We start from the raw sequence: 54,953 nt of genomic DNA on the forward strand, positions 1-54,953 counted from the left end.
CGGATCCGGGCGGCGCTGGCCACCCCGCCCGAGGGACCGCCGCTGGACCGCGTCCCGTTCGACATCGAGGAGCAGGCCCGCATCTGGCGGGAGAAGCAGGGGAGTTGAGCCGCACCGTGCCGCTCGTCACCGCCCCGTAGGTGCCAGCCGGACCCGGAGGAACCGCGGGCGGTACAGCTCCACGTCGCCGTTGACCACTGGGTCGGCGGGGGCGCCGGGTGGGCCCAGCCAGTTGATGTCATAGCTGAGGAGCAGGCCGGTGCCGGTGGTGAACTCCGGGTGCGCCTGCGGGTTGTAGACCGCGACGTGGTCGGGATCGGGGCCGGTCGGGCGCGGCGGGGTGATCCGGCCGGCCGGGCCGTGCCAGGGACCCTGGGGTGAGCAGGCCCAGTAGCCGGTGATCGTCCGTAGCCCGGCGGTGCCGCCGCCCCCGGTGTCCATGGTGAGCAGCACCCACGTCCCCCCGTCGCGGACGACGGTGAAGGCGCTGCCGACGCCGCGCCGGCCGCCGCCGCGCAGGACCGGCGCGGCCCGCGTGGCGTCCGGCCGCCAGTGGGCGCCGTCCCAGAACCGCCAGGCCGCCCGGTCCGCGAGCCGGCCGGCCGGGACCCGGGCCAGATAGCCGCTGTCGGCCGGGGTCGAGGGCGGGTCGTCGCCGCCGAAGACGTACGTCCAGTCGCCGTCGCGGACCAGCGCGGTGCCGTAGAGGACGCGTCGGCCCGGGTCGGTGACGGTGTGCTGGTCGGCGACCGGGGTGAGGGACTCCAGCCGGAGGTCGGGCAGGGAGAGGGTGGCGACCTCGGTGCCGTGCGGCATCCCGAAGATCCACGGGCCGGTGCCGGGGACGCGGTTCCACAGCAGTACCCGGACGACCTGCTCCGGTGCGCCGGGGATGCGGGGTTCCACGGTCGCGTGCACCGGCCAGCGCCATCCGCCGCCGGGCGGGTCGGGGAAGTACGGCCCGGGTGCGGCGGGGGTGCCGCCGGTCAGGGTGCGCTCCGGGGTGCCCGCGGGGTTCATCAGCACGAGGGAGTTGTGCCGCAGGAACGGGGTGCCGCCGGCGTCGGCGGTGCGCCAACGGAAGGGCGCGCCCTGGGGGTTGGGCGGGGGGTGGATCCGGTCGAGGAAGGTGTCGGAGAACAGCCAGAGCGTGCGGCCGTCCGGGAGGCGCACGGAGTGGGTGCCGTCGCCGCCGGTCCAGTCGTCGGTACGGGAGTTGTCGTCGCCGTAGCGGGCGAACGCCGCGGTGGTTCCGGGGTCGGCGGACCAGCCGGCGAGGGTGCGGCCCGGGCAGGCGGCGCGGGGGCCGGGCCCGCGGGCGGGGGCCGGCACCAGCAGGGCCGCGGCCGCGGCGGCGGTCAGGAGCAGGAGGGCGAGCAGGACGACGGCGAGGGTGGTGCGGGTGATCGGCGGGTTGCGCATTCCGCTCCTCGGTGGGGTGCGGGGTCACCGTAGCGCGACGGAGGGCGTGGTTCCGGGAGCGGCCGGAGGGGGCCGCGGAGGTCCGTCCGGGGCGGATTCGCCCTGTACACGGCGATCAGCGCCGGCATCAACGAGGGCAAGGTCACAGCCCGAGCCCCTGCTCCGGCTAACGGTCGTTCGCCTAGCCTGCTGCCATGACCGCCCAGTCCCCCGAACTCCCCCTGGCCGCGGCCTTCCCGGCGGCCGAACGCGAGCAGTGGCAGCGTCTCGTCGAAGGCGTACTCCGCAAATCGGGCGCCTCCGATGCTGCGGGTGCCGCCGCCGAGGACGCGCTCGCCACGGATCTCCAGGACGACATCCGTGTCCGTCCCCTGTACACCGCCGAGGACGCGCCACCCGCCGTGGGCCTGCCCGGCTTCTCCCCGTTCGTCCGGGCGGCCCGGCCCGAGGGCACGGCCGCCTCCGGATGGGACGTGCGGCAGCGCCACGTCGGCACCGACCCGCGGCGGGTCAACGAGGCGCTCCTCGCCGACCTGGAGAACGGCGTCACCTCCGTGTGGCTGGCCGTCGGTGCCGGCGGGGTGCCGGTGTCCGGTCTGGCGGAGGCGCTCCGCGGCGTCTATCTGGACCTGGCGCCGGTGGTCCTGGACGCGGGCGCGGAATTCCCCGCGGCGGCCGAGGAGTTGCTGCGGCTGTACCGGGAGTCCGGGGTGGCGCTGTCCGAGACGTCGGGTGTGCTGGGCGCCGATCCGCTGGGCCTGCTGGCCCGTACCGGCGACGACCGCGGGCTGGCCGACGGGCTGGCGGCCGCCGCCCGGTTGGCCGGCGTGGTCGAGGCGAGCGCCCCGCGGATCCGTACGGTCACCGTCGACGCCCTGCCGTACCACGAGGCGGGCGGCTCGGCGGCCGAGGAGTTGGGCGCCTCACTGGCCACCGGGGTGGGGTATCTGCGCGAACTGACCGCGGACGGGCGGGGCCTGGGCATCGACGCCGCCTGCCGCCAGCTGGAGTTCCGGTACGCCGCCACCGCCGACCAGTTCCTGACCATCGCCAAGCTGCGCGCGGCCCGGCTGCTGTGGGGCCGGGTCGCCGAGGTCTGCGGGGTGTCGTCGGCCGCCGCCGGGCAGCGCCAGCACGCGGTCACCTCGACGGTCATGATGTCCCGTCGGGACCCGTGGGTGAACATGCTGCGCACCACGGTGGCCGGGCTGTCCGCGGGTCTGGGCGGCGCGGACGCGGTGACGGTGCTGCCGTTCGACGCGGCGCTGGGCCTGCCGGACGCGTTCGCCCGGCGGATCGCCCGGAACACCCAGTCGGTGCTGCTGGAGGAGTCGCACCTGGCGAAGGTGATCGATCCGGCCGGCGGTTCCTGGTACGTCGAACAGCTCACCGCCGAACTTGCCCGCGCGGGCTGGGCGTTCTTCCAGGAGATCGAGGGCGCGGGCGGTCAGGCCGCCGCGCTGCGGTCCGGGATGCTCGGCGACCGGTTGGCGGAGACCTGGCAGCGGCGCAGCGAGGACCTGGCGCACCGCCGGGAACCGATCACCGGGGTCAGCGAGTTCCCGCACCTGGCCGAGGCTCCGCTGAAGCGTGAGCCGGCCCCGCTGCCGGCCGGTGGGGGGCTGCCGCGGGTGCGCCGGGACGACGCGTTCGAGGCGCTGCGGGCCCGATCCGATGCGCAGTCGGCGGCCGGCGGGGCGCGTCCGAAGGCGTTCCTGGCCGCGTTGGGTCCGGTCGCGGCGCACACCGCGCGGGTGGCGTTCGCCGCCAACCTCTTCCAGGCGGGCGGGATCGAGACCGTACCGGAGCAGGTGACGGCTGCGTCGGTGGCCTCGGCGTTCGCGGCGAGCGGCGCGCGGATCGCGTGCGTGTGTTCCAGTGACGCGGTCTACGCCGAGCAGGCGGTGGAGGTGGCCGCGGCGCTGAAGTCGGCGGGCGCGGTGCGGGTGTACCTGGCGGGCAAGCCGGGTGCGCGCCGCGAGGAGTTCGTGGCGGCCGGAGTGGACACGTTCGTGTTCGTGGGCTGCGATGTGGCCGGGGTGCTGTCCTCGGCCCTGGATGTCACGGAGGTGGCGGGATGACGGAGACGGCACGGCTAGAGGGCGCCATCCCCGATTTCAGCGCGGTGGAGCTGGGCGATCTGTCCGGGGCGGCGGTGTCCGGCGACGGGGCCCGGTGGGCGGAGGCGGTCCAGCAGGCCACCGGCAAGAGCGTCGCGGACCTGACCTGGGAGACGCCGGAGGGCATCGACGTCAAACCGCTCTACACCGCGGCCGACGTCGACGGTCTGGACTTCCTGGGCACGTACCCGGGCATCGCGCCGTATCTGCGCGGCCCGTACCCGACGATGTACGTCAACCAGCCCTGGACGATCCGGCAGTACGCGGGCTTCTCCACCGCCGAGGAGTCCAACGCCTTCTACCGGCGCAACCTCGCCGCCGGCCAGAAGGGCCTGTCGGTCGCCTTCGACCTGCCCACCCACCGCGGCTACGACAGCGACCACCCGCGGGTGACCGGTGACGTCGGCATGGCGGGCGTGGCCATCGACTCGATCTACGACATGCGGCAGCTCTTCGAGGGCATCCCGCTGGACAAGATGACGGTGTCGATGACGATGAACGGCGCGGTGCTGCCCGTTCTCGCCCTGTACATCGTGGCCGCCGAGGAGCAGGGCGTACCGCCCGAGAAGCTGGCCGGGACCATCCAGAACGACATCCTCAAGGAGTTCATGGTCCGCAACACCTACATCTATCCGCCGCAGCCCTCGATGCGGATCATCTCCGACATCTTCGCGTACACCTCGCAGAAGATGCCGCGGTACAACTCCATCTCGATCTCCGGCTACCACATCCAGGAGGCGGGTGCGACGGCCGACCTGGAGCTGGCGTACACCCTCGCCGACGGGGTGGAGTACCTGCGTGCGGGCATGGCGGCGGGGATGGACGTGGACGCGTTCGCGCCGCGCCTGTCGTTCTTCTGGGCGATCGGCATGAACTTCTTCATGGAGGTCGCCAAGCTCCGCGCGGCCCGGCTGCTGTGGGCGCGGCTGGTCCAGAAGTTCGACCCGAAGAACGCCAAGTCCCTTTCGCTGCGCACCCATTCGCAGACCTCGGGTTGGTCGCTGACCGCGCAGGACGTGTTCAACAACGTCACCCGCACGTGTGTGGAGGCGATGGCCGCGACCCAGGGCCACACCCAGTCGCTGCACACCAACGCGCTCGACGAGGCGCTGGCGCTGCCCACCGACTTCTCGGCGCGGATCGCCCGCAACACCCAGCTGTTCCTCCAGCAGGAGTCGGGCACCTGCCGGGTGATCGACCCGTGGGGCGGCAGCGCGTACGTCGAGCGGCTCACCCACGATCTGGCGCGCCGGGCCTGGGCGCACATCGAGGAGGTCGAGGCGGCCGGCGGGATGGCCAAGGCGATCGACGCGGGCATCCCGAAGATGCGGGTCGAGGAGGCGGCGGCCCGTACGCAGGCGCGGATCGACTCGGGGCGGCAGGCGCTGATCGGCGTCAACAAGTACCGGGTGGAGACCGACGAGGAGATCGAGGTCCTCAAGGTCGACAACTCCGCGGTGCGGGCGCAGCAGATCGACAAGCTCAAGCGGCTGCGCGCGGAGCGCGACGAGGACGCCTGCCAGCGGGCGCTGCGGGCGCTGACCGAGGCGGCGAAGGCCGCGCCCGGCCCGGGACTTGAGGGCAATCTGCTCGCGCTGGCGGTGGACGCGGCCCGGGCGATGGCGACCGTCGGGGAGATCTCGGACGCCCTGGAGGAGGTCTACGGCCGCCACTCCGGCCAGATCCGTACCATCTCCGGTGTGTACCGAGACGAAGCGGGCCCCTCGTCGGGGGTCGAGCGCACCCGGGAACTGGTGGCCGCGTTCGAGCGCGCGGAGGGCCGCCGGCCGCGCATCCTGGTGGCCAAGATGGGCCAGGACGGCCACGACCGCGGCCAGAAGGTGATCGCCACGGCCTTCGCCGACCTGGGCTTCGACGTCGACGTCGGCCCGCTGTTCCAGACCCCGGCCGAGGTGGCCCGGCAGGCGGTGGAGGCCGATGTGCACATCGTCGGGGTGTCCTCGCTGGCGGCCGGTCATCTGACGCTGGTGCCGGCGCTGCGGGAGGCACTGGCGGCGGAGGACCGGGAGGACATCACCATCGTGGTCGGCGGGGTGATCCCGCCGCAGGACGTCCAGCCGCTGCGGGACATGGGCGCCGCCGCGGTGTTCCTGCCCGGCACGGTCATCCCGGACGCGGCCCACGACCTGGTGCGGGACCTGGCGACGGTCCTCGGCCACGAGCTGTAGGGCGGAGGGCTGGAGGGCGATGGCTCCGAGGATCGATGTCGACCGGTACGCCGAGGGGGTGCGGGCGGGCTCCCGGGCCTGGATCGCCCGCGCGGTCACCCTGGTCGAGTCCACCCGCGCCGACCACCGGGTGGCGGCCCAGCAGCTGTTGGTGCGGCTGCTGCCGTACTCGGGGGCGGCCCGGCGGGTGGGCATCAGCGGGGTTCCGGGCGTCGGCAAGTCGACCTTCATCGACGCCCTGGGCTCCCTGCTGACCGGTATGGGGCACCGGGTGGCGGTGCTGGCCGTCGATCCGTCCTCCAGCCGGACCGGCGGTTCCATCCTGGGCGACAAGACCCGGATGGAGCGGCTGGCGACCGATCCGGCGGCCTTCGTCCGTCCCTCCCCCACGTCCGGCACGCTGGGCGGGGTGGCGCGGGCCACCCGGGAGTCGATCGTGGTGATGGAGGCCGCGGGGTACGACGTGGTCCTGGTGGAGACGGTCGGTGTCGGCCAGTCGGAGACCACCGTCGCCAACATGGTGGACACGTTCCTGCTGCTGACGTTGGCCCGCACCGGCGACCAGTTGCAGGGCATCAAGAAGGGCGTCCTGGAGCTGGCGGACCTGGTGTCGGTCAACAAGGCGGACGGTCCGCACGAACGGGACGCCCGGTCGGCGGCCCGTGAACTCGCCGGCGCGCTCCGCCTGTTGCAGCCCGTCGACGCGGCGTGGACCCCGCCGGTGCTGACCTGCAGTGCCCGCGAAGGCACCGGGCTCAAGACGGTGTGGGAGCGGATCGAGCAGCACCGCACCCTGCTGGAGTCCACCGGTGCGCTCGCCGAGCGGCGCCGGACCCAGCAGGTCGACTGGACCTGGTCGATGGTCCGGGAGCGGTTGATCGACCGCCTCCAGGAGCATCCGGGCGTCCGCCGGCTGGGGCCGGAGGTCGAACGGGCGGTCAGGGCGGGCGAGATCACCGCGACGCTGGCGGCGGAGCGACTGCTGTCCGCCTTCGGCTTGGGCGACGGCCTGGCCGGCGGTGTGACGGGCGGCCTGGCCGACGGCTCGGTCGAGGGTGCGTCCGGGGCGGTTGCGGGCGGGGAGTGAGCGGGCGGCGGCCGGACCGCGCGGTACCGGCCGCCGCCCCGGACGAGCCCGCCCCGGACGAGCCCGCCCCGGGGGTTCCCTTACGGGTCTCCCCTACTCCGGTGGGTGGAGGCGGGATCCGGTCACACTCCGGGTGCGGTAGGGGGAAGTGTCGCCCTCCGTACGACGCCAGGACACGCCCGGTACGGCGATGATCAACTCCGGAGGCGGCCGCCGTGGGGTCGCCGCACCCGAACTGGAGACCGTCGTGCCGAGCCCCTTCCCGCACACCACCCCCGTGGACCCCACCACCGCAGGATCCGGCCAACTCCGCGCCATCTACGACCAGTTGGCGGACCACTTCGGCGCGAGCGACATCCCCGCGGAGTTCCGACTGCTCTACGGCGCACCCGAGCTGCTGTGCGCGACCTGGGTGGCGGTCCGCGAGTCCCTGGTGGTCGGCGCGGCGCCGCGCCGGGACAAGGAGCTGGTCGCGGCCGGTGTGGCACGGGCCCGCGGATGCGCGCCGGTGCTGCGCACCCACGTCCGGGCACTGCGCACCGATGGTCACCCCGCGCTGGCCCGGACGGTCCGCGACGGCGGTACGCCCGGGGATCCCGGCCACGCCCGACTGCTGGACTGGGGCGCCGCCACGGCCGTCCCGGACGGCCCGCCGGTCGGCCCGCCCGTCCCTGCCGATCACCTCCCCGAATTCCTGGGCACCGCCCTGACCACCCACTTCCTCACCCGGCTCGGCTCCGCGCTGCTGTCCGCGCGGGCCGGCCACGACGCGCGGGACTGGCCGCGGCGCTTCTTGGGCGGCCGGGCCGCGGCGCGGCCGGAGCCGACGCACGCACCGCGCCCCGGGGAGAGCCTGTCGCTGTTGGTGGGGGCCATCGGCCCGGAGCCGTCGTGGGCCGGCGGGGCGCCGCTGGGCGCGGGGCTGGCGGCGCTGCGGTCCGCGGCGACGGACACCGATCAGGCACTCACCGAAACCGCTCGGGAGCGGGTACGGACGATTGTCGCCGCACACGACGGACGGCCGCCCGAACTTGAAATGACTGACCGTCACCTTGTAGCCCGCGGCTGGCTCTACGCCGCACTGACCGGGCTTCGCGGCGCCGACCGCCCGGCTGCCGCCGTGGCCCTCCTGACGGCCCTGACCCCGTCCCAACTCACCGCGGCCGACGTGGAGTTCTGGCGCCTGACGGCCCCCGAGGGAGCGTCCGACGACGCCGCGCTGCTACACCTCGCCGCGTTCGGCGCGTACACCGCCGTGGCGTGCGTCGAACGGTCCCTCGTCGCGACGGCACCGGGCTCGGATACTCACCCGCGGAGCTGAGTAGCCCGACTCATGACGCCCGAGTGGCGGGCCCCGAGGATGTCGGTACAACCCACCGTCCGGGGCCGGGAGTCGTGATGGGCGCCAACAGCTATCCGCAGGACGTCGAGCGCGGACTCTTCGAGGACAATCCGCTGTCCGGGCTGATCGTGGGGTTCCGTCTCAGCCTGGACCCGGGCGGCGACCTGGAGGCGAGACCCGTGGTCCACGTCCAGCTGCGGCCCGGGCTGTCGCTGTCCGCGGTCGAGGCGGACCAGTTGGCCAAGACCTGCCAGCAGGGCGTACAACGCCAACTCAACGCCAGGGACGGGGACTTCGCGGCCCATCCGGAGCAGGGGCCGGCCGCGAACGAGCTCTCCATCGCCCTGCATCCGTACGGCAGCGGGCCGTTCGCCGACCCCTCCGCGATCCGCGACGGCTATCTGTTGCGCGGCGGCGACTGACCGCGCACCCGGGCCGGGACCTCCGCGGCCCGTGCGCCCCACCCGGCCGGCGGCGCGGCCCTCAGCCGGCCGCCACCACCGTGGCCCACACCGTCTTCCCCGACTGGTCGGGCGGCGTCCAACCCCAGGAGTCGCTGAGGCTGTCGACGAGGTGGAGTCCGCGCCCGGACTCGCCCAGGGCGTGTTGCGGGCGCAGCACGGGCGCCTGGGTCCCGCCGTCCGAGACCGCGCACAGCACCCCGCGCTCCTGCCGGGTCAGCGCCAGCCAGGCATGGCAGAACCGTTCGTCGAAAAGGGAGTTGAGTGCGGTGTCGCAGGGGTCCGAGGCGCCGTGCCGGAGGGCGTTGGTGACCAGTTCCGAGACGATCAGGACCGCGTTGTCGGCGAGAGCGGGACACATCCGCCAGGCGTCGAGGGTGGTCCGGGTGAACCGGCGGGCCTCCGCCACGGTGCAGGCCGCGCCGCTGAGCGCACAGGCCGCGAATCCGTCCGGTCCCGGCATCCACCACGCCTCCCGGCCGGTGTCACCGGTCACTGACTCCCCTCCTTCCCGGAGGACGTCGCGCTCGGACTGTGCCGGGTGTGTGGTCATCACGATCTCCGCGGAGGGGCATACGAGTTGGGCGCGTCCGGGACGGTCTGGGCGGGGTCGCCCCGGAGGGCTAATATCCTCGTCGGCCGTCCATCGCTGCAAGTGCATCTGCAATTACATCGGTACGGACGGCCACCCAGGGGCAGGATCACGCCACCTGTGATCACGGCCCGGACCGGTCCCGAGCACACCCCCCACCAAGGGAGCAGTCGTGATGGAGTCGATGACCAACGGAATGCCGTCAACCGACATCGAAGGCGCGGTCTGGCGCAAGAGCCGCCGCAGCAACCCCAGTGGCAACTGCGTTGAACTGGCGCTTCTTCCGGACGACGGGGTCGCGGTACGCAACTCGCGACACACCGCCGGCCCGGCCCTGATCTACTCGCGCGCCGAGCTGGCCGCCTTCGTCCAAGGCGCCAAGGACGGCGAATTCGACGATCTGTTCCCCCACGAGTGACCAGATGACCGCCCTCGGGAGCAATAACTGAGGCATATGTCGGCCGGATAGTCGGCGCAGGTGTACGCCTCCTCCGGGCAATGGGACACTGGGCGTTCGCCCGACCACTCAGGGGAGTCAGTCATGAGCGCCGCGCAGTCGAGCAGCGATCTGTCCCTGCGCCGCTATCTGGAACACCCGCGCGGCGGCCCCACCGTCCTGCGCATCGTGCTGGGCACCCAGCTGCGCCGGCTACGGGAGGCCGCCGGCATCACCCGCGAGGCCGCCGGCGACGCCATCCGCGCCTCCCACGCCAAGATCAGCCGCCTCGAACTGGGCCGGGTGAGCTGCAAGGAACGCGACGTCGCCGATCTGCTGACGCTGTACGACGTCACCGACAGCACCGCCCGGTCCACCTTCCTCACCCTCGCCCGCCGGACCAGTACGCCCGGCTGGTGGCACCAGTACGGCGACGTCCTGCCCAGCTGGTTCGAGACCCACCTCGGGCTGGAGTCCGCCGCCTCGGTGATCCGCACCTACGAAGTCCAGTTCGTACCGGGCCTGTTGCAGACCCCGGAGTACGCCCGCGCGGTGGCGCTGCTGGGACACCCGGGTTCCACCCCGGAGGAGACCGACCAGCGGGTGGAGCTGCGGATGGCGCGGCAGCGGCTGCTGGGGCTCGATGACGCGCCCCGGCTGTGGGCCATCCTCGATGAGGCGTGCCTGCGCCGGCCGCTGGGCGGACCGGAGGTGATGGCCGGTCAGCTCCGGCATCTGCTGGAGATGGCGCGAAGCCCCAACATCACCCTCCAGGTCGCGCCGTTCGCCCTCGGCGGTCTCGCCGCGGCGGGCGGGCCGATCACCATCCTCCGCTTCCTGGAGCCCGACCTCCCGGACATCGTCTATCTGGAGCAGTTGACCAGCGCGCTCTACCTGGACAAGCGTGACGACGTCGACCACTACCTGGCGGTGATGGACCGGCTCAGCGCCCAGGCCGAGTCCCCGCGGGAATCGCTGGCCATACTGGAACGCCTACTGAAACAGGAGAGTTGACGGCCTCGGGACGAGCCCCCGCGCCCGCCCCGCCCGCCTCCGTGCCGCTACGGCTTCCGCGCCACGCCCCCGAATTCGATCCACTCCTGCGTCAGCTGCCTGGGGCCGACATCCGACGGGTCCGGCCGCCAGGTCGAGACCTCCGCCAACCCCGGTTCCTGGATCTCCAGCCCGTCCAGGAACGCCCGCAGCTCGTGCTGCTGCCGCACCCGTCCCCAGTTCCCGTGGGTGCTGACCCGCATGAACTCGGTGACGAAGTCCCGCGTCGCGGCGTCCTCGCTGACCAGCTGACACACCACCAGGAAGCTTCCCGGCACCAGTCGTTCGGCTACCCGCCGCACCAGCGCGGCGGGGTCGTCGGCGTCCGGGATGCAGTGCAGCACGGAGACGAAGAGCGCGGCGACCGGCTCGTCGAGGTCGATCAGCCGCCGGACCTCCGGGCTGCCGAAGATGCCGTCGGTGTCCCGCATATCGGCCTGGATGACGGCGGTGTTCTCGTTCTCCTCCAGCAGCGCCCGGCCGTGCGCCAGCACGATCGGGTCGTTGTCGACGTACACCACGCGGGACCGGGGATCGACCTGCTGGGCGACCTGGTGGACGTTGTCCTGCGTCGGCAGGCCCGAACCGTGGTCGACGAACTGCCGGATGCCCCGCTCACGGGCCAGCCAGCGGACCACCCGGCGCAGGAAACGCCGGTTGTTGAGCGCCAGCACCTGGGTGCTCGGGACGACCTTGCTCAGCTCCTCGCACGCCTCGCGGTCCACCGCGTAGTTGTCCTTGCCGCCCAGGTAGTAGTCGTACATCCGCGCGACGCTCGGGATGCTCACGTCGACAGCGCTGGACAGCGGCCGGATTTCTTGGCTCATTCCCCACTCTTCCCGTCGGATTGCGGTGCCGGTAACGGTACGACCACCGCGCGCCGTCTCCAACTGCCCTGCCTCGGTGGGCAGTCGGCCAGTTGCGCTCACCGGCGCGGACCGGGCTTACCGCGCCAGGCGGCGGGGCGGCCGCCGGGTCGGGCGTTCTCATCGACCTCTCACGGTCCGCTCATGGGTCGGTCACCCGGGGTGGCTACGGTCGGTCGTGGGGCCGCGGTCCGGCGGCCCGGAGGAGAGGGCACCGTGTACCACCTGAGCGGCGTGACGAAGCACTACCGGCGCGGCGGTGAGCTGGTGCGGGCTCTGGACAGCGTCGGGTTCTCCGTACCGGACGGCACCGCGCTCGCCGTCCAGGGGCCGCCCGGCGCCGGCGCGTCGACGCTGCTGCGGATCCTGGGCGGGCTGGAGCGCCCGACCCGCGGCAGTGTGCTGCTCGACGGTACGGATCTGGCCATGGTCACCGCGTCCCGGCTCGGCCGGATCCGCGCCGAGTCGATCGGGCTGCTCGGCGCGGGCGACGGCGACCATCCGGGTCCGCTCGCCGGATCGACCGTGCGGCAGGGCGTGGCCGCCGCGCTGGTCCCGCTGGGGCTGCGGCCGGCCGACCGCTGGGAGTTGGCCGGGGACGCGCTGGCGGAGGTCGGGCTGCCCGACCAGGGCGATCTGCTGCCGGGGCAGTTGGACGCGTACGCGCGGCGGCGCGCGGCGCTCGCCCGGGCGCTGGTGAAGCGGCCCGCCGTGCTGCTCGCGGACCGGCCGACGGAGGGCCTGCCGCCGGCCGCCCGGGCGGACTTCGCCGCGTTGCTGGTGCGGGTGTGGGGCGCGTACCGGCTCACCTGCGTCGTCGCCACGGACGACGAGGACCTGGCCGGGCGGGCGAACCGGCGGCTGGTGCTCGCCGGGGGCCGGGTGACCGCCGTGGTCCGGGTGGCCGGTATCGGCCGGGACGGAGCGGTCGCCTGGTGTCCGCGCGGCGCCGGCAGGTAGAAGAGTGGCATGACCACAGAACAGAGCGAGTCCGCCGACCGGGCGCTCCCCGGTCCGCCCGTCGGCGATCGGCCGGCGCTTCCCGGCGCGGAGGAGATGGTGCGCGCCAACGAGGCCAACTGGGACGCACGCACTCCGGTCCATGTGGCCAGTGCGTTCTACGGCCTGGACGGGTCGCGGAGCGCCGAGGACTGGTTCGCGCCGTTCGAATGGACCGACCTCGGGGAGCTGGCCGGGCGCGATGTGCTGCACCTCCAGTGCCATCTGGGCACCGAGACGGCCGCGTTCGCGGACCGGGGGGCGCGGGCGGTGGGGTTGGACTTCTCCGCCGAGGCGGTGGCGCAGGCCCGGCAGCTGGCCGCGGCGACCGGCCGGGAGATGGAGTTCGTGCGGTCGGACGTGTACCAGGCGGTGGAGGCGCTCGGCGACCGCCGGTTCGACGTGGTCTACACCGGCAAGGGCGCGGTGTGCTACCTGCCGGACCTCGCCGCCTGGGCCGGGACCGTCGCCGAACTGCTGCGGCCGGGCGGGACGTTCTACCTGGTGGAGTTCCACCCGCTGCTGAACGCCCTCGGCGCGACACCGCCCACGGCCCCGGACATCCCGCCGCTCCTGCTCCGCCACGACTACCTGGCCGGCCGGGGCGCCCTGCGCAGCGACACGCCCACCACCTACACCGACGGCCCGCCCCTCCAGAGCGCGACGACGAGTTACGAGTGGCGGCACGGCGTCGGCGAGGTCGTCAACGCGGTGATCGAGGCCGGGCTGACCGTGCGGGGCGTCCGGGAGACCGAGGTGCTGCCGTGGCCGCGCTTCCCGTCGATGGTGCCGGACGAGAACGGCTGGTGGCGGCTGCCCGAGTCGGAGCCGATCATTCCGCTGCTGTACGCGCTGAAGGCGGTCAAGCCGTAGCGGGAGCGGCCACCGCGCGCCGGGAGCGCCGGGGCACCGGATTCAGCCGGTCCGTCGGTAGACCGAGCGCAGCAGCTGGTCCTTGGCCGGGCCGGTGACCCGCCACTCCAGGTGCCAGCGGTCCGCGGCGACGGCGGTGAAGACGCCCTCGTAGCGGTCCGCGGCGCAGGGGTGGACGGTGGTCCAGTGGCCGGTCCGCAGGTCCAGGTCGTGGAAGGGGCGGCCGTCGGCGAAGGTGACCGCGGCGGTGCCGTCGGGCCCGGGCCGCAGCCACAGGGTGCGGGTCGCCGGGTACGCGACGCCGTCCCAGGTCAGCTCGCCCTCCTCGGCGTGGCACAGTGCCCCGTCGGGGCCGTCCGGGGTGAAGTCCGCGGTGCCCCGGAAGCTGCCTTCGGTGCCGGCCCGCAGGTCGTAGACGGCACGCTCGACGTGCCAGCGGCCGGTGAGGTACGCGGCGGCGTCGGGGACCAGGTGCATGCCCCCATTGTCGGGCAGTGCCACGTGGTCACCCCATCGGCCCCACCCCGCGCCCCGCCCGCGCGCCCGGCCGCCGCGCACCGTGCGGTCCCCCGGTGCCGGACTTACGCTCGGTACCGAGATCATCACCGAGGGAGACCATTGCGGCAGGGCGCCCGTCCCGTGCGTGCCCCGCCGGCACCCGCCCGGAGACAAGACCGGAGGCGCACCCATGCCGGAGCTGTTCATCGGCGGTCAGTGGACCGCAGCGGCCGACGGGCAGGTGCGGGAGATCCGCTGCCCGGCGGACGGCACGCTGGTCGCGACGGTCGACGAGGGCGGGCCGAAGGACGTGGCGGCCGCGGTAATCGCCGCCCGGTTGGCGTTCGACGACGGGCCGTGGCCCGGCACCCCGGCCGCCGAGCGCGGCCGGGTGGTGCTGCGCGTCGCCGAGCTGCTGGAGCGGGACCGCGACGCGCTGGCCCGGGCCGAGTCGTTGGACACCGGCAAGCGGCTGGTGGAGAGCTGCTACGACATGGACGACATCGCGGGCTGCTTCCGGTACTTCGGCAACCTCGGCGCGGCCGGCGGCGTCGACCGGGTGGTGGATGCCGGGGCCCCGGAGGTGGACAGCACCGTGCGGCACGAGCCGGTCGGGGTCTGCGCGCTGATCACGCCGTGGAACTACCCCTTGTTGCAGACCGCGTGGAAGGTCGCCCCGGCCCTGGTCACCGGGAACACGTTCGTGCTGAAGCCGAGCGAGCTGACGCCGCACACCGCGATCCACCTGATGCGGCTGCTGGCCGAGGCCGGGGTGCCGGACGGGGCGGCCAACCTGGTGTTGGGCACCGGTCCGCTGGTGGGGGCACCGCTGACCGAGGATCCGCGGGTGGACATGGTGTCGTTCACCGGCGGGCTGGTCACCGGCCGCCGGATCATGACCGCGGCGGCGCCCACGGTCAAGAAGATCGCCCTCGAACTGGGCGGTAAGAACCCCAACATCGTCTTCGCGGACGCCGATTTCGACACCGCCGTCGACTACGCCCTGACGGCGGTCTTCCTGCACTCCGGGCAGGTCTGCTCGGCGGGCGCCCGGCTGCTGGTCCAGGACGACCTGCACGACCGCTTCGTCGACGAACTGGTGGCCCGGGCCCGGCGGATCCCGCTCGGCGGCCCGTTCGACGAGCGGGCCCGCACCGGCCCGCTGATCTCCGCGGCGCACCGGGCGAAGGTCGCGGCGTACGTGGCGGCCGGGCTGGACGAGGGCGCGGTGCTGCGCTGCGGCGGGGCGCCACCGGACGACCCGGAGCTGGCGGACGGCTTCTACTACCTGCCGACGGTGCTCGACGAGTGCACCCCGGACATGTCGGTGGTGCGGGACGAGTCGTTCGGGCCGGTGCTGACCGTGGAGCGGTTCCGGGACGAGGTCGAGGCGGTGTCGCTGGCCAACGACACGGTGTACGGGCTGGCCGGGGCGGTGTGGACCCAGGACGGCGAACGCGCGCACCGGGTGGCGTCCCGGCTGCGGGCCGGCACGGTGTGGATCAACGACTTCCATCCGTACGTGCCGCAGGCGGAGTGGGGCGGGATGAAGCAGTCCGGGATCGGCCGGGAGCTGGGGCCGGCCGGGCTGGCGGAGTACCAGGAGGCCAAGCACGTCTGGCGGAACACCGCGCCGACTCCGCAGAGGTGGTTCGAGTGACCGGTTCCGTCCCCTCCGGTCCCGGCGCCGGGGGCTCCTCCGGCGACGGCGCGCACGACGCCGCACCCGACACGGCGCACGAAGACGGGGCACTGGCCGAACTCGGCTACAAGCCCGAACTCAAGCGGACCCTGGGCAACTTCCACACCTTCGCGGCCGGCATCAGCTACATCTCCATCCTCACCGGCACCTTCCAGCTGTTCTACTTCGGCGTGAGCCACGGCGGTCCGGCGTACTGGTGGTCCTGGCCGCTGGTCTTCTGCGGGCAGCTGATGGTGGCGCTGTGCTTCTGCGAGCTGGCCTGCCGCTATCCGGTGGCCGGGTCGATCTACAACTGGGCGAAGCAGCTGGGCGGTCCGCACGTGGGCTGGCTCGGCGGCTGGATGATGCTCACCGCGTCGATGGTCTCGCTGGCCGCGGTGGCGCTGGCCTACCAGGTGACGCTGCCGCAGATCTCGTCGTGGTTCCAGTTCATCGGGGACGGCACCGGGAAGACCGACGCGGCCGCCAACGCGGTCCTCCTGGGCGCCGTCCTGATCGCCTTCACCACCCTGATCAACGCCTTCGGCGTGAAGCTGATGGCGCGGATCAACTCGGCGGGCGTGGCCATCGAGCTGATCGCCGCGGTCGTGCTGATCCTGCTGCTGGCCGCGCACGTCACCCGCGGCCCGGCCACTGTGTTGACGGACACCTTCGGCAAGGGCCAGGGCGAGAGCCTGGGGTACCTGGGCGCGTTCCTGACCGCCTCGCTCGCGTCCGCGTACGTCATGTACGGCTTCGACACCGCCTCCTCGCTCGGCGAGGAGTCCAAGGACCCGGCCCGCAACGCGCCCCGGGCGATCCTGCGGGCGCTGGTCGCCTCGTTCGTCATCGGCGGGCTGATCCTGCTGTTCGCGCTGCTGGCCGTCCCCGATCTGCACGACGAGCGGCTGTCGGTGGACGGTCTGCAGTACGTCGTCCTGGCCACCCTCGGGTCGACGATCGGGCAGATCGTGCTGTGGTGCGTGGTGATCGCGATCACCGTCTGCGAACTGGCGGTGCACACCGCCGCCATCCGGCTGGCGTTCGCGATGGCCCGCGACAACAACCTCCCGGCGTCCGCGCGGCTGGCCCGGGTCAGCCCGCGGTTCCAGACGCCGGTGGTGCCGGCGGTCGTGATCGGGGTGGTCGGGATCGTGATCCTGCTGATCAACATCGACCAGCCGCAGATCTTCTCGGTGATCACCAGTATCGCGATCATCATGATCTACCTGGCGTACCTGATGGTGACGCTGCCGATGCTGGTGCAGCGGCTGCGCGGCAACTGGACGGTGCCGAAGGGCAGCTTCTCGCTGGGGAGGTTCGGTCTCCCGGTGAACGTCCTGGCGGTGCTCTGGGGCCTGGCGATGTCGATCAACCTCGCCTGGCCGCGCGCCGCGGTCTACAACGCCACCGGTCCGCAGCACTGGTACCTGCGCTGGGGCGCCTTCCTCTTCATCGGCGTCGTGGCGCTGGGCGGCTTCGCCTACTACTGGTGCGTACAGCGGCACCGCACCGGCGTGCTGGCCTCGCACGCCGCGGCGGGCGCGGACTCCGGCGACACCGCCGCCCCCAGGCCCTGACCGCCCGGGTCCGGGCCCAACCGGGCCGCTGGGCCGCACAGTTGACCGTTCGCCGGCAATTAACCGGTCCGTTCCCGGACGGCACCCCCGTCGTCGCCCGCCCCTGTGAGCCTCCGTGCGGTTTCCCAAGGCCCAGGAGGCACCCCGTGATTCGTCAACCCTCACGCCGCGCTCTGCTGCGCGGCGCGACCGCGGCCGGTGCGCTGACCGCGCTGCCCGGCTCCGCCCTGCTCTGGGCCCGCCCGGCGGTCGCCGGCACCCCGCCCCCGGAGCAGATCCACCTCCAGTACGGCACCGAGCCCGCCCACCAGATGACGCTGTCCTGGGCCACCGGCGCCGCGGTGCGCCGCCCCCGACTGCGGCTGGGCACCCCGCACCAGGGCTTCGGCCGCACGGTGGCGGCCGAGACCCGGACGTACGTGGACGGGCTCAACAAGGTGGAGACGTACACCCACCACGTGCGACTGCACGGACTGCGGCCGGAGTGCAGCTATGTGTACGAGCTGCTGCACGACGGGGCGGCGCCGGTGCAGGGCACCTTCCGGACCGCGCCCGGCCACGAGCGGACCGCGTTCCGCTTCACCAGCTTCGGCGATCTGGGCACCGGCAGCACCGCATGGCACAAGTCGGCGCTGCACGGCGCCGCCGCGGTCCGCCAGGTCGAGCAGTTCGACCCGCTGTTCCACCTGCTCAACGGGGACCTCGCGTACGCCAACAACAACCCCGAGCAGCAGCCGCAGTGCTGGGACGCCTTCATGAACAACATGGCCGTCTCGGCCCGCAACCGGCCCTGGATGCCGGCGCCCGGCAACCACGAGGTCGAACTGGGCGGCGGCGAGCTGGGCTACGCCTCGTACACCACGCGGTTCGCGCTGCCGGACAACGGGACCCGGGACCACTGCGGGAACTGGTACGGCTTCCGGGTCGGTTCGGTGCTCTTCGTCTCGCTGGACGGCAACGACCTGGCCATCGAGGACGACGCCAGCCAGGACCCGGTGACCGGCCGTTCCCTCTACATCAGCGGGTACAGCCAGGGCGCGCAGCTCCGCTGGCTGGAGCGCACCCTGCGGCAGGCCCGGGCGGACCGCGGCGTGGACTGGATCGTGGCGTCGCTGCACCAGTTCGCGATGTCCTCGTCGGCCACCAGCCACGGCGGGGACATGGGCCTGCGCGAGCAGTTGCTGCCGGTGCTCGACCGGTACGGGGTCGATCTGGTGCTGTGCGGCCACGACCACGACTACGAGCGGACCCATCCGGTCCGCGGCACCGATCCGCACTCGCTGCTGCGGCCGGCCGTCGTGGACGACCGGCTGGATGACATCGACACGTCCAAGGGCACCGTGCACCTGATCCTCGGTGGCGGCGGTACCGCCTCGCACGACGACACCTACCTGCCCGACCCGGACCACGACGGCGTGCCCAACGCCTTCGTCCGCACCAAGCGCCTGCCGTACAAGGCGGATCCGGACGCGACGGAGAAGGCCACCTGGTCGGCGGTGCGCGACCCGGACACCCACTACCCGTACGGGATCGCGGTGTTCGACGTGGATCCGGGCCACGGCCCCGGCGGCCGCACCACGATCACCGTCAGCTACTACCACACGCCGGCCGCGACGCCGGCCGATCCGCTCCCCCGGCCGGTGCTCTTCGACCGCTTCACCCTGCACCGCAACCGGCGGGACGGCCTCCAGGGGGTCTTCCCGCACCAGGGGGCGCGGCCGGCCGCGGCGCCGGCGGCCGGCCTGTCCGGCTGAGGCGGCGGCCGGGGCGGGGGATCAGTCGGCGGCCTGCTCCCCCGCCGGGCGGACGTGGGCCGTCCACTTCTCCTCGATGCGGCCGAGCTTCCATATCGCGAGGGCGACGATCCAGGTGAGGAAGAACAGCCCGACGATGGCGAAGCCGATGACGTTGAGGTCCAGTCCGCCGACCCAGTCCCAGAAGGCACCGTGCAGGCCGAGCTTGTCGGCGAGCAGACCGAGGAGTTCCACCGTCCCGATGATCAGGGCGACGGCGACCGAGAGGCCGGTGATGGTGAGGTTGTAGTAGACCTTGCGGACCGGCTTGGAGAAGGCCCAGCCGTAGGCGAAGTTCATGAACGAGCCGTCGATGGTGTCCAGCAGGCTCATACCGGCCGCGAACAGCACCGGCAGGCAGAGGATGGCGTACCAGGGCAGTCCGGAGGCGGCGCCGGAGCCGGCCAGCACCAGCAGCGCGATCTCGGTGGCGGTGTCGAAGCCGAGGCCGAAGAGCAGGCCGAGCGGGTACATCTGCCAGGGCTTGGTGATCGACTTCATGACCCGGCCGAGCAGCCGGTTCATCAGGCCGCGGTTGTTGAGCTGCTCCTCCAGCGCGGCCTCGTCGAAGTCGCCGGCCCGCATCCGCCGGAAGACCCCCCAGATCCCGACCAGGATCACGATGTTGATCGCGGCGATGACGTAGAGGAAGACGCCGGAGACGGTGGTGCCGATCAGGCCGGTCACCGCGTGCAGCTGGGAGTTGTCGTCCTTGACCGGTCCGGCGAGCGCCTTGACGCCGAGGGACAGCAGGAACGCCAGCCCGAAGACGATGCTGGAGTGCCCCAGCGAGAACCAGAAGCCGACCGAGAGCGGCCGCTGCCCCTCGTGCATCAGCTTCCGGGTGGTGTTGTCGATGGCGGCGATGTGGTCGGCGTCGAAGGCGTGCCGCATGCCGAGGGTGTACGCGGTCACCCCGATGCCGATGCCGAAGCTCTTGGTGCCGAGGCTGTAGTGCTCCGGCGCCACGATCGCCACCAGGGTGAACCAGCCGATGACGTGCAGCGCGAGAATGAATCCGGCCATCCCGGCCATCCGCCCCCACTCGGCGCGGGTCATCGACCGCGCGATCCGCTGGCGGCGGGACGGCGGGGCCTGGCCGGCCAGGGTCGGGGAGGGGGGCGTGGGCATGGGCGGCACTGCTTTCTTCCGTTCAGCCCCGGCCTCTACCGGGGCTCCCCCCTACATTCCTGCCGGTCGATTTTAGTTGCAACCAATGCGCAGTAAAGCTCGTGGTTGATCTCGCGGCTGATCTCGTCGTCGAAAGGGTCAAGGCCGCGGGCACGCGCAGGTACGTGGACGGGGTGCGGCGGGCGACCGGCCGAGGTGGGTGGCCGCGGCCTGGAGCAGGGCGATGGCCACCAGACGGACCAGGGGGTGGCCGGCGGCGTGCCGCAGCGCCGCCGTAGGGGGTGTCATCCGGGGTGCCTCCTTGAGCGTCGGGCCGGTGCCGGCCGGTGCCGGTGTGCCGGTGTGCCGGTGTGCGTCGTCGGGCGGTCAGTGCTGGTGGTCGCCGCCGGCCTCCTGGTGGTCGCCGTCGGCGGCGCCGTCCGCACGCCCGCCGTGCCCCGCGCCCGCGTCGCCCGCCGCACCGGCGACCCGGACGGTGAAGGCGGCCGTGCGGACCGTGCCCTGGTGTTGGAAGTCCAGGAACAGGCGGTAGGTGCCGGCGCTCGGCGCGGTGGCGGTGAAGGAGATCTCCGGGCCGGCCGGCGTCTTCCCGTCACCCGGTTCGCCGTTGGGGTGGACGTGCAGGTAGGCGAGGTCGCCGGAGCGCAGGGCGACCAGGTGGCCGTATGCGCCGAGGTAGGGCTGGAGGTCGGTGACCGGCTTGCCGCCCTTGGTGACCCGCAGGGTCAGGGCGCCGGGCTCGCCGGGGCGGAGTGCGCCGTCGAGGGTGACGCGGTAGCCGTCGACCTCGGCCGTGGCAGCCGGGCGGGGCGCTTCCGCCGGCCGGTAGGTGCCGGCCGCCGCCAGGTCGGCGCCGAGCGTCAGCCCCTCCTTCGCGCCGTCGGGGGTGAAGTCGGCGAAGACCCGGTAGCCGCCGGCGGTGGGCAGGTCGACCGGGGTGGACCAGGTGCCGTCGGCGGCGCGCCGCGGGTGGAGGTGGCGGAACACCGTGAGGTCCCGGGAGGCCACGATGAAGTGCAGTTCCTTGCCGTGTGCGCGCCGGTAGGCGGTGACCGGGCGGCCGGTGCGGTCGTCGACCACCGCGAAGCGGAGTTCGGCGGGGGTGCCGGCGGTGACGGCCGGGGTCTTGAGGTCGAGGGTGTAGCCGCCCTCGGCGATCTGGAGTCCGCCCGGTGCCGCCGCGCCGGACGCGTGGCCGTTCTGCGCGGTGTGGCCGGCGTGTTGGGCCGCGGGGGCCGCCGGCATCACGGGACCCACCGCCTTCCCCACGCCGTAGGCGGAGCCGAATGTCGCGGCGAGCGCGGTGGCGAAGATCCCGACCTTCAGTCCGGTGTGCATGACGCAGTCCCTCCTCACGGGCCGCCGGTGGCGAGTACCTCCGGTGTCGCGGCCGATCAACTCGCCCACACCATACCCCCTGGGGGTATCTAGTCAACCCACCCGGAACGCTTGCCATGAATACGGGCGGGGGGTATATATGGAGCCACGCCAACCGATACCCCCCTAGGGTATCGAGCGGCAGCGGGCCACCGTCATCGGCCCGTACGCCCCGCCCGTGTCCGTAGGGGCCGGAACCACCGGCCCGCCCACTCAGGAGGAAGCCCATGTCGTCCTGCTGCACCCCCGATGGCAGCTGCCGGACCACCGACGCCGCCCCGGCGTCGGCGACCGCGGTCGCCGACGGCCACACCGTCACCTACAAGGTCGACGGGATCGGCAGCGCGCACTGCCAGGGCGTCGTCACCAAGGCCGTCGGCGCACTCGACGACGTCGTCGCCGTCGAGGTGGAGATCGGCACCGGCCTGGTCACCGTCACCACCGGCGGTGCGCCCGACGACGCGCTGATCGCCAGCACCGTCGACGAGGCCGGCTACGACTTCACCGGCCGGGCCTGACCCCGCGCCGGCGGGGCGGACGGCCGTCCCCGACCGCCCCGCCGGCGCCCCACCCGCCCGGAACCCCCGTACTTCCGCTTTCCGTGAGCTGCGAGGAGCAGACATGACCACCACCAGCCCCGGCGCCGCCGAGGTCGAGCTCGCCATCGGCGGCATGACCTGCGCCTCCTGCGCCGCCCGGATCGAGAAGAAGCTCAACCGCATGGACGGTGTCGAGGCGACCGTCAACTACGCCACCGAGAAGGCGAAGGTCACCTTCCAGGACGTCGTCTCGGTCCAGGACCTGATCGCCACGGTGGAGGCCACCGGCTACACCGCGCAGGAGCCCGCACCGGCCTCCCCCGCCGGCGAGAGCGGCGCGGCAGGCGGCGAGGGCGGCGGCGCGGAGGAGGACCCGCTGCGGCCGCTGCGCCAGCGGCTGATCGCCGCGGTGGCGCTGGCCGTTCCGGTGATCGTCCTGGCCATGGTGCCGGCGCTCCAGTTCGAGTACTGGCAGTGGCTGTCGCTGACGCTGACCGCGCCGGTCGTCACGTACGCCGCCTGGCCGTTCCACCGCGCCGCGTGGACCAACGCCCGGCACGGTGCGGCCACCATGGACACCCTGATCTCGGTCGGCACCTCCGCCGCGTTCCTGTGGTCGCTGTGGGCGCTGTTCTTCGGCACCGCCGGCACCCCCGGCATGACCCACCCGTTCGAGCTGACCATCGCCCGCACCGACGGCGCGGGGAACATCTACCTGGAGGCGGCGGCCGGCGTCACCGCCTTCATCCTCGCCGGGCGGTACTTCGAGGCCCGCTCCAAGCGCAAGGCGGGCGCGGCCCTCAAGGCGCTGATGGAGCTGGGCGCGAAGGACGTCACCGTGCTGCGCGGCGGCCGCGAGGAGACCATCGCGATCGGGCAGTTGAGCGTCGGCGACCGGTTCCTGGTCCGGCCGGGCGAGAAGATCGCCACCGACGGCACGGTGGTGGACGGCGCCTCCGCCGTGGACGCCTCGATGCTGACCGGTGAATCGGTGCCGGTGGAGGTCTCGGCCGGCGACGGCGTCACCGGCGCCACGCTCAACGTCGGTGGCCGGCTGGTCGTCGAGGCCACCCGGGTCGGCGCGGACACCCAACTGGCCCGGATGGCCAAGCTGGTGGAGGACGCCCAGAACGGCAAGGCGGCCGCCCAGCGGCTCGCCGACAAGATCTCCGCGGTCTTCGTCCCGGTCGTCATCGCCCTGGCCCTGGCCACCCTCGGCTTCTGGATCGGCAGCGGCGCCGGACTCACCGCCGCCTTCACCGCCGCGGTCGCCGTGCTGATCATCGCCTGCCCGTGCGCGCTGGGGCTCGCCACGCCGACCGCGCTGATGGTCGGCACCGGCCGCGGCGCCCAACTCGGCATTCTCATCAAGGGCCCGGAGGTCCTGGAGAGCACCCGCAAGGTCGACACCATCGTCCTGGACAAGACCGGCACCGTCACCACCGGGCGGATGACCCTGCTGGCCACGCACACCGCGGCAGGCACCGACAAGGCCGAAGTGCTGCGGCTGGCGGGCGCGTTGGAGCACTCCTCGGAACACCCGATCGCCCAGGCCGTGGCGGCCGGCGCGAGCGCCGAGGTGGGCACCCTGCCGGTGCCGGAGGACTTCGCCAACATCGCGGGACTGGGCGTCCAGGGCATCGTCGACGGGCACGCCGTGCTGGTCGGCCGGGAGAAGCTGCTCGCCGAGTGGGCGATCCCGCTCCCGGACGAGCTGGCGCAGGCCAAGGCGGCGGCCGAGGCGGCCGGGCGGACCGCGATCGCGGTGGCCTGGGACGGTGCGGCCCGGGCGGTCCTGGAGGTGGCCGACGCCGTCAAGGAGAGCAGCCCGGAGGCGATCCGGCGGCTGCGCGCGCTCGGGCTGACGCCGGTGCTGCTGACCGGTGACAACAAGGCGGTGGCGCACTCGGTCGCCGCCGAGGTCGGCATCGACCCCGACCAGGTGATCGCCGAGGTGCTGCCGCAGGACAAGGTCGAGGTGGTCCAACGCCTCCAGAAGGGGGGAAAGTCGGTGGCGATGGTCGGCGACGGCGTCAACGACGCGGCGGCGCTGGCCCAGGCGGACCTCGGGCTGGCGATGGGCACCGGGACCGACGCCGCCATCGAGGCCGGTGACCTGACCCTCGTCCGCGGCGACCTGCGGGCCGCGGCCGACGCCATCCGGCTCTCCCGCCGCACCCTGGGCACCATCAAGTCCAACCTCTTCTGGGCCTTCGCCTACAACGTCGCGGCGCTGCCGCTGGCCGCGACCGGTCTGCTCAACCCGATGATCGCGGGGGCGGCGATGGCCTTCTCCTCGGTCTTCGTGGTCGGCAACAGCCTGCGGCTGCGCGGATTCCAGGCAGCGGACAAGTGATTCCCGGACAAGTGAGGCGGAGGCCACGATGGCCGGCTACCAGGAACACAGGGACGGCGTCCTGCGGCGCCTGCGGCTGATCGAGGGCCAGGTGCGGGGCGTGCAGCGGATGGTCGAGGAGGACACCTACTGCGTCGACGTCCTCACCCAGATCTCGGCGACCAACGCGGCGCTCCGCTCCGTCGCCCTGGTCATGCTCGACGAGCACCTCAACAGCTGCGTCACCGAGGCGATCGTGGGCGGCGGCGAGCAGGTGAAGGTGAAGGTCGGGGAGGCGTCCCGGGCCATCTCCCGCCTCGTCAGGGCCTGATGGCCACCGCGAGCCGGCCGGGCGGCGCACCGCCCGCGCCGCCCACCGAACGCCCTCCATACCCCGAGCGGTATGGGGGGCGTCGGTGCGGGGCGGCCACGCAGGCCGCGCCATACGATGTGGCGCACCGTGCGCAGTCCCGACATCAGTCCGCAGCGGTGGAGTCCGAGGAGGGGATGCAGTCGTGCGACGGCTGGGCGACCTGGAAGCTGAGATCATGGACCGGCTGTGGCGCTGGCAGCGACCCACGACCGTCCGCGAGGTCGTGGACGACATCAACCGGACCCGGACCGTCGCCTACACCACGGTGATGACGGTCGCCGACATCCTCCACCGCAAGGGCTGGCTCCGCCGCCACAAGGTCGGCCGGGCCTGGGCGTACGAACCGGTGCGCGGGCGGGAGGACTACACCGCCGGACTGATGCAGGACGCGCTGGGCCGCAGCGAGGACCGGCAGGCGGCGCTGATGCGCTTCGTGGAGCACATGTCGCAGGAGGACTTCGCCGCCCTGGACGCCGCACTGCGCGCGGTCGGCCGCGAGGAGACGGCACCCGCCGTCGAGGCGGGCGGCGAGCGGTGATCAGCCACCACGTCCTGCCGCCGCTGATGGTGCTGGCCCTGTCCGGTGCGGTGCTCCCCGAGCAACTGGCCCGGTCCCGGTGGGCACAGGAGGCGCCGCGCACGGCGGTGGCCGGCTGGCTGGCGCTCACCGCGGCGTTCGTCCTGGGGATCGCGGGCTTCGCCGTCCAGCTGCTCCTCCCCTACGAGAGCAGCCACGCCCTGTCGAACGGGGTGACCGGCTGTCTGCCGTGGGTCGCGGAAAGATGCCAACTGCCGGCTGTCGGCGTCCTGTTGGACCTGTCGTCGCAGGAGTACCTGGCGGTGGGTGCCGGGGCCGCGGCGCTGGCGCTGCCCGCGGCGGCGCTCGGCCACGGTCTGTGGCGGGCCCGGCGCGCCCGCGGCCGGCACTCCGCGACGCTGCGGCTGGTCGGCCGGCCGGATCCGGCGCTGCGCGCGGTCGTCATCGACCACGCCACCCCGGCGGTCTACTGCCTGCCCGGCCGGGACGCCCGGGTCGTGGTGAGCTCCGGCGCCCAAGGGGCCTTGACGCCCTCGCAGTTGGCGGCGGTCCTGGCGCACGAGCGGGCCCACATCGCCGGTCGCCACCACGTACTGGTCACCGCGGCGGAGACCTTCGGCCGGTTGTTCCGCCGACTGCCGCTGGCCCGGCTGGTGCGCGGGGAGGTGCCGCTGCTGCTGGAGATGGCCGCGGACGACCGGGCGCTGCGCCGGCACGCCCGCGACGCGCTGGCCACCGCGCTGTACGCGATGGCGTCGGGACAGCAGGCCCCGCCGGCGGCCTTCGCGGCCGGCGGCCCGTCCGCGGTGCTGCGGATGCGGCGGATCCTCACCCCGCACCGCAACGGCCATCCGGTGCTGCGCGGACTGTTCGCGTCGGCGGCCGCGGTCGGGGCCGCCGCACCGCTGTTCCTGGCCTGCTGCTCCCGGCTCGGATAACGCCTTCCTACGTATTTACTTCGTAGCTTCGTACCTGAAGATTCCCGGCCCACGGTGGTAATGCACCGCTATTGTTGGGGGAGTTGGGGTGATTCTCGGGGCCCCCGGGAGGGACAGAACATATGCGCCCGGTGGAGGTTCGGCCCGCGGCTCCGGCCGACGCGACCGCGATATCACGGCTGCTGGGCCAGGCGATTCGCGACAGCTATTCGGGGATTCTCACCGAATCCGCGGTGCGGCAGCTGGTCGGCACGCATTGCTCGCTCAGCCGCCTCAACGCCGAAATCGGAATTCCCGGCGGGGCTCCCGGATGGCTCGGCTGGCTGGTCGCCGAAGAGGATTCCGGACGCCTTGTCGGGGCCGCCGCGGGGGGCGTTCTGATGCCCGGCGAGGGCGAGCTCTTCGCGTTGGGAACCGCCCCGGACGCCCGCCGCCGGAAGATCGGCGGAATGCTGCTGGCCGAGGTCACCGACCGGCTGCGCGAGCACGGCGCGGTCCGGCAGGGCATCTCACTGCCGAGCGCACAGGATCCGGCGCTCCCCTTCCTGACCCGGCAGGGCTTCGAGGGCTCGGGCACCCGACTGACCCGGTTCATCTGAGCCACCCCGCCGGCACCGCCCTCCGGCCGCGCATCATGCCGGTGGCGCCGTGCCGTTGGCGCATTCCCGCGGTGGCGTGAACACGCAGCGGGTTCGGCTGGCCCGGTGCGCCACGGCCGGGACACGATTTCCTCCAGGGGCGCGGTTCCGGCGGCACGGAATCCCGGCCCGGTCAGCAGGGACCGACCGAGCTTCCTGGAGGAGCGATGCACACCCAGTCCGGTACGCCCGTGCCCGCTGCGCTCGGTCCGGCCCTGCCTCCCCCGCTCCTCGACCGGCTGCCCACCCCGCCGTACCTGCCGGGGCTGGAGTCCACCACTCCGATACGGGAGGCGGACAGCTGGCTGCGGGACGCGGTGCTGGGCCCGTTCAGCGGCGACATCGTCGAGTACCTGCGGCTGGCCAGGAACACCGGGGGGCCGATCCTCGATCTGGGGTCCGGTGCCGGGCGGTTGGCGGTCCCCTTCGCCCGGCACGGCTTCCCGGTGACGGCCGTCGACCGCGACCGGCCCGGTCTGCGGCGGTTGCACGCATGGGCGGCCGACCTCGGCCCGCAGGTGGCCCGGCTGGTCACCACGGTCCGCGCCGATCTGGAGCGGCTGCGGCTGCGGGACCACTACCAACTCGCCGTCCTGGCAGGGGCGATGGTCACCGCGGTCAGCCCCCGGGCCCGTCCGGCGCTGCTCCACGAGGTCGCCGCCCACCTCGGCGCCGGCGGCGCGCTGGCCCTGGACTACACCGAGCACGAGCCGGCCGGTCTGCTGGCGCATCCGCGCCGCACCTGGGCGTTCGAGGTGCCGCGGGTGGACGGCGTCACGGAGTGGGTGGTGGCACGGCAGGTGTTCGACCCCGACACCGGCCGGGAGCACCTGACCTACCAGTGCGAGCGCACCGAGAAGTCACGCGTCCGCAGGTCGGTGCTGACCACCGACAAGTGGGTCGTCGACCGGGGGCGGTTGACCGCGGAGCTGGCCGCGGCGGGACTGCGGATCGCGGACCGCCGGTGCCGGCGGCTCGACGCGCGGACACGGAGCGTACTGCTGGTCTGTCACACCGCCACGTGACGCGGGTCACACCGGTGTTCGCGGGTCGAGATCTTCCCTTGCAACTGTGACAAGGTGTGACGAGCGCGACTCACAGCAGCACATTGGGGGGCCTTCAGCGTGGTCAAAGCCGGTGGCAAGATGCGCACGCAATCCACTGAACTCGCGCTCGCCCTCTACCAGGAGCTCCGGTCGCGCGGTGCGTCCAGCTTCGATGCCGTGGTCTCCGACATGGGCCTGGGGCCCGAGGAACGGGAGCGATGTCGCGGCGAACTCCTCGACCTCGGCCTGATCGTCCACACGGGCACCGCCCACGACGACCAACTCGCCCTGGCCACAGGGAAGTCGGAGGCGGACACCGACGCGGTCGCCGTCATCGATCCGGAGATCGCCTTATTGCGCCTGCTGGAGAAGGAGCGGCTGCGGCTGCGCGAACACCTCCAGCAGGCCGATACCGCGTACAGCGCGCTGGAGACCCTGGCCGGAAGCTTTCTGCGGGCCGGGTCCATCGCCGGGTCGGAGGTCGAGGTGGAGGTCCTCACCGACTACCGGCGCATCCAACAGGTGTTGGAGGACATCACCGACGTCATCCAGCACGACCTGGCCTCGATGCACCCGAGCGCGCTCCAGCGGGAGGTCCCCGAGCGCGCGCTGAGCCGCGACCGGCGCCAGATCGAGAACGGGGTGCGGGTCCGCACCATCTTCAACCAGCGCTTCGCCTCGGTACCGGACATGGCCGAGCACTTCCGGCAGAAGGTCGAACTCGGCGTCGAGCTGCGCCTCTCCCCCGTCGTGCCGATGAACATGGTCATCGCGGACCACCAGTTCGCGGTGCTGCCGGTGGACCCCGAGGACAGCGCGGCCGGCGCGATCCTGGCCCGCGGCCCGGCCCTGGTCCGCTCGTACCTGGCGCTGTACGAGCACTGTTGGCACACCGCCGTCCCCTACGGCGAGCAGCATGCGGCCGAGCGGGGCGGCGACGGTCTGTCCGAACAGCAGCGGGCCGCGCTGCGGATGCTCGCCTCGGGCATGAAGGACGAGAAGATCGCCCGCAGTCTGGGGGTCTCGCTGCGCACGGTGAGCCGGCTGCTGTCGGAGCTGATGCAGGAACTCGGTGCCTCCAGCCGTTTCGAGGCCGGGGTGCGCGCCACCCGCCTGGGCTGGGTCGACTAAAGCACGACCGCACCCGCACGTCCCTTCCGGCCAGCCGTCACGGGTGGCCGGCCCTTCTGTCGCATCCCGGCTCGCCCTGGCACGGCAAGAGGTACGATGCCTGCAAATTTTTGGTCTCACCAGATGGTGGAGTGATGGTGCACAGGACTGCGGCGGGCGCACGGGAAGCGGTGATCCAACAACTCCGTGACGTCGGATTGCGGGTGACCGGCCCTCGACTCGAAGTACTCCAGGTGCTCTCCGCGGGCGGCCATCTGGACGTGGAGGCGCTCACCGCGGCGGCCCGCGAACGGCTCGGCACGCTCACCAGCCAGGCGGTGTACGACATGCTCCGGCACTTTCTCGACACCGGGTTGGTGACGAAATTCGAGCGCCCGGGATTTCCCGCGGTCTTCGAAATCGCCGGGCAGCCGCATCAGCATGCGCTCTGCGTGGAATGCGGACGGGTGGAGAACGTCGAGCACGAGATTCCGATTCCGCCGGAAAAGGCCCTGAAAGGCTGGCGGACGGAGAGCGCCGAGATCATTTTCAAGGGTCTCTGTCCGGACTGCCGGAAAGCGTGAAAGGGCCCCGGCCCGCTCGGGGGAAGCGGGCCGGGGCCGGTCGGTGGCGCCTCAGGCGCGGGCTGCGGTCAGCGGGGTGGGCCAGGTGTTGCCCTGGGTGCCCGTGGTGCCGGCCTGGCGGGCCAGCCGCGTCGGCCAGGTGTTGTCGTCGGCGCCGAACGCCCCGGCGAGGGTGACCGGTGCGGGGTGTGCGGGCCAGGTGTTGCCCTGCGCACCGGCCGCGGTCCGCGCCGCCGCACCGTCCAGGGACACCACCACCGCGGGCACCGCGACGGCGCCGCAGAGCGTGGCGGCGGCCGCGAGTTGGCCCAGTGCGGTGCGCAGCGCGGTGGCGGAGACGGGGCGGGTGAGGATGGCGACGGACATGATTCCTCCAGGCTGAAAAAGATGGGCGGAACTTCCCTCGCCCGTGCCGCCGGGCTGCTCGGGAAGACACCTGAATAATCGCCCGCCACCACCCCCGGAACCAGGGGCCCGGCACGTCGCATCCGCGCCATGGCAAAAGTGCGTCAGATCGCTCCCGCGGGGATATCCGCGGGCCGCCGGAATTTCCTACTGAACGGCCGAATCTGGGCTGCACCATTCTTTTGGCGAAACAAAATGACCTGCTAGGGTGAATCCGCGGCGCTCCTTTTCCTCCAGGACGGGAACGCCCACCGGGGCAGGGGCGTGCCGCCGCCCCTGCCCCCTCCGCTGCCACCGGGCCTCCGCCAACGCGCTCCGGTACGCGCGCAGCGCCCCGTCGGCCGCCGCCTCCCAGCTCATGCCCGCCGCGTGCCGCACCGCCTCGTGACCCATCCGCGCCACCGCCTCGGGCCGGTGGGCCAGCCACCGCAACCGCCGTGCGTAGTCGACGGGTTCGTGGCCGGGCACCAGGAATCCCGTCTCCGCGTGCCGGACGGCCGTCGGCAGCCCGCCCACCGCCGCCGCCAGCACCGGCGTCCCGCACGCCTGTGCCTCCAGCGCCACCAGGCCGAACGACTCGCTGCGCGAGGGCATCACCAGGACGTCCGCGGCCCGGTACCACTCCGCCAACCGCGGCTGCGGCACGGCGGGCTCCCAGCGGACGAGCCCGGCGATGCCGAGGTCGTGGGCGAGGGCGCGGAGCCGTTCGGGATGCCGGGTGCCGGTGCCGCTCACGCCGCCGATCAGCGGTACGTGCAGCCGGTCGCGCAACTCCGGTGCCTCTCGCACCAGTTCGGCGAGCGCGCGGAGCAGGACGTCCGGGGCCTTGAGCGGCTGGACGCGGCCGGCGAAGAGCGGGATGAAGGCCCCTTCGGGCAGTCCGAGTCGGCGCCGGGCGGCCCGGCGGCCCTCGCGCGGGCAGAAGGTCCGCAGGTCGACGCCGGGCCGTACCACGTCGGTGCGGGTCGGGCGGGCGCCGTACAGCGCGTGCAGCGCCGCGGCCTCGTCGGCGGTGTTGGCAAACAACCGGTCCGCGGCGGCCACCACCCGGTGTTCGGCGCGGATGCGGTGGGCCGGCTCGGGGGTGTCGCCGTCGGCCAGTGCGGCGTTCTTGACCCGGGCCAGGGTGTGCATGGTGTGTACCAGCGGCACCCGCCAGTGCGCGGCGGCGACCCGGCCGGCCTGCCCGGCAAGCCAGTAGTGCGAGTGGACCAGGTCGTACGGGCGCGGGCCGACGAGCCCGGGGTCGCGGAGCAGCCCCAGGGAGAACTCGGCGAGACGGGCCGGCAGTTCCTCCTTGGGCAGCGGGCGGCGCGGCCCGGCCGGCAGATGCCGCACCCGGACGCCCGGGGCGAGCGGCACCCACGGCGGGTGACCCTCGCCCCGGCAGCGGGTGAACAGGTCCACTTCGGCGCCCCGCCCGGCCAGGGCGCGGGAGAGTTCGACCAGGTAGACGTTGAGGCCGCCGGCGTCACCGGTGCCCGGCTGGTGGAGCGGCGAGGTGTGGACGCTGAGCATCGCGATGCGCAAGGACACGGGGCCTCCTGGAGGACGGGAGCCACGCGCCCGGCCGCCGCGTGCCGACGACCGGTCACGCGGCGGTGGTTACGGACAGTGCCGATCCGGGGCGGGTCAGAACCCGAAGACGGGCCCGGACGGCGGGTCGAGCCGGGTGCCGGCCGCGGGGGCGGCCAACGCCTGGGCGGTCACCGGACCGCCGGGGGCGATCCGCAGTGCGGCGGCCAACCGGTCGGCGCCCTCCGGCATCACCGGGCGGGCCCAGGCGGTCAGTCCGGCGGCGACGCTCAACTGGGCGACGAGCGGGGCGAGATGCCGCCCGTCGCGGTGCGGCCGGCGGCGCTCGTGGGTGTTGAGGTGCCCGAAGTCGTCGGTGGCGCGCACGATCTCGTCGAGCATCGCCACCGCCCGCCGCGGGTCGAAGGACTCCAGGTCGTACGCCTCGCGGAGCTCCTCGACGCCGCGGCCGACCCGGCGGACGTGACGGTCCCAGCCGGTGCCGCCGGGCAGCACCCCCGGCACCACGCCCGCGCTCTCCTCGCGGACCGCCGCGAACACCCGCGCCAGCCAGCCGTTCCAGGTGGTGTCGAGCACCCGCCGGGCCCGGGCCAACCGCTCACGGTCGAAGCCGGTGCTCCGACCGGCCGGCCGGGCCTGGAGGACATGGCGACGCAGGGTGTCCGAGCCGAACTCGGTGAGCAGGTCGAGGGCCCAGACGCCCTCCGGGCCGCCGTCCCCGATGCGGAAGTCCTCGTTGACGCAGAAGTCCTGCGGGAGTTTCAGCCCTTGGGCCAGCAGCAGGACCGGGAGCAGCACCGCGTGGCAGAAGGCGTGGCCGTAACCGCAGAAGTGCACCGAGCGCTCCGGCAGTTCCTCCTCGTGCGCCCCGTGGCCGAAGAGCTGCATGGCCGCCGTCTCGAAGCAGGCGTCGATGCGGTGGTCGGCGAACTCCTCGACGGGTACCGGGATGCCCCATTCACCGGGGTGTCCGACGGCGACGTCCGGGAGGCCGTCCTCGATCAGGCCCTCGCACAGGGCGGCGAGCCGGGGCGGCAGCGCCGAGGCGGCCCAGTGGTCGGCGAGGGGGTCGCGGAACGGTTCCAGCGGGAGGTAGAGGCGCCGGCAGCGGCGCGGGCGGGCGGGGGTGTCGCAGCGGGTGCAGGTCGGGTCGAGCAGGTCGCCGCCGTCGTTGGGGCGGGCGCAGGCGCGGCACGTCCCGCCGGCGCCGGTCCGGCCGCAGTGCGGGCAGCCGCCGGTGACGTGCGCGCCGTGCAGCCAGCGGTCGCAGGACGCGCAGTACGGCAGCAGCCGGGCGCGCGGGGCGATCACCCCGTCGGCGTGCAGCCGCGCGAACAGCTCCTGGATCCAGCGGGTGTAGCCCTGATCGCCGCGGGGGTGGACGATGCGGTCGAAGGTGATGCCGGAGCGCCGCCAGTCGGCGGTGATCGCGGCGCGGTAGCCCTCGGCGACCTCGGCCGGTTTGCGGCCGGTGCGCAGGGCCCGGGCCTCGACCGAGGCGGCGTGGTCGGCGGTGCCGGTGGCGAACCGGACGGGCCGGCCGTCGGCGCGCAGGAACCGGGCGAGGACGTCGGCGGCGACGTACGGGCCCGCCAGGTGCCCGATGTGGAGTTCACCGTGCGGAGCGGGCGGGGTCGCCGTGATCCAGTAAGGGGTGGGCACGGGTGGACCTCCTTGACGCGAGGAGTGGAGCGGGACGCGGCGGCGGACCGCGCGGACAGGCCCTAGCGCGGTTCGAAGTGGAAGGAGCGGATGAAGCAGTCGCGCGGCTGCTCCACGGCGTAGACGATGCATTCGAAGAGCGCCTGGGTGGTGAGCTTCTCGTCCTGGTGCGCGGGGTTGCTGGCCATGCCCTCCCACTCCGCGGAGCGCGGGTCCGAGGTGGAGAAGTCGGGCGGATAGAGGGAGAGGACCCGGACCCCGGAAGGGCCGAGCCGGCGCGCGAGGATGTCGGCGAACCCGGCCTGTGCGCTCTTGGCCGCGTAGAACGCCTCGTGCGCGGGGGCGGTGCCGGGGCCGGGCGCGGTGGATACCGCGACCATGTTGATGATGTCGGGCCGCGGCGAGGCACGGAGCAGCGGCAGGAAGTGTTTGACCATCAACACCGTGCCGCCGGCGGTCGATTCGATGGTCTCGACGATCTGCTCGTCGGAGGCCGCCTCGAACTCCATCCCGTCGAGCCAGCGGGCCCCGTTGTTGACCAGCAGGTCCACCCGGTCGGTGTGGGTGCCGACCCGGTGGGCGAACTCCCGGATGTCGGCCGGCCGGCTCAGATCGCAGCCGAAGGCGTGGATCCGCTGCCGGGCCGCGCCCAGTACCTCGCCCCGGGTGCGTTCGGCCGCCTCGACGGTCCGCGCCGAGACGTAGACCTCCGCCCCCAGGTGGGCGAATCCGACGGCGAGGGCGCGCCCGAAACGGCGGGACGCGCCGGTGACCACGACGCGCAGGTTCTCGAATGACATTGTCGTCGGCTCTCCCGGATCGGGACACGGTGGGATGCGGGCCCCGCCGCCCGCGCGGAGCGCGGCGGCATCGGTTGGGGGTTGCCCGCGCGTCCAGCCTGGCAGAGGGTGCCGCCCCCAACTGCGCGGAGGCGGCTGCGCGTTCACGCCGTGACGTGGATGCGCCACGGCACCGGCAGTCCGCGCTCCAGGACGCGGACGCGTTTGCCGTGCACGCCGGCGTCCCGCAGTCGGCCGTGGTCCGCGGCCGCCGAGGCGGTGACGGTGCCGCCGGGGGTGACCAGGCGCAGCAGCAGCCGGCCGGCCGGTCGCGGTCCGGTGGCCGGCCCGGCCAGCAGCTCCGGCAGGGTGCCGGGTACCGCGGCCGCCGCGGCCAGGCACAGCGCGCCGGTGAGCGCCAGGCCCGGGTGCCAGGACGGTACGGTCACCGCGCGGACGGCCAGCGCCCCGGGGCCGTGCGGGGCCACCGCGGCGACCTTGGGCAGCGCCCCGCCGGCGCGCAGCCCCAGCAGCCGGGCGGCGGCGGCCCGGATCGCCCGCAGCCTGGCCAGCACCGCGTCCCCGGCGGTGTGCAGCTCCGCGGCGGTGGGCACCCCGAGGTCCGCGGCGCTGACGAGGACGTAGGGGTTGCCGTAGTGGACGAGGGAGGCCCGGACGCCGCAGAGCCGGTCGAGCGGGCGCCCGGTGGGCAGCAGTCCGGTGAACGGGGCGGAGCGCAGCAGCCGCACGGTGTACGCGCCGTCCGGCTCGGGTTCGCAGCGCACCGGGTCCCCGGTGGTGACCGCGCGCACCCGCACCGGTCCGGTCCCGCCCGCGGCCGCGACGCAGGCGAGCAGGGAGTGTCCGCATCCGGCGCGGAAGTCGAAGCCGTCGGGGAGGCACTGCACGAAGCGGTAGTCGAGGTCGTGGCGGGTCGGGTCGGCGGGTGGTCCGTAGAGGGCGAGTTTGCGGATGTGGCCGCGGCCGGTGCGCGCCAGCCAGTCCGTGACGGCGGTCAGGTCGGCGCGGGCGGCCAGTCGGCCCGGCGGGACGGTGTCGCGGTGCAGCACCAGGGTCGGGCCGGGTGCCCCCTCGGCCAGGACGAGGTCGGCGGTCACGCCGCGCGGGCGGCGGCCGGGGTCCGCATGCCCCGGACGACCTCCGTCCACAGCTCGTGGACGGCCAGCGCCCACAGGGCGAGGGCGGTGGGTTCGGTCGGCCGGGCGAGTTGACGGGTCATCAGTTCCTGGACGCGGTCCGGGCGGAGTCGGCCGTCGCGGCGCAGCCGGGCCGGCGAGAGCAGGTCGCGCACCGTCCCCAGCAGCGGGCCGCCGGGGGTGAGCATCGCCGCGACCGGCAGGGTGAACGGCTGCTTGGGGCGGTGCAGCACGGCCGGCGGGAGCAGGTCCCGGCCGGCGGCGTACAGCGCGCGTTTGCCGGTGCGCGCGGCGGCCGGGAGGCTCCGGGCGTGGGCGGCCACCGCCGGTTGGCAGAACGGCAGTCGGGCCTCGACGGCCCACGCCATGCTCAGGTGGTCGACCCGGCGGAGGTGGTAGGCGGGCAGCCGGGTCCGGGTCTCGAAGCGGGTGAGGGCGGTGAGCCGGTCGGGGCCGGCGGCCCGCAGCGCCTCGGCGATCCGGTCGGTGGCGGTGCCGGTCTCGGCGAGCCGGGCGCGGTAGGCGGGGGTGTAGAGCCGGTCGCGCAGGGCCCGGGGGGCGGCGGCGAGCGCCTCGGTGTACGGCGTGATCCAGTCGGCGGCCGGCGGGGCGGCCAGTGCGGCCCGGATCCGGTCGTAGCCGCCGAACAGTTCGTCGGCGCCGTCGCCGGTGAGCGCCACGGTGAAGCCGGCCTCCCGTACGGCGCGGAAGAGGGCGTAGGTGCTCAGGCCGATGGGGTCGGCGTTGGGCTGGCCGAGGTGGCGGACGGTGCGGGTGAGCAGCGAGCCGAACTCGTCGGGGTCGACGGCGATGTGGTGGTGGACGGTGCGGGCCCGGCGGGCGACGGCCCTGGCGTAGCCGTCCTCGGCGGCCGGCCAGCGGCCCCGGTAGGCCAGGTGGAAGGTGTGCAGGGGGCCTCGGCCGGCCTCCCGGACCGCCTCCGCGGCGAGTGCGGTCACCAGTCCGGAGTCCAGTCCGCCGCTGGTGACGGCGCACAACGGGCGGTCGGTGCGGGCCAGTTGCCGCACCTCGTGGCGCAGCACGTCCAGCGTCGTCCCCGGTGCGGCGGTGGCGCGCGGTTCCCGGCGGTGCAGCCGCGGCGCGGCGCCGGCCCGGACGACCGCCGTGGTGCCGGGCGGCAGGACGTCGATCCCCGCCAGGGCGGTCCGGGGGCCCAACGGGGTACGGGTGGCGAGCACGGTGTCCAGGGCGTCGTCGCGGATGGTGGCCGGGACCCCGTCGAAGGCGAGCAGGGCGGGGAGCTCGGAGGCGAAGCGGATCGCGCCGTCCGGGGACCGGTGGTGGTGCAGCGGTTTCATGCCCGACTCGTCGACGGCGAGGACCAGTTGGGGGCGGGCGCGGAGGTCGAGGACGGCGATGGCGAACATGCCGTCCAGGTGCGCGGCGAAGTCGGGCCCGTATTCGGCGTAGAGGGCGGGGATCAGGCTGCCGTCGCAGGCGTCCGGGAAGCGGTGGCCGCGGGCGGCCAGGCGGCGGCGCAGCGCGGCGTGGTGGTAGAGCTCGCCGTTGAACACCGCGAGGATTCCGGGGAGTCGGGCGTCGCGGTAGGGCTGGGCGCCGCCGGCGGGGTCGGTGACCGCCAGGCGGTCGCAGCCGAGCGACCAGCCCGGTCCGCGCAGTGCCCCGCGCTGGTCCGGGCCGCCGTGCCGCTGTCGGGCGGAGACCGCGGCGAGTTCGGGGGCGGACGCCCCGACCGCGAAGGAGCCAAAGATCCTGCACATACCGGTCGCCTCCGGTTGCTCTCGCGGATCCGACCGCACACCCGGGCCACATCCGACCTGACCAATGATTTGAATCTAACAATTTTCTGTCTGGCGCGTAAGTGTCATGTCGTGATCGCGCCACCGGCTCCGCCTTGCCGCCCGGCGCCGCGCCCAACAGGCTTGCCCCATGGGCGATTTCACCGACGTCCCGGACCGCACCGCGCCCCAGAGCCTGCTGGTCGTGGCCGCGCACCCGGACGACATCGAGTTCTGTGTGAGCGGCACCGTGATGCAGTGGATCTCCCACGGCGCCCGGGTGACGTACTGCATCGTCACCGACGGCGGTGCGGGCGGCTACGACGCGACTCTGCCGCGGCAGGCCATGACGCACCTGCGCCGCGCCGAACAGGTCCACTCGGCGAAGCTGAGCGGGGTGCAGGACGTCCGCTTCCTCGGCTACCCGGACGGCGCCGTCGAGCCGAGCGCGGCGCTCCGCCGCGATCTGTGCCGGGTGATCCGCCAGGTGCGGCCACAGCGCGCCGTCATCCCCAGCCCGGAGATCAACTGGCAGCGGGTCGCCGACCTGCACCCCGACCACCGGGCGGTCGGCGACGCCGCACTGCGCGCCGTCTACCCCGAGGCCCGCAACCCCTTCGCCCACCCGCAACTGCTCCGGGACGAGGGCCTTACGCCCTGGGCCGTCCCCGAGCTGTGGCTGATGACCGGCCCCTCCCCCAACCAGTACGTCGATGTCACCGCGGTCTTCGACCGCAAGGTGGACGCGCTGCGCCTGCACACCTCGCAGACCGCGCACTTCGACGACCTGGCCGGCCTGCTGCGCGGCTGGCTCGCCGAGCACGCGCGGGCGGGCGGCCTGCCGCCGGGCCGCCTCGCCGAAGCCTTCCAGATCGTCGACACCGCGTGAGCCGGTGCGGACGGCGTCATCGGTAGATCGACAACTCCGCCTCCGTCCCGCCGGTCAGCGCGTACCGGGTGCCGACGAGCGGGCGGCCGGAGTAGAGCCGGATCAGGGTCGGGGTGTCGCCCCGGAAGTCCACCGGCGGCCGGCCGGGAATCGGATTGCCCAACATCAACGGGCCGTATCCATCAGCGAGTTGGGCGTTTAGGCGCGGGGTTTCCCGACGCCGGCTGGCCACCGCGAGCAGCGGCAGCGCCAGTGCGGTCGCGGCACCGCCGTACGCGCCGGGGACGCCCAGCGCGGCGCGGACGTCGCCGGCGTGCACCCACTCCCCCAGCGCGACGGTGTCCCACCTGCCGTCCGGATCCGCGGCGAGCGCCGGGCCGGCCTCGCCGAAGCCCTGTTCCAGCTCGTCGAGGATCCGGCCCAGCGGCCAGTTCGTGCGCGCGGCGACATCCGCGGCGTTCGCCTCGGGCCGGAACGCCCCGTCCCCGGTGCGCCCTTCGGCGAGCCGCACCAGCGCCGCCCCGCAGTGCGCCAGGACGTCCCGCACGGTCCACCCAGGGCAGGCCGTGCGGAGCGCGAACCGGTCGGTCGGGGTGGCCCGCAGCAGCGGCAGCAGGGCGTCCCGCTCGGTGCGCAACAGCCGTCCCGGCAGTTCCGGGTCGCGGGCCGGCTCCGGACCGGTGCCCTGGGCGCATCCGCCGGTCGCCTGCGGAGGCCCCGTCATCGCAGCCCCCGCAGGTGGGTGACGAGATGGGCGATGCAGCCCACCCCGTAGGTGCGGCGGATCTGGGCGACCAGCGGTTCCCGGTACAGGCGGTACTCCTGCGTGCCGACGTAGTCCAGTGCGGTCGCGGCGAGCACGCAGCCGAGCTGGGCCGCGCACTTCTCCGGAACGCCCCAGGCCAGGCCGGCCAGGAAGCCGGCGCGGAAGGCGTCGCCGACCCCGGTCGGGTCGACGACGCCCACCACGTCCACCGCGGGCACGGTGCGCGGCGGCCGGTCCGCGGCGAGGAGCCGGACGCCGTCCGCCCCCTGGGTGACGACCCAGCAGCCGACCCGGCGCAGCACCTCCTCCTCGGCCCATCCGGTCCGTTCCAGCAGGAGACCGGATTCGTAGGCGTTGGTGAACAGCCAGCGCGCACCGTCCACCAGGTCCCGGGCCTGGGCGCGGCCCAGGGTCGCGAGCTGCTGGGAGGGGTCGGCGGCGAAGGGGACGCCGAGGGTGCGGCACGCGCGGGTGTGCCGCACCATGGCGTCCGGATCGTCCGGCGAGACCATCACCAGCCCCAGCCGGCCCACCCGTTCCACCACCGCGCCGAGGTCGATCTGGCGCGCCTCGACCATGGCGCCGGCGTAGAAGGTGGCGATCTGGTTCTGCATCCGGTCCGTGGTGCACACGAACCGGGCGGTGTGCAGCTGCTCGCTGACCCGGACCGAGTCGGTGTCCACGCCGTGCCGCTTCAACCACAGGCGGTACGGCTCGAAGTCCGCGCCGACCGCCCCGACCAGCACCGGCCCGATCCCCAGCTGGCCCAGCCCGAAGGAGATGTTGGCCGCCACCCCGCCCCGACGGACGTCGAGGCGGTCGGCGAGGAAGGAGAGCGAGACGTGGTCGAGCCGGTCGGTCAGCAGCTGGTCGCGGAAGCAGCCGTTGAAGGTCATCAGGTGGTCGGTGGCGATCGAGCCGGTGACGGCGATCCGCATGTCAGGCCCCCACGGCCGTGCGCGGGTCCGGGTCGGGGTGTCGCTCGGGGACGGATTCCGAGGTGAAGAGCCGCCGGCTCATCTCACCGCACCTCCGTGCGGAAGAAGTTGGCCTCGATGGCGTCGAGGGTGCGGATGGCGTCGACCTCCAGCGTCTCCATCTCGATGGACTTCCCGCACTGCTGCTCCAGCAGGAAGACGAACTCGACGAAGGAGAGCGAGTCGATCAGCCGGTTCTCGATCAGGTCCAGGTCGCCGGGGACGTCCTCGCGGTCCGGGTGGCGCTTGAGGATCCAGTCCTTGACCTGCTGGATACCGGAGTTGACGGGCGTGTTCATGGGGTGCTCCTTACGGTGCCGGTGGTGCCGGAGAGGGGTTCTGGAGAGGTGCGCTCGGGGAGGTCGCCCCCGGCGGGCGGGGCCGGGTCGCCGAGGATCGGGGCGGCCACGGCCACCGCGTAGTCGACGTCGTGGCTGATGCTCACGGTGATCTCGGCGATGCCGGCCTGTGCGGCGTACTCGGCTGCCCGGCGTCTGAGGTGGACCAGCGGCCAGCCGCCGTCCGCGCGGCGCACCACGATGTCCCGCCAGGGCAGCAGGACACCGCGGACCCGCAGCGTCTTGAACGCCGCTTCCTTGGCGGCGATCCGGCCGCAGAGGCCGAGCAGGTCGAGGCCGGCGGAGGTGCGGCAGTCGTCCAGTTCGCCGGGGTCCAGCATCCGGCCGAAGAACTCCTCGCCGTACTCGGAGCGGAGTCTGCGGACGCGGGTGACGGACACGATGTCCATGCCGAGGTGCGCCCAGCCCAGGCCGCCCGCCGGTGGGGCGGTCGGACGGGCCGGCACGTCAGGTCACCGGCCCGCCGGCCGGGGCGGTGGGCACCGCGGCGCGGGCGCGTTCGACCGCCGCGGTGGCCGCGTCCCAGCTGCCGTGCCGGCGGGTCAGCGCGGACAGCCAGCGCTCCAGGCCGAAGGCCACGCAGCTGGTGAAGGCCGGGCCGCCGAAGCCGGCGAGGGTGATGCCGCAGCGGTCGCCGAAGAAGTTCCGGTGGGTGTTGACCGAGGCGATGGCCAGGTCCTCGTAGAGGAATTCGTGCTTGACGGGCGAGAGGCGCTGGAGCAGGGCCTTGGTGTTGCCCTTGTCGTAGAACGGGTCGCAGGCGGCCTCCTTGCGCAGCGGCAGGTCCAGGGCCTCGGCGAACGCGACGATCCGGGCGGCGAAGGCGTGCAGGTGCGCCTCGGCGTGGTCGCGGCTGCCCAGCGCGACGATCTCCCGCATGCGGAAGGCGAGTTGGCGGCGCAGCCCTTCGTAGTGCTGCTCCTGGCGGAAGCACCAGCCGACGATGGTGACGAGGGTGCGCTCCGGGACCTGCTGTCCCTGGTGGTCGAGGTAGACCGCGTAACAGGAGGCGGAGGGCAGGCCGAGTTCGGCGGGTTGGAGGGCCTGGCAGGGGAAGCAGCCGGTGTCCTGGCAGAAGGGCGAGGTGTCGCGCTGCGCCAGGTTGAGCGGGGCGGCGACGACGGCCTGTTGGGGGAAGTTGTCGTAGTAGTCGAGTCGGGCGAGATCGGCGGCCGGGAGCAGCGGTGGCATGGTCATCGGCCGGGCGCCGGCGGCCACGCCCCAGCTCTCGAAGGTGTCGTCGAGCAGACGCAGCAGGGCGGTGCCCTCGGGGCCGAGGGACGGCAGGCCGGTCTGCGGCTGGGCAGGTGGTGCTGTGGTCACGGTCCACCTCGCAGTGGTGGGTAGCGGGGTTGTCAGAGGGCGGGCAGCGTGGCGTCGGAGAAGATGCCGGTCTTGAGGAAGAAGCCGAGCGGCTTGCGGATGGCCCGGCGCTCGTGCTCCCGGCGTCCTTCGTCGGCGAGCAGGGCGTTGCGCAGCCCGAGCGGGTCGGCGATGCCGGCGTCGCGGTAGACGTGCGGGTTGTAAAGGGAGTTGACGCTGAAGACGACGTAGCGCTTGAGGTACGCCTCGACCTCGGCGAGCCGTTCGGCGCGGAGGGCCTGGCGCATCCGGGTGTGGAGCAGGGCGACGAGTTCCCGGCCGAAGGCGATGTGGCGGGACTCGTCCTGGTGGTGGAGGCGGTTGACCTGGCGGATGGTGTCGCAGAGCGTGGCGTCCTGCGCCATTTTGGTGTTGTAGTGGTCGACCAGCTCCTCGAAGAACAGGATGCGGGCGAAGACCAGGAAGTTCTCGGCCTCGGGCTCCCAGGCGGAGTCTGCGCGCAGCGCGGTCGATCCGTAGATCTTGCCGCCGTAGCGGCGGCAGAACTCGGCGAAGAACCACATGTGTTCGTTCTCCTCGCCGATGAAGTGGTGGAAGAAGTCCGACGGCACCTCGAAGCCGGGCGTGTGGATGCGTCCGACGACCTCGATCAGCAGCTCGCGGATGCCGTGCACGTTGAGGCTGTAGAAGCTCACCGACTCCCACTTCGAGAGCCGGCGGAGGGTGTCCTCGCCGAGTTCGTCGGCGTGCCGGGTGCCGTGGACGGTGAGCAGTTCGGGGCTCATCCACAGGCGGTCCTCGTCGAGCCGCTCGGGCCAGTCGAACTGCTGGTAGGGGTTGTAGTAGTCCTCGACGGATTTCTCGCTGAGCCTGGCGAGGACCTCCAGGAAGCGGTCGCTGGTGGGCAGGGCGGAGCCGGCCATCGTTCCTCCTCGGTGGGTGCGCGGGTCGTGCGGGCGGCGGTCGGCCGTCAGGGCCGGACCTCGTACACCGCGTTGACCGGGGTCTCGGCGGCGCGCCGCCAGCGGCTGAAACCGGCCTCGGCGGCGAGGGCCCGGAACGCCTGCTCGCCGGAGTGGTTGCCGAGCGCCTGCGGGCCGCGCTGGGCGAGGGCGACCGGCAGGCACATCACCGCGGAGAGCGCCATGAACATCCGGGCGGCGGGGGTGCCGGCGGTCACGTCGTCGGGTGCGACGTTGGATTCGACGAGCATCCAGGTGCCGTCGGCGTCCAGGGACTTGCGGACGTGTTGGGCGGCGGCGAGCGGATCGCCCATGTCGTGCAGGCAGTTGAAGAAGGTGACCAGGTCGTAGCCGGTGCCGGGGTAGTCGTCGGCGCCGGCCACGTCGAAGACGACCCGATCGGCGAGGCCGGCGTCCTCGGCGAGCTGCCGGGCGAGGGTGATCGCCTCCTCCGAGTAGTCGAAGCCGTGCACGGTGGCGTGCGGGAAGGCTTCGGCGATCAGCAGGGTGGTGTGGCCCACCCCGCAGCCGACGTCGGCGACGGTGCCGCCGGCGGCCAGTTTCTCCGCGGTGCCGTGCAGCGACGGCAGCCAGTCGGGGATCAGTCGGTGCTGGTAGGTCGGTTCGAAGAAGCTGCCCATGCCGGTGTCCAGGGCCGGGTCGTGCTCGGCCCAGCCGACGCCGTCGCCGGTGCGGTAGGCGTCGGCGAGCAGGTCCTCGGTGGCGTAGAGCGCTTTGAGGGCGGTGAAGAAGCCGGCCGCGTAGGTGGCGGCGGTGGGGTCGGCGAGGACGGGCCGGTGGGCGTCGGGCAGGGTGTAGGCGCCGTCCGGCCCGCGGTCGACGTAGGTGGCGCTGAGCTGGGCGTGCAGCCACTCCTCGGCGTACCGGGGGTGGATCCCGGTGCGGTCGGCGAGTTGGGTGGGGGTGAGCGGGCCGTGGTCGGCGAGCGCGCGGTAGAGGCCGAGCCGCTGCCCGAGGGAGACGGACAGGCCGCGGACGGCGGCCGCCGCGTCGTCGATGATCCGCTGGTGGAAGTCGGCGGCGGTGGTCATGACGGGTCCTCCTCGCCGGCCGGCAGGTCGCAGGTGAACAGGAAGGACCTCGGGAGGCGGGGGACGTCGCGGGGCGGGACGGGGTAGGGCCAGCGGCCGAAGTCGGCGCCCTCCTCCCCTGGTTGCCGTACCTCGCGGACCGCCCAGCCGCACTCGGTGAGCAGTTGCTCGGGGTCCTCGGTGCCGAACAGCCAGGGGTTGCCGTCGTCCGCGAGAGCCGTCAGGAACGGCCGGGACAGCGGGTTCTCCAGCGCGGCGCGGCTGATGACGTCGCCGAGCAGGACCGAGCCGGGGCCGCTCAGCCCGGCCAGGGTGGCGAGCAGTCCGCGGACCGCGGTCTCGGGCAGGAAGAACAGCAGGCCCTCGACGACCCACAGGGTGGGTTCCTCCGCGCGCCAGCCGGCCTCCTTCAGCGGTCCGGTCCAGTCCCCGGTGAGGTCGACGGCGACGGTGTGCCGCCGGCGTCCGGCCGGGTCCGGTTCGTCGGCCAGCAGCTCGGCCTTGGCGTCCAGCAGTGCGGGCCGGTCGAGTTCGTAGACGGTGACGCCGTCCGGCCAGTCCAGGCGGTGGAAGCGGGTGTCCATGCCGGCGGCGAGGAACACCACCTGGCGCAGCGCGCGTTCGGTGACGGCGCGGGTGATGGCCCGGTCGAGGTAGGTGGTGCGGATGGCGAGGAACGGCACCGTGCCGGCGCCGGCGTAGCGCTCCAGCAGCGTGAAGCCGATGGTGTCGGCGACGGTGCGGGCGTACGGGTCGGCGAACAGTCGGTCGTCGCGTTCGGTCTCCAGTGCCCGCGCGGCGGCGGTCCACTGTGCGGTGCGGGATACGGCCTCCACGGAAGGCCCCCTTCACATCGGGCGGATGGGACGTGGGTCGGGTGTGGGGGACGGCCGGGTTCAGCGGGTCCGGGCACAGGGGACCGGGTCCTCGGCCGCGGGCATCGACACGGGGATGCGGCCGGAGGTGTCGGCGGGACGCCGCCGGAAGATGCTGTGCAGGATCATGCTGAACACGACCGTCCCGTCCGGGGCCACCAGCTCGCAGCGGGGCTGGACGATGCCGGTGGCGGGGTTGCCCAGGGACGGGCGTGCGCCGAGGATCTCGATCCGGGCGGTGAGGACGTCGCCGGGCCGGACCGGCCGGTGGTAGCGGACCTCGTCGATGCCGGGCGAGCCGGCGCCGGCGCTGTAGGCGAGCAGTCCGTCGACGTAGCGCCGCATGAAGAGCGCCGAGGTGTGGAAGCCGCTGGCGATCAGGCCGCCGAAGGTCGACTGTTCGGCGCGTTGCGGGTCGGTGTGGAACGGCTGCGGGTCGAAGCGCCGGGCGAACTCCAGCACCTCGTCCTCGGTGACGGTGACGGTCCCGAGGTCGTGTACGTCCCCGGCGCGGAAGTCCTCGAAGTAGCGCATGGCGCGCCCCCCTTGAGCTGAAGAGTGTGTTCTCTGAGCCACCTCCAATATACGAATCAGCCGTTTATTTTGTCTAGCCAAATCTAACGAATGCTCACTACTGAGTTGACCGAACGGAGTTGACCTCGGACAACGCCTGCGCGAGGTCCGCCCACAGGTCTTCCGCGTCCTCGATACCGACCGACAGCCGCACCGTCCCCGGGCCGATACAGGCCGCCGCCAACGCCTCCTCGTCCAGCTCCCGGTGGGAGGTGGAGGCCGGGTGGGTCACCAGCGTCTCCACACCGCCCAACGACAGCGCCAGCCGGGCCAGCCGCACCCGCGCGACGAACGCCCGACCGGCCGCCCGGCCCCCGGCCAGGTCGAACGCGACCATGCCGCCCCCACCGGACAGCAGCGCCCGGGCCCGGTCGCAGGACGGATGCCCCGGCAGCCAGGGCCAGTGGACGGCGGCCACCGCCGGGTGTGCCGCCAGCCGCCCCGCGAGGGCGGCGGCGTTCGCACAGTGCTGCGCGATCCGCAGCGGCAGCGTCGGCAGCCCGCGCAGCGTCAGCCAGGCCGCGAACGGGTCCGCGGTGGCCCCGAACTCGACCGTGCGGGGCCAGATCTCGTGCCGCAGCCGGTCGTCGGCGAAGACGGCCACCCCGCCCAGGACGTCCGAGTGCCCGGCGAGGTACTTGGTCGTGGAGTGCACCACGATGTCGGCGCCGTGCTCGATCGGGCGGCAGAGCACCGGCGAGGCCAGCGAGTTGTCGACCACGCCGAGCACCCCGTGCGCCCGCGCCGCGGCCAGCAGCCCCGGCAGGTCGGGCACCTGGCCGACCGGATTGCCGATGGTCTCCAGGAACAGCACCCGCGTCGTGGGACGGACCAGTGCGGCGAACTCCGCCTCGTCCGCCCCGTCCACGTAGTCGACGGCGATGCCGTACCGGGCCGCGAGGTCGGACAGCACCGCATACGTCCCGCCGTACAGGCACCGCTGCGCCACGACGTGGTCACCGGGCCTCAGCAGCGCCAACAGCACCCCGCTGATGGCACCCATACCGGACGCGAACGCCAGCGCCGACACACCGCCTTCGAGCCCGGCCAGGGTCCGCTCCAACGCCCGTACGGTCGGATTGCCGCGCCGGCTGTAGACGTACGGCCCGTCAGGTCCGGCCATCGCCTCCGCCAGCGCGTCCGCCGAGTCGAAGGCGAACGCCGACGACTGGACCAACGGCACACTGAGCGGCCGGCTGCCCCCCTCCCCCGGCGGCGCGCTACTGACATGCACCGCCCTGGTCCGGATGTCCAACGCGGCACCTCCGGCGCGCCGCCGACCGGCGGTCGCCCCGGCGTCCCCACCGGCATCCCGCTCCGTCTCCGCCTCCGCCTCCATCTCTGTCTCTGTCTCCGTCTCCATGACTCAACTCCCCTTTTTTGGTGGCGGTGATGGTGTGTGGTGCGCCCGAGCCCCCTGCCCGTCGCCGTTCGCCGGCCCGTCGCCGTTCCGCCGCGCACACACGGCGAAGGCCGCCCGATGCCGGGGTACGACATCGGGCGGCCTTTCGGCGGCGGACGGAACCGCCGCGGTGTGCACGGGTACGGCACCGCGCGCCGCTCGGCTGCGGGGCGGCCCACCGGCTACACGCCGACCTGTTGCCCCGGTGCGACGGTGGCGGTGTCCGGCGCCTGCCGGGCGGCGGCCGCAGCGGCGGCCTTCTCTCCGCGCATGACCAGCAGGGTGATCAGCCCGCCCACCGCCGCGATGCCCGCGGCACCGAGGAAGGCCGCGCTGAACCCCCGGGTGAGGGCCGGGAGATCGCCGAGCGTCCCGGCTCCCCGGGAGGTGGCGAGCGCGGTCAGCGCGGCCAGCCCGAGGGCCGAACCGACCTGGTACGTGGTGTTGACGATGCCGGACGCCAGGCCCGCCTGCTCCTGCGGCGCCCCGGACATCGCCGCCATCATGGCCGGGATGTAGGCGAGCGACATGCCCAGCGCGGCGACCAGCGAAGCGGGCAGCACATCGACCACGAAGGTGCCGGTCGGCTCGACGGCCGACAACCACACCAGACCGGCCGCCAGGACCAGCAGCCCGCCGCCGATCAGCGGCTTGGCCCCGACCTTGGCCAGCAGCCTCGCCGTAATGGCGGTCATGAAGATCATCAGCAGCACGGTCATCGGAAGCAGCGCCGCCCCCGAGGCGAACGCGCCGTACCCCAACACCTGTTGGAGGTAGAGGTTGAGGAAGTACCACATCGGGATCCAGGCCGCGCCCAGCAGCGCCATGCCCAGGTTGGCCGAGCCCAGTCGGGGCACCCGCCAGATGCCCAGCGACATCAACGGCTCCCGGATACCGCGCTGGAGCACCAGGAACAGCGCCAGCAGAAGCACCGCGCCGGCCAGTTCCAGCACGGTCTGCGAGGCACCCCAACCGACCTCCGGGGCCCGGACCACGGCGTACACCGCGAGCGCGAGACCGGCGGTGACGGAGACCGCCCCGAGCACGTCCACGCCACCGCGGCGGGACGCCACGGCCGGCAGCAGCTTGGTCGCGGCCAGCGTGACGACGCCGATCGGGATGTAGATGATGAACACCCACGGCCAGCTCAACCACTGGGTGAAGACCCCGCCGAGGAACACCCCGGCGGTACCGCCGGCCGGGGCCGCGGCGCCGTACAGCGCCATCGCCTTGCCGAGTTCCTTGGGGTCGTGCCCGAAGAGCATCATCAGCAGCGTCATCGCGGCGGGCGCGATCAGTGCACCGCCGATGCCCTGCACGGCGCGGCCGACGACCTCCACCCACGCGGTGGACGCGGCCGCCGCCACCACCGATCCGGCGATCAGCACGACCCAGCCGGCGGAGAAGACCTTGCGCGCCCCCAGCAGATCGGAGAGGCGTCCGCCGAGCAGCAGCAGACCGCCGAAGGCGATGACGTAGGCGTTGAAGACCCACTGCAACCCGCCCTGCGAGAAGCCCAGATCCTGCTGCATCTCGGGGAGTGCGACCCCGATGATCGAGGTGTCCATGATGACCATGAACTGGGCGGCGGCGAGCACGGCAAGCGCCCACCAGCGCCTCGGATTGACGGTTGACATTCCTCTACCCCTTCCCTTGGATACCCCCAGGGGGTACCTGCGCGGCGCAATCTAACATACCCCCAGGGGGTATGGGAGGGAAGAGAGTCCGCGAAGCCCGCCCGCAAGGAGGGCGTGCACCAGCGGCCGGACACCGGAGCCACCCCCTCGACAGGGGGACGGGGAGACAGCGAGGCAGCGGGACAGAGAGACGGGAAGACAGGACGACGGGACAACAGAGAGACAGGGGGCACGATGCGCACCGAACGCCCCCTGCCCTACCCTCGGGTCCGGGAGGTCGAGGACATGCGAACGAGCCGGCGGATGCGGGCGGCCGGTGCCTGGGGGCACCTGCTGCTGGTCGCCGTGCTCGCCCTGGGCGTCTTTGCGATGCACACACTCGGCCATCCCGTCGGCCACTCCGACGCCCCGGGTACGCCGATGGGGACCGCGGCCCACGGGGCCGTCACCCGCGCGCACCCGGCCCCGGACCACGGCACGGCCATGACAGCCATGACGACCGGGCCGACCGAGCCGACCGCAGCCCCCGAGCACGCCTCCGCACACCACGGCGGCAAGCCGTCCTCCCATCCGCCCGGCACGGGAATGGACATGACGCCCCTGTGCCTGGCCGTCCTCGGGAGCTGGGCCCTGGCCGGTCTCCTGTACGGGGCGCTGCGCCGCCGGGCCGACTGGCTGGTCCCGTTGCGCGCCGGCACCCTGGCCCTGCTGCGCCCCAACCCCCCGCCGCGGCCCCCCGACCTCGCCCACCTGTCGATCCTGCGGATCTAGGCCGAACGCCACCGCGGGCGCCCCGCGCTGCCCGCACACTCCCGCGTTCGCCCGAGACATCCACCGAACCGACCGCACGAGGTATCGACATGACCGCGCATCAGCGCATCGCCCAGCCTGCCCGCCGGACCGCCCGCCCGGGGGCCCGCCGCCTCGCCCTCACCGGCCTCGCCGCCGCCGCGGCCCTGTCCCTCGCCGCCTGCGGCGGGAGCACCGGAGGCGACCACAAGAACGGCGCCGACCACGGCGGCAAGCCGTCGGCCACGGCCGGCACCACCGGGAGCAACCCCGCACCGGGCCCGGTGGGCGACACGGACGTGAAGTTCGCCCAGGCGATGATCCCGCACCACCAGCAAGCCCTGGAGATGGCCCGGCTCGCCGACGGCCGCGCCGCCGACCCGGAGATCAAGAAGCTGGTCGCGGCGATCAAGCAGGCCCAGGACCCCGAGATCCAGCGGATGCGGTCCTGGCTCAAGGCGTGGGGCAAGCCCGAGTCCGCCGACACCATGCCCGGCATGGACCACGGCTCCGGCTCCATGGACCACGGCTCCACGGGCCACGGGTCCGGCATGTCCGGGATGATGTCCGACAAGGACATGAAGGAGCTCAAGGCCGCCAAGGGCCGGGACTTCGACCGGAAGTTCGCGTCGATGATGATCGCCCACCACAAGGGCGCGATCGACATGGCCAAGGACGAGCAGCAGCACGGCAGGAACGCCGCGGCCAAGAAGCTCGCCGACGACGTCGTCCGCACCCAGGCCGCCGAGGTCGCCGAGATGAACAAGCTCCTCGCCCGGCTCTGATCCCCCGCCCCAACCGGCCGCCGCGGCCCGTCACCCCCGGGCCGCGGCGGCCGCAGCGGCCGCCCGGCGCTCAGGCCAGGTATCCGCCGTCGATGTCCAGGACGGTACCGGTGACGAACGACGCCCCCGGGCTCGCGAGGAAGACCACGCCCGCCGCGATCTCCTCCGGGCGGCCGAACCGGCCCATGGGGTTGGCCGCGCGCTGCATGTCCGCGAAGGCACCCTCCGGCGGGTTCATGTCGGTGGCCACGCTGCCGGGCTGCACCACATTGACGGTGATGCCCCGGGGTGCCAGGTCCCGGGCCGCGCCCTTGCTGTAGCCGACGATCGCGGCCTTGGTCGCCGCGTAGTCGGCGACGCCCGAGAACCCGGCGCGGGCGGCCAGGGTCGACCCGACGGTGATGATCCGCCCGCCCTCCCCCAGGACGCCGGCCGCGGCCCGGATGGCCGTGGCGACGCCCGCCACGTTGACCGCCAACTGCCGGTCGAACGCCGCGAGATCCCCCGCGACGTCATCCACCGCGCCGTTCACGGACACCCCCGCGTTGTTCACCAGGACGTCCAACCGCCCGAAGTCGGCCGCCACGGCCGCCACCAGGTCCGCGACCTGCTGTCGGTCGGCCTGGTCGGCGCGGTAGGCGGCGGCCCGGACACCGGCCCGCTCCAGCTCGGCCACCATGTCCTCGGCCCGACCGCCGGACGCCGCGTAACTGATCGCCACCGCGGCCCCCTCGGCGGCCAGCGCACGGGCGACCGCCGCCCCGATCCCCCGCGAACCACCGGTCACCAACGCGACCTTGCCCGCCAACGCCCCGCCCACCGTTACCTCCGCGACCATCTCGACTCCCCACTCCCCGTCCACACGCGATCCACGTTTTGTACCGATCGATACCAAACGCTATCACGGTAATGGATCGGTCAGTACATAATCGAGGCGGCCGGAACCGGCGACGCGACATCCGGGCCCGCCCGAACCCCGCCCCACCCAAGGGATCACGACCCGGGACCCCTCCGACCCCGATCCCAATCCACCGGGCCGGCCCTAGCGGACCGCGAACCGCCCCAGGGCCGGTTCGAGTTGATCGAAGACCCGCCCGGCCTCGGCGTCGAGGGTCTTGGCGATCCGGGCGTCGCGATGGCCGGCCAGGGTGAGTTCCTGGATGCGGACGAACAACAGGCGCTGCGCGGCGGCGAGTTGGGCGGCGGCGGCACGGGGGACGATATCGTCCGCCGATGCGCCGGTAGCCCCGGCGAGCGCCTCGGCCAGGGCTCGTTCCCGCTGGTCGTGCAGTTCGCGCAGCCGGGCGGTGAGGGTCGGGCTGTCGGTGATCATCCGGGCGAAGACCGGCCCGGCGAACCCCGCGACGGGGTCGCGCTCCCGCAGGGCGGCGACGAAGGCGCGGCGCAGCGCGGCGAGCGCGGACTCCCCCGGCTCCCGGGAGTCGACGGCACGGGCGAGGCTCGCGACGAACTCCTCGTGGTGATCGAGCGCCAGATCCTCCTTGCGCGCGAAGTAGTTGGTGACGGTCTTCTTCGCGACGCGGGCAGCGGCGGCGATCTCGGCGATCGTCGTCGCCTCGAAGCCCTGCCGCTGGAAGAGACGGGTGGCGTGATCGGAGATCAGCTGCCTGGTCTCCTGCTTCTTGGTCTCACGGAGACCCAAGGGGGGCTCGATATCCATGCGGCAACTTTACCCCCGACATAAAAAACTTCTTGACCCCTTCATGCCCCCGATCTAAATTTACCCCCGTACTACTTTCTTTGACGTTCCCGTCCCATCCCGAGGAGCTCCCATCAACATCACCGCCTCCACCGTCTCGCTGACCGTCGACGACGTGGCCGCCTCCCGCGACTTCCTGACCGCACACTTCGGCTACGCCCAGGCCGCGGCCGCGGACGGCTTCGCCAAACTGACCCGGGACGATGCGGCCGTCGACATCGTGCTGTTGCGGCGCGGCATCGAGGTACTGCCCACGGAGCAGCGCGACCAGCGAGCCGGGGGCCTGATCCTCGCCTTCACGGTCACCGACCTCGTGGAACACGAGGAGCGCCTGCGCCGGACGGGCGTACCGATCACCATGCCGCTGCGCGAAGAGCCCTGGGGCGAGCGACTGTTCCAGGTCACCGACCCCAACGGCGTGGTGCTGCAACTCGTCGAGTGGACCTGAGGGCACAACCGAGGGCGGAGGAGAAAGGGGGCAGAGGAGAAGGGGGCAGAGGAACGGGCGGTGCGCCGGGCGCTCGCCCGGCGGGCATCGCCACCCGCGTCACCCCCGCGTCACCCCCGTGCCGGCGACTCCGGAGGGTGCGCCACGGCTCGCGCCAACAGGCTTTGCAGCGCGTCCTGTTCCGCCTGGGTCAGGCCGGCGAGGGGGGATTCCGCGTTGAGGAGCGTGAGCAGGCGTGCGCGGAGTTCGGTGCCCTGCGGGGTGAGGACCAGTTGCTTGGCGCGGCGGTCGGTGGGGTGCGGTCGGCGCTCGATCAACTGCTGCTTTTCGAGTTTGTCGACGACGAAGGTGGCGTTGGAGGGCTCGCAGCTCATCCGTTCGGCGAGTTCCCGCATCGACATCGGCCCGCTCAGTTCGCGCAGCGCGGTGGCCTGGGGTGCGGTGAGGCCCAGCGTGGCCGCGCGTCGGCGGACGTGGTCGGCGATCTGCTGGGCCAACCCGTTCACCAGGCCGCACAGCTGGCGCTCCGCGAGGGCCCGCGCTTCCGGGTTCGTCGTCATACGGCCATCGTACCAAGTGCAGCTAGCCTAAATATTCCGAGCTTGAATGATTCAAACTAGATGCTTATGGTGGCGGTGCCGCCCCACTCCCGGGGAGGCACCGGCGCCCCGCCACCGTGCGGAGCGCCCCAACACCCCTGCCCACCTCGCCTTTCGGAGGGACCGCGACCATGAGCACTGCCGCACCGAGCAAGGACGAACGACTGCATCGACCGGCCATCCTCCGATCGCTGCGGCTCGGCGAGACCAAGGTGACGTACGTACCGGACGGCGCGGTGCAGTTGATCCCGCGCCGCTGGCTGCCGGACACCACCGACGAGACCTGGGCCGCGCACCCCGCGTACCTGGACGCCACCGGGAATCTGGTGGCGGGCGTGGGCGGCCTCCTGGTGGAGCGCGGCGACCGCGCGCTGCTGATCGACGCCGGCGTCGGGCCGCAGTCGTTCCCGGCCGAACCCGGCAACGCGCACGGCGCCCTGCACGGCGGCGCACTGCTGGACAACCTCGCCGCCCTCGGCCGCCCGCCGGCCGACATCGAGGCGGTGGCCTTCACCCACCTCCACACCGACCACGTCGGCTGGGCCTGGCATCCCGCCCCCGGCAGCGACCGCCCCGCCTTCGCGCACGCCGACTACCTGGTCGCCGAGCCCGAGTGGACCCATCGCGACCTGCTCGAAGCGCACGGCACCGGTCCGGAGGTCCTGACGGCACTCGCGCCGTACGTCCGGACCGTGGCGGACGGCGAGGAGGTCTTCCCCGGCGTGCGGATACGGTTCCTCCTCGGCCACACGCCCGGGCACGCCGTCTACGAGATCACCGCGGGCGGCCGGCGGTTGATCGCCTTCGGCGACGCCCTGCACTCGCCGATCCAGGTCGACCATCCGGAGTGGTCCGCGGCCCCGGACCACGACCCCGCCCTGGCCGCCGACGCCCGCCGCCGGCTGGTCGCCGAACTCCGGGAACCGGACACCATCGGCTTCGGCATCCACTTCGCCGACGTGGTGTTCGGGCAGGTCCGGCCGGGTGGTGACGGTCCCGCCTGGCGCCCACTCGACGCCTGATCCGGGGTCCCCGCCGCCCGGCTCACCGGGCCGGCGGCCGGCTAACGGAAGGCCGGGCCCGCGAACAGCCGGCGCAACACGCCCTCCGCCGCGGCGGGTTCCACCGTCGCGGGAACGGCAGTGGCCGGCGCGTATTCGGTGATCCCGACCCCGGCGAGCGAGAAGCCGTCGGCGAGCGCCGTCAGGGCGTCCGCCAGTCGGTCGGGGTGCAGGCCCCCCGACTCCGGGCAGGACAGGCCGGTGAAATGGCCGGGGTCCAGCACGTCCAGGTCCAGATGGACGTAGACGTGCCGGGCGCCGGTGGCGGCCACGGTCGCGACCAGCCAAGCCGGATCGTCGAGGGCCGTGACCGGCAGCGCCGGGATGCGGGCGACGGCGAGGAACCGCCGCTCCTCGGCGTCGAGCGCGCGCACCCCGGCGAGGACCAGCCGCCGGGCGGCCAGGCGTCCGTCCGGCGCGGGCAGCAGCGCCGTCGGGCCGTGTCCCAGCAGGGTGCGCAACACCATGCCGTGGAAGCCGCCGGAGGGTGAGGTGGCCGGGGTGTTGAGGTCGGCGTGGGCGTCGAACCAGACGACGGCGAGGTCGTCCCCGTGGCGGGCCACCGCGTGGGACACCGGCCCGATTTCGATCCCGCAGTCACCGCCGACCGTCCGCAGCGGCCCCTCTCCCCAACCGGCCAGGGCTTCCCTGGTGGCCCGCAACGAGGCCGTCAGGACGTCGAGATGACGCACGCCGTCCCCGGTGCGGCCCGGTCGGGGGCTGACGGCGACGACCGTGCGCCGGGTCGCGGGCAGCAACGCACTCAGGCGGTGCGCACCGTCCGCCACCCGTTGCGGCGCGTCGGCCGCGGACCCCTGCCACTGGGGGACGACCAGCAGCCGGCCGGGGCGGTGGGCGGTGCGGGTCATGTCGTGTAGTCCGCGTTGATCCGGACGTAGCCGGCGGACAGGTCGCAGCCGAACACGGTCGCCGCACCGTCCCCGAGACCGAGGGTGATGGTGATGTCGACCTCGCTGCGGCGCATCGCGGCGGTGAGTTCCGCGAGTAGGTCCGGGGTCGGCTCGGCCGGGTAGACCTCGGTGTCGCCGAAGGCGACGGTGACGCGGTGCGGCACGATGTCGCGGTCCTCGGTGTTCTTGCCGATGGCCATCAGGACCCGCCCCCAGTTGGGGTCCGCGCCGTGCACGGCGGTCTTGACCAGGGGCGAGTTGACGACGCTCTTGGCGATCCGCTTGGCCTGCGGGGCGTCGCCCGCCTCGGTGACGGTGACCCGTAGGAGCTTGGTGGCGCCCTCGCCGTCACTGGCGAGTTGGTGGGTGAGGTCCAGGCACAGGTCGGCGAGGGCCGCGGCGAACTCCGCCGGATCGACCGGGCCGGCCGCGCCGTTGGCGAGCACCGCCACGGTGTCGGAGGTGGAGGTGTCGGTGTCCACGCTCAGGCAGTTGAACGTCGTGTCGACGGCCGTCCGCAGCGCTCGGTCCAGGTCCGCCGCCGTGAGCGCGGCATCGGTGACGACGTAGGCCAGCATCGTGGCCATGTTCGGCTCCAGCATGCCGACGCCCTTGGCGATGCCGACGATCCGGGCGCCGCCGACCGTGCGGACGGCGGTCTTCGGGCGGGTGTCGGTGGTCATCATGGCCCGCGCCACGTCCGACGGTGCCGCGGTGAAGGCGTCGGTGCCGCGCTGCGCGGTCCGGTCGAAGTGCGCCCGGATGGTGTCCATGGGCAGCGGGCGCCCGATGACGCCGGTGGACCCGATGAGCACCTCGCCCTCCGGGACGTCCAGGATCCCGGCGACCCGGCCGACCACTTCGGCGGCGTGCTCGGCGCCTTGCCGGCCGGTGGCGACATTGGCGTTCTGCGCCAGGGTGACCA

General features: G+C 73.3%; 56 protein-coding genes (2 of these 56 only partly in view). 27 read left to right on the forward strand and 29 right to left on the reverse strand.

The features are described 5' to 3' along the window. A protein-coding gene (locus ACFVT2_RS03600) for a DUF1992 domain-containing protein (RefSeq protein ID WP_390011598.1) crosses the window boundary here: on the forward strand, positions 1 to 108 show its final stretch. The gene continues 294 nt to the left of window position 1, outside the view; the window shows 108 of its 402 coding nt (coding positions 295-402); its start codon lies beyond the left edge, outside the window; the stop codon is at positions 106 to 108. An 18-nt stretch (positions 109 to 126) separates the two neighbouring features. Here the strand turns inward: ACFVT2_RS03600 and ACFVT2_RS03605 are convergent, their stop codons facing one another. Continuing rightward, positions 127 to 1,422 (reverse strand): DUF4185 domain-containing protein, encoded by a 1,296-nt coding sequence (locus ACFVT2_RS03605; protein WP_390011601.1) that lies wholly within the window; start codon positions 1,420 to 1,422, stop codon positions 127 to 129. A gap of 194 nt (positions 1,423 to 1,616) precedes the next feature. Here ACFVT2_RS03605 and ACFVT2_RS03610 point away from each other — a divergent pair, with 194 nt between their 5' ends. The 5 genes from ACFVT2_RS03610 (at position 1,617) to ACFVT2_RS03630 (ending at position 8,582) form a co-directional block, all read left to right on the forward strand. Next, positions 1,617 to 3,503 carry a methylmalonyl-CoA mutase family protein gene (locus ACFVT2_RS03610; protein ID WP_390011604.1) on the forward strand — a complete coding sequence of 629 codons (1,887 nt, stop codon included), beginning with the start codon at positions 1,617 to 1,619 and terminating at the stop codon, positions 3,501 to 3,503. Next, complete coding sequence (gene scpA, locus ACFVT2_RS03615; protein WP_390011606.1) at positions 3,500 to 5,731, forward strand: methylmalonyl-CoA mutase; 2,232 nt, start codon at positions 3,500 to 3,502, stop codon at positions 5,729 to 5,731. Before ACFVT2_RS03610 ends, scpA begins: the two co-directional genes overlap by 4 nt. A gap of 19 nt (positions 5,732 to 5,750) precedes the next feature. Then, positions 5,751 to 6,818: a methylmalonyl Co-A mutase-associated GTPase MeaB gene (gene meaB, locus ACFVT2_RS03620; RefSeq protein ID WP_390011609.1), complete on the forward strand. Its 1,068-nt coding sequence runs from the start codon at positions 5,751 to 5,753 to the stop codon at positions 6,816 to 6,818. Between the two features lie 190 nt (positions 6,819 to 7,008). After that, complete coding sequence (locus ACFVT2_RS03625; RefSeq protein ID WP_390011612.1) at positions 7,009 to 8,139, forward strand: carboxymuconolactone decarboxylase family protein; 1,131 nt, start codon at positions 7,009 to 7,011, stop codon at positions 8,137 to 8,139. Positions 8,140 to 8,216: 77 nt separating this feature from the next. Continuing rightward, positions 8,217 to 8,582, forward strand: a complete 366-nt coding sequence (locus tag ACFVT2_RS03630) for a coenzyme f390 synthetase (protein ID WP_390011616.1) — start codon at positions 8,217 to 8,219, stop codon at positions 8,580 to 8,582. Positions 8,583 to 8,643: 61 nt separating this feature from the next. Here the strand turns inward: ACFVT2_RS03630 and ACFVT2_RS03635 are convergent, their stop codons facing one another. Further along, on the reverse strand, positions 8,644 to 9,117 hold the full coding sequence (locus tag ACFVT2_RS03635; protein WP_390011618.1) for an ATP-binding protein: 474 nt from the start codon (positions 9,115 to 9,117) through the stop codon (positions 8,644 to 8,646). Positions 9,118 to 9,388: 271 nt separating this feature from the next. Between ACFVT2_RS03635 and ACFVT2_RS03640 the strand changes: the two genes are divergently transcribed. Both ACFVT2_RS03640 and ACFVT2_RS03645 read left to right on the forward strand, forming a co-directional pair. Beyond that, a complete protein-coding gene (locus ACFVT2_RS03640) occupies positions 9,389 to 9,631 on the forward strand; it encodes a DUF397 domain-containing protein (RefSeq protein ID WP_390011620.1) in 243 nt (80 codons plus the stop codon). 123 nt (positions 9,632 to 9,754) lie between these two features. Beyond that, entirely contained in the window at positions 9,755 to 10,663 is a 909-nt protein-coding gene (locus ACFVT2_RS03645) for a helix-turn-helix domain-containing protein (protein ID WP_390011623.1), read from the forward strand. Between the two features lie 47 nt (positions 10,664 to 10,710). Here the strand turns inward: ACFVT2_RS03645 and ACFVT2_RS03650 are convergent, their stop codons facing one another. Then, positions 10,711 to 11,529 carry an SAM-dependent methyltransferase gene (locus ACFVT2_RS03650; protein WP_390011625.1) on the reverse strand — a complete coding sequence of 273 codons (819 nt, stop codon included), beginning with the start codon at positions 11,527 to 11,529 and terminating at the stop codon, positions 10,711 to 10,713. Between the two features lie 255 nt (positions 11,530 to 11,784). Here ACFVT2_RS03650 and ACFVT2_RS03655 point away from each other — a divergent pair, with 255 nt between their 5' ends. Continuing rightward, on the forward strand, positions 11,785 to 12,528 hold the full coding sequence (locus tag ACFVT2_RS03655) for an ATP-binding cassette domain-containing protein (RefSeq protein WP_390011627.1): 744 nt from the start codon (positions 11,785 to 11,787) through the stop codon (positions 12,526 to 12,528). A gap of 9 nt (positions 12,529 to 12,537) precedes the next feature. Then, positions 12,538 to 13,440, forward strand: coding sequence for a class I SAM-dependent methyltransferase (locus tag ACFVT2_RS03660; protein WP_390011631.1), 903 nt, complete (start codon positions 12,538 to 12,540; stop codon positions 13,438 to 13,440). Positions 13,441 to 13,482: 42 nt separating this feature from the next. Here ACFVT2_RS03660 and ACFVT2_RS03665 read toward each other — a convergent pair whose 3' ends face one another. Next, positions 13,483 to 13,917: a DUF6314 family protein gene (locus ACFVT2_RS03665; RefSeq protein ID WP_390011633.1), complete on the reverse strand. Its 435-nt coding sequence runs from the start codon at positions 13,915 to 13,917 to the stop codon at positions 13,483 to 13,485. A 211-nt stretch (positions 13,918 to 14,128) separates the two neighbouring features. Between ACFVT2_RS03665 and ACFVT2_RS03670 the strand changes: the two genes are divergently transcribed. From ACFVT2_RS03670 to ACFVT2_RS03680, 3 genes are all read left to right on the forward strand, one after another. After that, the gene (locus ACFVT2_RS03670; RefSeq protein ID WP_390011635.1) at positions 14,129 to 15,598 is read left to right on the forward strand and encodes an aldehyde dehydrogenase family protein; all 1,470 of its coding nucleotides are present in this window, start codon (positions 14,129 to 14,131) and stop codon (positions 15,596 to 15,598) included. Further along, entirely contained in the window at positions 15,595 to 17,199 is a 1,605-nt protein-coding gene (locus tag ACFVT2_RS03675; RefSeq protein ID WP_390011638.1) for an APC family permease, read from the forward strand. Before ACFVT2_RS03670 ends, ACFVT2_RS03675 begins: the two co-directional genes overlap by 4 nt. A gap of 146 nt (positions 17,200 to 17,345) precedes the next feature. Next, positions 17,346 to 18,953: a purple acid phosphatase family protein gene (locus ACFVT2_RS03680; protein ID WP_390011640.1), complete on the forward strand. Its 1,608-nt coding sequence runs from the start codon at positions 17,346 to 17,348 to the stop codon at positions 18,951 to 18,953. A gap of 21 nt (positions 18,954 to 18,974) precedes the next feature. On the opposite strand, the gene ACFVT2_RS03685 is transcribed toward ACFVT2_RS03680, so the two are convergent. The 3 genes from ACFVT2_RS03685 to ACFVT2_RS03695 form a co-directional block, all read right to left on the reverse strand. After that, on the reverse strand, positions 18,975 to 20,051 hold the full coding sequence (locus ACFVT2_RS03685) for a HoxN/HupN/NixA family nickel/cobalt transporter (RefSeq protein ID WP_390012230.1): 1,077 nt from the start codon (positions 20,049 to 20,051) through the stop codon (positions 18,975 to 18,977). Between the two features lie 210 nt (positions 20,052 to 20,261). Beyond that, positions 20,262 to 20,411 carry a hypothetical protein gene (locus ACFVT2_RS03690; protein WP_390011642.1) on the reverse strand — a complete coding sequence of 50 codons (150 nt, stop codon included), beginning with the start codon at positions 20,409 to 20,411 and terminating at the stop codon, positions 20,262 to 20,264. A gap of 78 nt (positions 20,412 to 20,489) precedes the next feature. Beyond that, entirely contained in the window at positions 20,490 to 21,461 is a 972-nt protein-coding gene (locus ACFVT2_RS03695; RefSeq protein WP_390011645.1) for a hypothetical protein, read from the reverse strand. A gap of 266 nt (positions 21,462 to 21,727) precedes the next feature. Between ACFVT2_RS03695 and ACFVT2_RS03700 the strand changes: the two genes are divergently transcribed. From ACFVT2_RS03700 to ACFVT2_RS03740, 9 genes are all read left to right on the forward strand, one after another. Further along, the gene (locus ACFVT2_RS03700; protein ID WP_390011648.1) at positions 21,728 to 22,018 is read left to right on the forward strand and encodes a heavy-metal-associated domain-containing protein; all 291 of its coding nucleotides are present in this window, start codon (positions 21,728 to 21,730) and stop codon (positions 22,016 to 22,018) included. A gap of 103 nt (positions 22,019 to 22,121) precedes the next feature. Then, positions 22,122 to 24,395, forward strand: a complete 2,274-nt coding sequence (locus ACFVT2_RS03705) for a heavy metal translocating P-type ATPase (RefSeq protein ID WP_390011650.1) — start codon at positions 22,122 to 22,124, stop codon at positions 24,393 to 24,395. A 28-nt stretch (positions 24,396 to 24,423) separates the two neighbouring features. Then, positions 24,424 to 24,705 carry a metal-sensitive transcriptional regulator gene (locus ACFVT2_RS03710; protein WP_390011653.1) on the forward strand — a complete coding sequence of 94 codons (282 nt, stop codon included), beginning with the start codon at positions 24,424 to 24,426 and terminating at the stop codon, positions 24,703 to 24,705. 184 nt (positions 24,706 to 24,889) lie between these two features. Further along, the gene (locus ACFVT2_RS03715; protein ID WP_390011655.1) at positions 24,890 to 25,285 is read left to right on the forward strand and encodes a BlaI/MecI/CopY family transcriptional regulator; all 396 of its coding nucleotides are present in this window, start codon (positions 24,890 to 24,892) and stop codon (positions 25,283 to 25,285) included. Further along, positions 25,282 to 26,223 (forward strand): M56 family metallopeptidase, encoded by a 942-nt coding sequence (locus ACFVT2_RS03720; RefSeq protein WP_390011658.1) that lies wholly within the window; start codon positions 25,282 to 25,284, stop codon positions 26,221 to 26,223. The genes ACFVT2_RS03715 and ACFVT2_RS03720 overlap by 4 nt, the downstream gene beginning before the upstream one ends. Before the next feature lie 122 nt (positions 26,224 to 26,345). After that, positions 26,346 to 26,822 carry a GNAT family N-acetyltransferase gene (locus tag ACFVT2_RS03725; protein WP_390011661.1) on the forward strand — a complete coding sequence of 159 codons (477 nt, stop codon included), beginning with the start codon at positions 26,346 to 26,348 and terminating at the stop codon, positions 26,820 to 26,822. 206 nt (positions 26,823 to 27,028) lie between these two features. Next, entirely contained in the window at positions 27,029 to 27,886 is an 858-nt protein-coding gene (locus ACFVT2_RS03730) for a class I SAM-dependent methyltransferase (RefSeq protein WP_390011663.1), read from the forward strand. Between the two features lie 120 nt (positions 27,887 to 28,006). Next, positions 28,007 to 29,038, forward strand: a complete 1,032-nt coding sequence (locus ACFVT2_RS03735; RefSeq protein WP_390011666.1) for a LuxR C-terminal-related transcriptional regulator — start codon at positions 28,007 to 28,009, stop codon at positions 29,036 to 29,038. 134 nt (positions 29,039 to 29,172) lie between these two features. Then, a complete protein-coding gene (locus ACFVT2_RS03740; protein WP_390011669.1) occupies positions 29,173 to 29,601 on the forward strand; it encodes a Fur family transcriptional regulator in 429 nt (142 codons plus the stop codon). A gap of 51 nt (positions 29,602 to 29,652) precedes the next feature. On the opposite strand, the gene ACFVT2_RS03745 is transcribed toward ACFVT2_RS03740, so the two are convergent. The 6 genes from ACFVT2_RS03745 to asnB form a co-directional block, all read right to left on the reverse strand. Next, positions 29,653 to 29,967: a hypothetical protein gene (locus tag ACFVT2_RS03745; protein ID WP_390011671.1), complete on the reverse strand. Its 315-nt coding sequence runs from the start codon at positions 29,965 to 29,967 to the stop codon at positions 29,653 to 29,655. A 186-nt stretch (positions 29,968 to 30,153) separates the two neighbouring features. Beyond that, positions 30,154 to 31,524 carry a D-inositol-3-phosphate glycosyltransferase gene (gene mshA, locus ACFVT2_RS03750; RefSeq protein WP_390012233.1) on the reverse strand — a complete coding sequence of 457 codons (1,371 nt, stop codon included), beginning with the start codon at positions 31,522 to 31,524 and terminating at the stop codon, positions 30,154 to 30,156. A gap of 114 nt (positions 31,525 to 31,638) precedes the next feature. Further along, positions 31,639 to 33,204: a class I tRNA ligase family protein gene (locus ACFVT2_RS03755; RefSeq protein ID WP_390011673.1), complete on the reverse strand. Its 1,566-nt coding sequence runs from the start codon at positions 33,202 to 33,204 to the stop codon at positions 31,639 to 31,641. 62 nt (positions 33,205 to 33,266) lie between these two features. Then, entirely contained in the window at positions 33,267 to 34,004 is a 738-nt protein-coding gene (locus ACFVT2_RS03760; RefSeq protein WP_390011676.1) for an SDR family NAD(P)-dependent oxidoreductase, read from the reverse strand. 143 nt (positions 34,005 to 34,147) lie between these two features. Next, the gene (locus ACFVT2_RS03765) at positions 34,148 to 35,101 is read right to left on the reverse strand and encodes a PrpF domain-containing protein (protein WP_390011679.1); all 954 of its coding nucleotides are present in this window, start codon (positions 35,099 to 35,101) and stop codon (positions 34,148 to 34,150) included. Beyond that, a complete protein-coding gene (gene asnB / locus ACFVT2_RS03770; RefSeq protein WP_390011682.1) occupies positions 35,098 to 36,882 on the reverse strand; it encodes an asparagine synthase (glutamine-hydrolyzing) in 1,785 nt (594 codons plus the stop codon). The genes ACFVT2_RS03765 and asnB overlap by 4 nt, the downstream gene beginning before the upstream one ends. Positions 36,883 to 37,051: 169 nt before the next feature. On the opposite strand from asnB, the gene ACFVT2_RS03775 reads away from it, so the two are divergent. Next, positions 37,052 to 37,789, forward strand: a complete 738-nt coding sequence (locus ACFVT2_RS03775) for a PIG-L deacetylase family protein (RefSeq protein ID WP_390011685.1) — start codon at positions 37,052 to 37,054, stop codon at positions 37,787 to 37,789. A gap of 16 nt (positions 37,790 to 37,805) precedes the next feature. Here the strand turns inward: ACFVT2_RS03775 and ACFVT2_RS03780 are convergent, their stop codons facing one another. The 11 genes from ACFVT2_RS03780 to ACFVT2_RS03830 form a co-directional block, all read right to left on the reverse strand. Then, positions 37,806 to 38,513, reverse strand: a complete 708-nt coding sequence (locus ACFVT2_RS03780) for a maleylpyruvate isomerase family mycothiol-dependent enzyme (protein WP_390011688.1) — start codon at positions 38,511 to 38,513, stop codon at positions 37,806 to 37,808. Next, a complete protein-coding gene (locus ACFVT2_RS03785) occupies positions 38,510 to 39,493 on the reverse strand; it encodes a PfkB family carbohydrate kinase (protein WP_390011690.1) in 984 nt (327 codons plus the stop codon). Before ACFVT2_RS03785 ends, ACFVT2_RS03780 begins: the two co-directional genes overlap by 4 nt. 83 nt (positions 39,494 to 39,576) lie before the next feature. After that, entirely contained in the window at positions 39,577 to 39,831 is a 255-nt protein-coding gene (locus tag ACFVT2_RS03790) for an acyl carrier protein (protein WP_390011692.1), read from the reverse strand. After that, positions 39,828 to 40,337, reverse strand: coding sequence for a holo-ACP synthase (locus ACFVT2_RS03795; protein ID WP_390011694.1), 510 nt, complete (start codon positions 40,335 to 40,337; stop codon positions 39,828 to 39,830). The genes ACFVT2_RS03790 and ACFVT2_RS03795 overlap by 4 nt, the downstream gene beginning before the upstream one ends. Before the next feature lies 1 nt (position 40,338). Further along, a complete protein-coding gene (locus ACFVT2_RS03800) occupies positions 40,339 to 41,214 on the reverse strand; it encodes a hypothetical protein (protein ID WP_390011696.1) in 876 nt (291 codons plus the stop codon). Between the two features lie 32 nt (positions 41,215 to 41,246). Beyond that, entirely contained in the window at positions 41,247 to 42,137 is an 891-nt protein-coding gene (locus ACFVT2_RS03805) for a diiron oxygenase (RefSeq protein WP_390011699.1), read from the reverse strand. A 47-nt stretch (positions 42,138 to 42,184) separates the two neighbouring features. Then, a complete protein-coding gene (locus ACFVT2_RS03810) occupies positions 42,185 to 43,228 on the reverse strand; it encodes a class I SAM-dependent methyltransferase (protein WP_390011702.1) in 1,044 nt (347 codons plus the stop codon). Next, positions 43,225 to 44,064: a class I SAM-dependent methyltransferase gene (locus ACFVT2_RS03815; RefSeq protein WP_390011705.1), complete on the reverse strand. Its 840-nt coding sequence runs from the start codon at positions 44,062 to 44,064 to the stop codon at positions 43,225 to 43,227. Before ACFVT2_RS03815 ends, ACFVT2_RS03810 begins: the two co-directional genes overlap by 4 nt. 60 nt (positions 44,065 to 44,124) lie before the next feature. Continuing rightward, the gene (locus tag ACFVT2_RS03820; protein WP_390011708.1) at positions 44,125 to 44,637 is read right to left on the reverse strand and encodes a MaoC family dehydratase; all 513 of its coding nucleotides are present in this window, start codon (positions 44,635 to 44,637) and stop codon (positions 44,125 to 44,127) included. Positions 44,638 to 44,734: 97 nt separating this feature from the next. Next, positions 44,735 to 46,039, reverse strand: a complete 1,305-nt coding sequence (locus ACFVT2_RS03825; protein WP_390011710.1) for a trans-sulfuration enzyme family protein — start codon at positions 46,037 to 46,039, stop codon at positions 44,735 to 44,737. 221 nt (positions 46,040 to 46,260) lie between these two features. After that, positions 46,261 to 47,715 (reverse strand): MFS transporter, encoded by a 1,455-nt coding sequence (locus tag ACFVT2_RS03830; protein WP_390011712.1) that lies wholly within the window; start codon positions 47,713 to 47,715, stop codon positions 46,261 to 46,263. A gap of 234 nt (positions 47,716 to 47,949) precedes the next feature. On the opposite strand from ACFVT2_RS03830, the gene ACFVT2_RS03835 reads away from it, so the two are divergent. Together ACFVT2_RS03835 and ACFVT2_RS03840 are read left to right on the forward strand one after the other, a co-directional pair. Further along, on the forward strand, positions 47,950 to 48,486 hold the full coding sequence (locus ACFVT2_RS03835) for a hypothetical protein (RefSeq protein ID WP_390011715.1): 537 nt from the start codon (positions 47,950 to 47,952) through the stop codon (positions 48,484 to 48,486). 89 nt (positions 48,487 to 48,575) lie between these two features. Continuing rightward, entirely contained in the window at positions 48,576 to 49,289 is a 714-nt protein-coding gene (locus ACFVT2_RS03840; protein ID WP_390011718.1) for a DUF305 domain-containing protein, read from the forward strand. A gap of 70 nt (positions 49,290 to 49,359) precedes the next feature. Here the strand turns inward: ACFVT2_RS03840 and ACFVT2_RS03845 are convergent, their stop codons facing one another. Both ACFVT2_RS03845 and ACFVT2_RS03850 read right to left on the reverse strand, forming a co-directional pair. Next, positions 49,360 to 50,127, reverse strand: a complete 768-nt coding sequence (locus ACFVT2_RS03845; protein ID WP_390011720.1) for an SDR family NAD(P)-dependent oxidoreductase — start codon at positions 50,125 to 50,127, stop codon at positions 49,360 to 49,362. A 204-nt stretch (positions 50,128 to 50,331) separates the two neighbouring features. Beyond that, positions 50,332 to 50,970 carry a TetR/AcrR family transcriptional regulator gene (locus ACFVT2_RS03850; protein ID WP_390011723.1) on the reverse strand — a complete coding sequence of 213 codons (639 nt, stop codon included), beginning with the start codon at positions 50,968 to 50,970 and terminating at the stop codon, positions 50,332 to 50,334. Positions 50,971 to 51,082: 112 nt separating this feature from the next. On the opposite strand from ACFVT2_RS03850, the gene ACFVT2_RS03855 reads away from it, so the two are divergent. After that, complete coding sequence (locus tag ACFVT2_RS03855) at positions 51,083 to 51,457, forward strand: VOC family protein (protein ID WP_390012235.1); 375 nt, start codon at positions 51,083 to 51,085, stop codon at positions 51,455 to 51,457. A gap of 110 nt (positions 51,458 to 51,567) precedes the next feature. Here the strand turns inward: ACFVT2_RS03855 and ACFVT2_RS03860 are convergent, their stop codons facing one another. Then, positions 51,568 to 52,017 (reverse strand): MarR family winged helix-turn-helix transcriptional regulator, encoded by a 450-nt coding sequence (locus ACFVT2_RS03860; RefSeq protein WP_390011726.1) that lies wholly within the window; start codon positions 52,015 to 52,017, stop codon positions 51,568 to 51,570. A gap of 170 nt (positions 52,018 to 52,187) precedes the next feature. Between ACFVT2_RS03860 and ACFVT2_RS03865 the strand changes: the two genes are divergently transcribed. Continuing rightward, positions 52,188 to 53,078, forward strand: coding sequence for an MBL fold metallo-hydrolase (locus tag ACFVT2_RS03865; RefSeq protein WP_390011729.1), 891 nt, complete (start codon positions 52,188 to 52,190; stop codon positions 53,076 to 53,078). A 41-nt stretch (positions 53,079 to 53,119) separates the two neighbouring features. Here ACFVT2_RS03865 and ACFVT2_RS03870 read toward each other — a convergent pair whose 3' ends face one another. Both ACFVT2_RS03870 and argJ read right to left on the reverse strand, forming a co-directional pair. After that, entirely contained in the window at positions 53,120 to 53,986 is an 867-nt protein-coding gene (locus ACFVT2_RS03870; RefSeq protein ID WP_390011732.1) for an arginase family protein, read from the reverse strand. Beyond that, positions 53,983 to 54,953, reverse strand: the 3' portion of a protein-coding gene (argJ, locus tag ACFVT2_RS03875) for a bifunctional glutamate N-acetyltransferase/amino-acid acetyltransferase ArgJ (RefSeq protein ID WP_390011735.1). Its footprint extends 220 nt past the window's final position; only the last 971 of its 1,191 coding nucleotides appear in the window; the start codon falls outside the window, past its right edge; it ends in the stop codon at positions 53,983 to 53,985. Before argJ ends, ACFVT2_RS03870 begins: the two co-directional genes overlap by 4 nt.

Source organism: Streptomyces sp. NPDC058000, assembly GCF_042886435.1.
Lineage (GTDB): Bacteria > Actinomycetota > Actinomycetes > Streptomycetales > Streptomycetaceae > Streptomyces.

Bases quoted from the DNA above. Each gene is read 5' to 3' on its own strand.
- ACFVT2_RS03605 (WP_390011601.1), bottom strand. From the start codon at position 1,422: ATGCGCAACCCGCCGATCACCCGCACCACCCTCGCCGTCGTCCTGCTC.
- ACFVT2_RS03610 (WP_390011604.1), top strand. From the start codon at position 1,617: ATGACCGCCCAGTCCCCCGAACTCCCCCTGGCCGCGGCCTTCCCGGCG.
- scpA (WP_390011606.1), top strand. From the start codon at position 3,500: ATGACGGAGACGGCACGGCTAGAGGGCGCCATCCCCGATTTCAGCGCG.
- meaB (WP_390011609.1), top strand. From the start codon at position 5,751: ATGGCTCCGAGGATCGATGTCGACCGGTACGCCGAGGGGGTGCGGGCG.
- ACFVT2_RS03625 (WP_390011612.1), top strand. From the start codon at position 7,009: ATGATCAACTCCGGAGGCGGCCGCCGTGGGGTCGCCGCACCCGAACTG.
- ACFVT2_RS03630 (WP_390011616.1), top strand. From the start codon at position 8,217: ATGGGCGCCAACAGCTATCCGCAGGACGTCGAGCGCGGACTCTTCGAG.
- ACFVT2_RS03640 (WP_390011620.1), top strand. From the start codon at position 9,389: ATGGAGTCGATGACCAACGGAATGCCGTCAACCGACATCGAAGGCGCG.
- ACFVT2_RS03645 (WP_390011623.1), top strand. From the start codon at position 9,755: ATGAGCGCCGCGCAGTCGAGCAGCGATCTGTCCCTGCGCCGCTATCTG.
- ACFVT2_RS03650 (WP_390011625.1), bottom strand. From the start codon at position 11,529: ATGAGCCAAGAAATCCGGCCGCTGTCCAGCGCTGTCGACGTGAGCATC.
- ACFVT2_RS03660 (WP_390011631.1), top strand. From the start codon at position 12,538: ATGACCACAGAACAGAGCGAGTCCGCCGACCGGGCGCTCCCCGGTCCG.
- ACFVT2_RS03665 (WP_390011633.1), bottom strand. From the start codon at position 13,917: ATGCACCTGGTCCCCGACGCCGCCGCGTACCTCACCGGCCGCTGGCAC.
- ACFVT2_RS03670 (WP_390011635.1), top strand. From the start codon at position 14,129: ATGCCGGAGCTGTTCATCGGCGGTCAGTGGACCGCAGCGGCCGACGGG.
- ACFVT2_RS03685 (WP_390012230.1), bottom strand. From the start codon at position 20,051: ATGACCCGCGCCGAGTGGGGGCGGATGGCCGGGATGGCCGGATTCATT.
- ACFVT2_RS03690 (WP_390011642.1), bottom strand. From the start codon at position 20,411: ATGACACCCCCTACGGCGGCGCTGCGGCACGCCGCCGGCCACCCCCTG.
- ACFVT2_RS03695 (WP_390011645.1), bottom strand. From the start codon at position 21,461: ATGCACACCGGACTGAAGGTCGGGATCTTCGCCACCGCGCTCGCCGCG.
- ACFVT2_RS03700 (WP_390011648.1), top strand. From the start codon at position 21,728: ATGTCGTCCTGCTGCACCCCCGATGGCAGCTGCCGGACCACCGACGCC.
- ACFVT2_RS03705 (WP_390011650.1), top strand. From the start codon at position 22,122: ATGACCACCACCAGCCCCGGCGCCGCCGAGGTCGAGCTCGCCATCGGC.
- ACFVT2_RS03710 (WP_390011653.1), top strand. From the start codon at position 24,424: ATGGCCGGCTACCAGGAACACAGGGACGGCGTCCTGCGGCGCCTGCGG.
- ACFVT2_RS03725 (WP_390011661.1), top strand. From the start codon at position 26,346: ATGCGCCCGGTGGAGGTTCGGCCCGCGGCTCCGGCCGACGCGACCGCG.
- ACFVT2_RS03730 (WP_390011663.1), top strand. From the start codon at position 27,029: ATGCACACCCAGTCCGGTACGCCCGTGCCCGCTGCGCTCGGTCCGGCC.
- ACFVT2_RS03735 (WP_390011666.1), top strand. From the start codon at position 28,007: ATGCGCACGCAATCCACTGAACTCGCGCTCGCCCTCTACCAGGAGCTC.
- ACFVT2_RS03740 (WP_390011669.1), top strand. From the start codon at position 29,173: ATGGTGCACAGGACTGCGGCGGGCGCACGGGAAGCGGTGATCCAACAA.
- ACFVT2_RS03745 (WP_390011671.1), bottom strand. From the start codon at position 29,967: ATGTCCGTCGCCATCCTCACCCGCCCCGTCTCCGCCACCGCGCTGCGC.
- mshA (WP_390012233.1), bottom strand. From the start codon at position 31,524: ATGCTCAGCGTCCACACCTCGCCGCTCCACCAGCCGGGCACCGGTGAC.
- ACFVT2_RS03760 (WP_390011676.1), bottom strand. From the start codon at position 34,004: ATGTCATTCGAGAACCTGCGCGTCGTGGTCACCGGCGCGTCCCGCCGT.
- asnB (WP_390011682.1), bottom strand. From the start codon at position 36,882: ATGTGCAGGATCTTTGGCTCCTTCGCGGTCGGGGCGTCCGCCCCCGAA.
- ACFVT2_RS03775 (WP_390011685.1), top strand. From the start codon at position 37,052: ATGGGCGATTTCACCGACGTCCCGGACCGCACCGCGCCCCAGAGCCTG.
- ACFVT2_RS03780 (WP_390011688.1), bottom strand. From the start codon at position 38,513: ATGACGGGGCCTCCGCAGGCGACCGGCGGATGCGCCCAGGGCACCGGT.
- ACFVT2_RS03785 (WP_390011690.1), bottom strand. From the start codon at position 39,493: ATGCGGATCGCCGTCACCGGCTCGATCGCCACCGACCACCTGATGACC.
- ACFVT2_RS03790 (WP_390011692.1), bottom strand. From the start codon at position 39,831: ATGAACACGCCCGTCAACTCCGGTATCCAGCAGGTCAAGGACTGGATC.
- ACFVT2_RS03805 (WP_390011699.1), bottom strand. From the start codon at position 42,137: ATGGCCGGCTCCGCCCTGCCCACCAGCGACCGCTTCCTGGAGGTCCTC.
- ACFVT2_RS03810 (WP_390011702.1), bottom strand. From the start codon at position 43,228: ATGACCACCGCCGCCGACTTCCACCAGCGGATCATCGACGACGCGGCG.
- ACFVT2_RS03820 (WP_390011708.1), bottom strand. From the start codon at position 44,637: ATGCGCTACTTCGAGGACTTCCGCGCCGGGGACGTACACGACCTCGGG.
- ACFVT2_RS03825 (WP_390011710.1), bottom strand. From the start codon at position 46,039: ATGGAGACGGAGACAGAGACAGAGATGGAGGCGGAGGCGGAGACGGAG.
- ACFVT2_RS03830 (WP_390011712.1), bottom strand. From the start codon at position 47,715: ATGTCAACCGTCAATCCGAGGCGCTGGTGGGCGCTTGCCGTGCTCGCC.
- ACFVT2_RS03835 (WP_390011715.1), top strand. From the start codon at position 47,950: ATGCGCACCGAACGCCCCCTGCCCTACCCTCGGGTCCGGGAGGTCGAG.
- ACFVT2_RS03840 (WP_390011718.1), top strand. From the start codon at position 48,576: ATGACCGCGCATCAGCGCATCGCCCAGCCTGCCCGCCGGACCGCCCGC.
- ACFVT2_RS03845 (WP_390011720.1), bottom strand. From the start codon at position 50,127: ATGGTCGCGGAGGTAACGGTGGGCGGGGCGTTGGCGGGCAAGGTCGCG.
- ACFVT2_RS03850 (WP_390011723.1), bottom strand. From the start codon at position 50,970: ATGGATATCGAGCCCCCCTTGGGTCTCCGTGAGACCAAGAAGCAGGAG.
- ACFVT2_RS03860 (WP_390011726.1), bottom strand. From the start codon at position 52,017: ATGACGACGAACCCGGAAGCGCGGGCCCTCGCGGAGCGCCAGCTGTGC.
- ACFVT2_RS03865 (WP_390011729.1), top strand. From the start codon at position 52,188: ATGAGCACTGCCGCACCGAGCAAGGACGAACGACTGCATCGACCGGCC.
- ACFVT2_RS03870 (WP_390011732.1), bottom strand. From the start codon at position 53,986: ATGACCCGCACCGCCCACCGCCCCGGCCGGCTGCTGGTCGTCCCCCAG.